Here is a 57671-nt window from a genome sequence, read left to right as displayed (position 1 = left end):
AGTCTTTTTGAAACGCTTAGCAGCGCCACTGTGACTTTTTAGCTTATAAGCCATTGCAATAACTCCAAATTGTATTGCTTTTAAATTAGTAAGCAGGCGTGAGATATATTTCTATAGCTCCACTTTTAGGCCTAACTTACTGCCATGTTCCGGTGAAGACCCAGCATAAATGCCGCAATCTTACTTTAATACCGGTTAACTCAGGTGAATATTCGCATATTACTTGCAGACCTGAGCTAATTTCGGTGCGTATTATCGCTTAAAAATTATTTTTTAGCAACAGGCGCCATCATCATAACCATTTGGCGACCTTCAACACGATTTGGGAAAGACTCAACTACTGCAAGTTCTTCTAAATCGGCTTTGATACGGTTTAATAATTCTATACCAATTTCTTGGTGAGCCATTTCACGACCACGGAAGCGGATAGTAATCTTAGCTTTATCGCCAGCTTCTAAGAACTTACGTAAGTTGCGAAGCTTAACCTGATAATCACCTTCATCCGTACCAGGACGGAATTTGATTTCTTTTATCTGGATTTGCTTTTGCTTCTTCTTCTGCTCTTTTAGTTCTTTGCTTTTTTCAAAGATGAACTTACCGTAATCCATGATTCTACAAACAGGCGGCTCAGCGTTTGGACTGATCTCAACAAGATCAACACCCGCTGCATCGGCCATAGTTTGCGCGTCTTGTAATGACTGAATTCCAGCTTGTTCGCCTTCAATGTCAATTAAACGAACTTCTTGCGCTGTAATTTCTTCGTTAATACGATTTTTTTGAGCTGTTTGTTGCCCTTTCTTGCCGCCTCTAATAGTACGTTCCTCCAAGAATATCAATAATATAAGCGTGTAATTGGCTGTTTGTTAATGCCTTACACGCTCGATTTTTACTGTCGATTTTTAATTTCTTCGCTAATTTTAGCTACAAAATCATCGACATTAAATTTGCCTAGGTCTTCACCTGTGCGAGTACGCACTGCTACTTCTTGTTGTTCAACTTCTTTATCGCCAACAACAAGCAAGTATGGAATACGCTTCAATGTATGCTCACGGATTTTAAAGCCAATCTTCTCATTTCTCAAGTCAGCAGCGGCTCTAATTCCAAGTTTATTTAATTTTTGTACAACTTCTTTAACATAAGGAGCCTGTTTATCGGTAATATTCATAATTACCACTTGCTTTGGCGCAAGCCACGTCGGGAATAAACCAGCGTACTCTTCAGTTAAAATGCCAATAAAGCGTTCAATAGAACCTAAAATAGCACGATGTATCATTACAGGTGTACGACGTTCGTTATTTTCTGCTACATAAGTAGCGCCTAAACGACCCGGTAATGCAAAGTCTAATTGCACTGTACCACACTGCCACGCTCTGTCTAAACAATCGTATAAAGTAAATTCAATCTTTGGACCATAAAACGCGCCTTCACCCGGAAGATAATCAAATTCAATATCGTTTAGCTTAAGTGCTTCGGCTAAAGCAAGCTCTGCTTTATCCCACATATGGTCTTCACCAATGCGTTGTTCTGGGCGAGTAGATAGCTTAACTACAATCTTCTCAAATCCGAATGTTTCATATGTATCATAAACCATCTTAATACACGCTGAAACTTCGTCCATTATCTGCTCTTCGGTACAGAAAATGTGAGCATCATCTTGTGTAAAGCCACGTACACGCATTAAACCGTGTAGTGCACCTGATGGTTCATTACGATGACAACAACCAAATTCAGCCATACGAAGTGGTAAATCACGGTACGATTTTAAACCCTGGTTAAAGATCTGCACATGTCCTGGGCAGTTCATTGGTTTAATCGCGTATTCACGCTTTTCAGACTCAGTGGTAAACATTGCTTCTGAATATTTTTCCCAGTGACCTGATTTTTCCCAAAGTGAACGGTCCATCATCATTGGACCTTTTACTTCTTCGTACTCATATTCGCGTAACTTTTCACGTACAAATTCTTCAAGCTCGCGGTAAATGCTCCAACCATCGTTGTGCCAAAATACCATGCCTGGCGCTTCTTCTTGCCAATGCCATAAATCAAGCGCTTTACCAATACGGCGGTGATCGCGTTTTTCAGCTTCTTCAAGGCGTTTTAAATACGCTTTAAGTTGCTTTTTATCGCCCCACGCTGTGCCGTAAATGCGTTGTAGCATTTTGTTTTCTGAATCACCACGCCAATATGCACCCGCAACTTTCATTATTTTGAAGTTTTGGCAAAATTTCATGTTAGGAACGTGAGGTCCACGACACATGTCTACATATTCTTCGTGATGATATAACCCTGGGCGGTCATCTTTAGCGATGTTTTCGTCCAGAATTTCTATTTTGTATGTTTCGCCACGCGCTTCAAATGTATCGCGTGCTTCTTGCCAGCTTACTGTTTTTTTCACTACGTCGTAGTTGGTTTTTGCAAGTTGCAACATACGCTTTTCAATTGCTTCAAGATCATCTTGTGATAATGAATGTTCCATATCGATATCGTAGTAAAAACCGTTATCAATGGTAGGACCAATTGCCATTTTCGCGTCTGGGAAAAGTTGCTTAACTGCATGACCAATTAAGTGAGCACAAGAGTGACGAATGATTTCAAGGCCGTCATCGTCTTTAGCGGTAATGATCTCAAGACGAGAGTCTTCACTAATTAAATCACATGCATCAACACGGTCGCCATTAACACGACCCGCAATGGTCGCTTTAGCTAAACCAGGGCCAATATCGTTTGCAACATCAAGCGTGCTTACAGGGTTTTCAAAACTACGTTGACTTCCGTCTGGAAGAGTAATAACTGGCATTATAAATCCTTGCTACAGTGGTGACACCTACAATGTATCACGTGTATTTTTAATAAATTAAATGAGAATGACTCGACAACGCTTTTACGAATAAGCATTGACTAATAAATGTAGATGCAGAGTCTATTCAACTACAAAGATATATTGTCGCGTGCTGCGCATTTAATTACAAGTTTTAAGGGGTGAAATCCACCCGTTTTGAGCACAAAATGTAACTTTTAGAGCAAAAAAAATCATTTCATTAAAATATAAAAGCATCAACGCACTAATTACGCACCTACAACTATACCTACACTCGCATTTTAATGTGTGTTGCGTATAATACTGCGTAATTAAGTTATTTTAGAGAATAGACATGAGAACATGTGGTGTAGAAATTACCGGTAGTGATGTACTACTTTGTATTTTAAGTAAAGATAATGACGTATTTGATATTCGCGATGTGCGCCAAACACGCTTTACCTTAGGTAACGGTAACGACACTGAAGTAATGCGTAAATTTCAATTCGATTTTGCAAAACTAATGCAAGATTACCAAATTGATTCTGTTGCAATCCGTGAGCGTCAGCCTAAAGGTAAATTTGCTGGCAGCGCAAAGGGATTCAAAATGGAAACTGCGATTCAATTAATCGACAATTTAGACGTACGTTTATTTACCACAACTGAAATTAAAGAACAGGTAAAGCGTAATCCTATTCCTATTGATTTTGAAGAAACAGGTCTTAAAAAGTACCAAGAAAATGCATTTGTAAACGCTTACGTTTACATAATGAAAAAAACATACCGCAGCGACGAAATGTAAACTCATTACTCGTTTAAAAACGCGTACTTACATTGTAAGACGCGTTTTTTTGTGTCTAAAAAGTAGTATTAGCTTTTATTAATCTAATAATACATTAGTCTAACTGCACTTCTCTTTGTCGACAATATGTGTTTATTTTAACTTTGTAGTTTACATAACTCACACACATTTTCATGGAGAGAGCAATGCACACACACACTATTGCGGTAAAAGAAGTAGAACAAATAAATCACTTACCGTTATCGCAAAGCTATTTTAAAGGTATACAAAGCACACCTTTAACAAATTCGACTATCGGGGAGTACTTTGACTTTATTGTCGACAAAAATCCAGAGGCGTTAGCTGTTGTAGTTCATCACCAGGGTATTCGCTTAACGTATAAAGAATTTCAAAAAGAAGTTAATCAACTTGCTATGGGGTTGCTGGCACTTGGCGTGAAACCAGGCGAGCGTGTTGGTATTTGGTCTCCTAATAATATTGAGTGGTGCTTAACCCAATTTGCAACAGCCAAAATTGGCGCAATAATGGTTTGCATCAACCCTGCGTATCGCCCTAACGAATTACAATATGCCTTAAATAGTGTTGAATGCTCTACTCTAATCACAGCATCAAACTTTAAAGGCAGTGATTATTTAGAAATGCTCAATGGTTTGGCTCCAGAACTTGCAACTTGCGATAAAGACACACTTAATTTAAAAGCACTACCCACTCTTAAAAATATAATCCGCATTGGCGATGAAGCATCTCCTGGTATGTACTCTTTTAATGATGTTATTAACTTGCCAACACCAGCACATGAGCTTGAATTAAAAGCAATAGGTGCAAACTTAAATGCTGAGCAAGACATCAATATACAATTTACATCAGGCACAACAGGCAACCCAAAAGGCGCAACGCTCACTCATAAAAACATTTTAAATAATGCGCTATTCGTCGCCGAATCTATGCACTTTACGAGCGATGACAAGTTATGTATCCCTATCCCGTTATATCATTGCTTTGCAATGGTATTGGGTAGCTTATTGTGTGTTAGTAAAGGTGCAGCAGCCATTTACCCAGGTGATTCGTTCGATGCAAAAACCACACTAGATGTAGTTCAACAAGAAGGATGTACAGCGCTGCACGGTGTACCTACCATGTTTATTAGTGAGCTTGAGCTAAGTAATTTTAACGATTATGACTTAAGTACTTTACGCACGGGTGTAATGGCAGGCTCTACATGCCCAGAGCAAGTAATGCGCAAAGTACAAACACAAATGAACATGCATCAAGTACTGATTGCTTACGGGCAAACTGAGTGCAGCCCCATAAACAACATTACCGAAACAGACTCTTCAATAGAGCGGCAAGTAACGACGGTTGGCCGCGCACTTGCCCATACCGAGGTTAAAATTATTGACGAGTTGGGTAACATTCAACAAATTGGTCAACCTGGCGAAGTGTGTAGTAAAGGTGCAGGTATAATGCGCTGCTATTGGAATGACGATGCTAAAACAAAAGCCACAATAGATGACAACGGTTGGCTACACTCTGGCGATTTAGGTGTCATGGATACAGAAGGGTTTGTCACTATTGTTGGCCGTATTAAAGATATGATTATTCGTGGCGGCGAAAACATTTACCCTCGAGAAATAGAAGAAGTACTTTACACCTACCCGGGCATTCAAGATGCTGCCATATTTGGTATAACAGATGAAAGATATGGCGAGGAAGTGTGCGCTTGGATCCAACCAAAAGAAGATGCTGTACTTGATGAGCAAGCAATTCGTGAGTTTTTAAAAGACGAACTAGCCTACTTTAAAATGCCACGACATATCCGCTTTGTAGAAAACTATCCAATGACAGTAACAGGTAAACTGCAAAAATTTAAAATGCGCGAGCAAATGCAAGAAGAGCTAAGCGACAACGCTTTTTCCTAGTTTCGTCTCTAAGTAACTGAGGCTCTGGGTAGGGAATTTATCTCAGAGCTATATTTAGCGCTAGCAGCGTTAAATTTACGTATATTAGGACTAACACTAAAAAGCACAGCCAATTGGCTGTGCTTTTTATGTACTGAATTGTACTGAATTTATTATAAATTCAACATTCTCTTTTTTAAACGTTCTAAATCAATCGCACTCGAGCGCACTGTTAATTTAATATGGCTGTATTCATATTCTTCTTTAACAACACTCATACTCGATCGAATTTCGCCCACAATACCTTTAGCTGTGTACGGTATAACAATCTCTTCTTCAATCATGTCCTCTTGAGCAATGCCAATAATGTATTTGTGCAGTTTACTAATATCATCTGGATTACGTGTAGAGGTCATCATCGCATCAGGAAATTCATCCATTAGCGACTTCTGCTGCTCAGTACTTAATTGGTCTGACTTATTCAGTACTAATAATTTTTTGCTGCCTTCCACCCCAACTTCTGCCAATACTTTATGTACTACTTCAAGTTGTGAGCGAAAAGAAGGATCTGAAGCATCTACAACATACAACAATAACGACGCATCATGTGCCTCAGCGAGCGTTGAATGAAATGAAGCAACCAAATCATGAGGTAATTTTTTAATAAAACCAACCGTATCTGAAACCAATATACGTGGCTGCGTAATCGGATACAGCGCGCGAACAGTGGTATCTAGCGTTGCAAAGAGTTTATTTTCGCCTTCTACATCACTACCTGTAATTGCGCGCATCATTGATGACTTGCCCGCATTGGTATAACCAATTAAAGCCACTGAGAATAGCTCAGAGCGCTGCGTACGTCTGTCCATCATTACATCTTGAACACTAACAAGTTCGCGCTTTAATTCTGCTAACTGATCGCGCACCTTACGGCGATTAAGCTCAAGTGTGGTTTCACCCGCACCTTTACCCATTTGGCGTTCTTTATCACCTGTTGATGTTTCACGCAGTCGTGGCGCGACATAATTAAGGCGAGCAATTTCAACTTGTAATTTTGCAGTTTTAGTACGCGCATGACGGCTAAATATTTCAATGATAATACCGGTGCGATCAAATACTTCTACACCCAGCTGGTTCTCAACATTACGTAGTTGAGAAGGCGTTAAATCACAGTCAAATACCACTACATCAGCACATGCAAAATCAAGTTCGTCTGATGGAATTTCTGAGGATATTTCGGTTAAAGGGTCTTCATCAAGTAAATCATCTTCTTGCTCGTTTTCAACCATCCCTTTATTGCCGGTAAGGTGTGCTATTTCAGCTAGTTTTCCTGAGCCCAGTACATTAACTTTTTGGGTAGAACTTTGCTTTTGCGATTGTGTACCTACTACTTTAAAGCCTAACGTAGTTACCAAACGAGCAAGCTCTGCAAGCGACTCTGTTGCTTCGTCACCTTTAAATTGTGGTGTACTAATAGAAATAAGTAACGCATTAGGAAGTGATGGTTTTGCAGTTAGTTGCATAATTTTTTGTCTTAATGCACCTAAAGTGCAAACCTAATTTTCATTCGAAAGTAACTTGATCCTACGCTGTTATAGCCCAGCTTTATAGGGTTATAGTTCACTAATGGCGTTAATATTTAAAACTAACCATAATATACTCAATTTTATGGCTAGTTTTAAAATCACATTATATTAAAGCCTTATTGTTCAGCTTTAATATTAAACGACACCCTGCTCAATCATTGCATCTGCAACGCGCCTAAAGCCTGCAATGTTAGCGCCTAATAAAAGGTTTCCAGGCTCACCAAATTCTGTAGCGGTGTCGTTAGCGGTAACAAATATATTTTTCATAATTTGTTTTAGCTTTTCGTCAACTTCTTCAAAGGTCCAACTTTGCATGCTCGCATTTTGCGCCATTTCTAATTGGCTTGTTGCAACGCCGCCGGCATTGGCCGCTTTACCTGGTCCATACGCAATTTTTGCAGCAATAAAGCAATCAATAGCCTCTTTTGTTGAAGGCATGTTTGCGCCTTCACTTACTAATAAACAACCGCCGGATAATAATGCGTTAGCGTCTGCCTGTGTTAATTCATTTTGTGTGGCGCATGGAAAAGCAGCGTCGGCATTAAAGCGCCAAACAGCGTGCCCATCTTTAGGGTAGTCATTTACAGAAATATAAATAGCATCGGGGTGAGTTTGTTTATATACGCTCAAGCAATCACGCGATTGCTCTTTCAAACATTTAATAAGATTTAAATCTATACCCGACTCATGATACACAGTGCCACGAGAGTCGCTGCAACTTACTGGTGTTGCCCCCATTTGATAAAGCTTTTCCATTGCATAAATAGCAACATTACCTGCGCCCGAGACCAAGCAGCGCTTACCTTGTAGGCTATCGCCGCGCGCTTGCAGCATGTAGTCAGCAAAATAAACAGCGCCGTATCCCGTGGCTTCTTTTCGTACAAGCGATCCACCCCACAATAAGCTTTTACCTGTTAAAACACCTTCATAGCGCCCAGTCAAACGCTTATATTGACCAAACAAGTAACCTATTTCTCTCGCCCCTACTCCAATGTCTCCAGCGGGTACGTCGGTTGTAGGGCCAATATGGCGATAGAGCTCGCTCATAAATGATTGGCAAAAACGCATTATTTCAGCATCTGAGCGCCCTTTTGGATCAAAGTTTGCCCCGCCTTTACCACCACCGATCGGTAAACCTGTTAAAGCATTTTTAAATATTTGCTCAAACCCTAAAAATTTAATTATGCTGGCATTCACACTTGGGTGAAAACGTAAGCCACCTTTATAGGGGCCAAGTGCAGAGTTAAACTCAATTCTGTAGCCTTTATTTACCTGAATATTGCCTTCGTCATCAACCCAGGGAACTCTAAACATAATTTGGCGTTCGGGCTCAACTAAGCGTTGTATAATGGCATTTTTTTTGTATTTTTCTGAGTTTTCTAAGATAGGTTCGAGTGATTCAAGTACTTCTTCAACAGCTTGATAAAACTCGCATTGTGCAGGACTACTATTTTTTAATTGTGCGATTGTGCTATGGATATAATTCATAATTATTCTTCCGTGTTAATAATAAAAGTATTTATCAGATGTTAAAGTAAACGTGATCAAGTTTATGATTCATGCTTTAAGGTCTTAATTTAATATAATTAACTATTACCTTAGCATGAAAAATTGAGATATTTAACGCGAGCTACGTGAATTATTTTTGATTGGAAGCTTAATTTTTATTTATTAAAGATGAATTTAAATTCACAGATTTAAAATTAAAACAGTGCCAAGTGAGTTTTTATATTTTCAAAAGGGAATTTTAGAAGTATTAGGTTAGGTGTGGGTTTGTTTAAAAATATAACAATTAATGGGCTTTATACTGCATTGCGCTCGCAAAAAACCCATTAACTAAAAGCTAATTAGCTAAAACCAGTTACTCAGCAGACTCTTCTGGACGGTGCTGCTTTTGTACGCCGGTTAAAAACAAGCGTAATATTTGATCGTTACAAACACGGTAATGTTTGTTATCTACTTTACGAGAAAATGCGCTTAACTCATGTTTACTTAAGTCAAAATCAACAAGTGCAAGTGTTGCTATAACATCTTCTGCTTTCATATTTAAAGCAATACGTAGCTTCATAAAGATAATATTGTTGTTTAACTTTTTCTCAGGCTCTGGTTGCTCACCTTCGCGTTTGCCACGTTGGGTATTAATAAACCCATTTAAAAAGCTAGCAAACTCAGTATCACTTATTGGGGTAAAAGCCTCTTCACCTTCTTTAGTTAACCATGCAATTACTTGCTCTTTGGTGACCGTATGCTCTGCTGATGCAAAAACATTGACCATAGCAGTATCAGTTAAGTTAAAAGTGTAGCGAATGCGGCGTAAAATATCGTTATTAGTCAAAGTAAATCCCAAAGTGAGGTATAGCAACCAAGCAGTTATTGCTTAATTTTAAATAAGCACCTAGTTTAACAGGTTTACTAATACCACCCTATTAATTTTTATCTGAGCTTCTTATACCTAGTTACCAAGCACCTTGGCAGGATCTACGCGCGTTGCTTGCCATGCAGGATAAATAGTGGCAAGTATCGCAAGCACAAACGTAACAATCACTGTAATACCAATGTCTTCAAGTACTAATTTACTTGGTAAAAACTCTATAAAATAAACGCCCTCAAGTGGATTGGCTCCAAATAATTGGCTTATCCACGTAAAAAGCTCACTTATATTAAGCGCTAATACCACGCCAATTAGTGTTCCTAGTGCCACGCCTACAAATGCTTGCATTAAGCCCTGCATTACAAAGGTGGCTAAAATAGTACTGTCTTTCGCGCCCATGGTTTTTAAAATTGCGATATTGCCTTGTTTTTCGCGTACTTCCATCACTAAAGAGGACACAATATTAAAACTGGCTACCGCTATAATTAAAAACACCACAATATAAACAATGGTACGTACCATTTGAATATCTTGATAAAGGCTGCCTTGGGTTCTGAACCAACTAGAAATATACACGTAGTCGTCAATAGTTTGGCCCACTTTTAGCGCTATTTGGTGCGCCGAAAACACATCATCAACACTTAAACGCAGCCCTGTTACTTGGGTTTCATCGTAACCCAATGTTTGCTGTGCTTTGTTAAGATGTATAAATGCAGCGGTACTATCAATCGGTCCGCCCATTTCTATAACACCTGCAAGGTTAAGTGTTACGCGTTTAGGCGCTAATAATGATTGACCTTTTTGGCCAATTTGCGGAATAAGTAACGTAATGTTGTCGCCTACTTTTGCATCTAACTGTTTTACTATTTGCTTACCTAAAATTACATCGTCAAGGCCTAGCTGACTGACTAATTTACCACTGGTAAACTGGTTTACCGCTGATACATTACTCTCTAGCGATGGCTCAACACCCCGAATTTCTATCGCTTTTAGCTGGCTTTTATATTGTGCCATTCCGTTAACGGCAATAAATGGCGCAGCCCCTGTTACGTGAGGTTGTGTTTGTAAATCCTCAACCTTTTGCGACCAATTTGCAATGGGTCTACTTGGTGCTACATATTCAACCTGCGGTACAACACTTAGCAATCTATGTACTAGTTGCTGCTCAAAACCATTAATTACCGACAGCGCCACAATTAAAACCGCGACACCTAATAAAATACCAATAGTCGACGCTTTAGCGATAAAACTAACAAAGCCGTTTTTTTCATCTTTGTGGCCTGAATAGGCTCTAAAACGTTTACTTAAAAATGCACTAAGCAACATGCTGCGACTCTTTAATAGCTAGTTTTCCATCGTCTAAATAAGCTATTTTGCCTAGCTTATCGGCAAGTTCTAAATCGTGTGTAACTACCACAAAACTGGTGTTTAAGCTTTGGTTAAGCTCATTAATTAAATCGTAAATTTTAATCGCATTTTGTTTATCTAAATTACCGGTTGGTTCATCAGCAAGCACAAGCGCAGGTTTTGTAACCAGTGCTCGGGCAATAGCCACGCGTTGGCGCTCTCCACCAGAAAGCGCAGACGGTTTATGCGAGCTGCGATGTGCAAGGCCTACTTTTTCGAGCATATCGAGCGCTTGAGCTTTGGCTTCTTTTGCACTCAAGCCTTTAATTAATAATGGCATAGCTACGTTTTCAACTGCGCTAAACTCCATTAATAAGTGATGAAATTGATAGATAAAGCCCAAGTTTTGGTTTCTAAATGCGGCTTGCTCTGTTCGCGAAAGTTTTGCAACTTCTTGGTTTTTAATTTTAGCGCTACCTGAGCTTGCGGTATCTAATGTGCCAAGTATGTGTAAAAGCGTACTTTTACCAGAGCCAGAACTCCCCACAATAGCGAGCATTTCACCTTGCTGCAGCGCTAAATCAACACCTTTTAATACTTCAACTTGGTTGCTGCCATCTTGATAAACTTTACTTAAATTTTCACAACTAATTACTAAATCATTCATAACGTAATACCTCTGCTGGTTTTACTTTTGCGGCTTTACGCGCAGGATATAAGGTAGCTAAAAAGCTCATAGCAATACTGGCAAACGCTATTATTACTAAACTCAAAATATCAAATTTTATCGGAAGCTCTATACCCGCCAATAAGTTTAAGCCCACTAATGCAAGTAGCTCATTTATATATAAACTAAATATTACACCTAAAAATGCGCCTATTGCGGTACCAATTACGCCGTTATATAGGCCTTGCACCATAAACACTTTTTGCACTTGCGAAGGTGTTAAACCTAACGTTTGTAGTATGGCAACTTCACCTTGTTTTTCGCTTACCATCATGGTTAATGCCGATACAATATTAAATACAGCCACCAATACAATGAGGGCAAGCAACATAGACATAATGCGCTTTTCCATAGCCACGGCTGCAAATAGAGTACCTTGGGTACTGCGCCAATCACTGTAATTGTGATCTTTTAAAATACGTTGGCTTGCTTCAATAAATTCATCTAGTTCGAAAGGTTCGTGCAATGAAACACTCAAATTTGGGGCGGTGTTTTTATCCAGCTTTAACACCCGTTGTAGCGAAGCGCCACTCGTAAACGCAAGTGCCATATCTATCTCAGATCCGGTTTCGTATATTGCGGCAACTTTAAATAAACGCTGGCTGGGTACTCGCCCAAGAGGTGTATACGTTGAAGCATTAGGCATAATAACGCGAAGCTTATCACCCACGCTAACGCCTAATTTACGACTCAAATAACGGCTTATAGCAATGTTGTAATTTTTGTTTAATACAGTTTTCCAATCGCCTTGCACTATTTTATCGGTAATTTTATACAAAGAACCACTATCGTTATAAAGGCCTTGTAGTAAAACGCCGTGCAAGTCTTTATTTGTTTGCAAAATAGCTTCGCCGTGGCGATATAAGCTTACATGATCAACATAAGGAGATTGTTCGAGGTCGGTTTTTAGGGTGTTCATTTGGGTGGCAGTGTGTTTACCTGCGCTAACTTCAACATGCGGAATAAGTCCAAGCATATTGGTTTTCAGGCTATTTTCAAACCCGTTCATTACACTGCTTACGGTAAATAATGCCATTAAACCAATAGCGATACCGGCAATAGAAAAAAACGAAATAAACGATATAAACGCATTTCCTTTAGAGGAGCGACTATATCTAAGCCCTATAAATAAGCTAACCGGTTGAAACATATTATTTTTAACACTTATCGTAAAAGTATTGAGCAATAGTAGCACGAAAAAAGTGCCTTTGGGTATGGCGTAAAATGTAAGAAATAATTTAAAAATCTGATACTTGGCTATATTTACAGCAATATGTATTTAACCATTAACTCGCGGTTAAGCTTTAAGCCCGTTGACTAAATAATCGAGCAATACCCGTACATTAGTAGCCACAAACTGCCTTGGTGGATATACGCCCCATACTCCTTCTTGCTGTGGTTGATAGGGTGTTAAAATAGGCACCAATTGCCCTGAGTTAATTTCGTTTTCAATGTAGTAGTCTGGGAGTTGTACAATACCGAGCCCCTTTTTTACGCCATCCACCAGCGCCCAACCACTATTACACTGTAGCCGCCCCGCTATTTTAATGTGTTTATCGCGCCCATTTTCGTTTACGCGCCAGTAGCTACTATTCCCAATTAAACATTCATGGCTGTTTAGCTCGCCTAAAGTATGCGGCTCACCAAATCGCGTTAAATACTGTGGTGCCGCGCACATAATAAAACGCCGCGCACTTAACCTACGCGCTTTTAAGCTCGAATCTTTTAAATGCCCAAGCCTTATTGCTAAATCAAATCCTCCTTCTAATAAGTTTTCTTGCTCGTTACTTAGTGTGGCAACAACTTCTACCTCGGGATGATCCTTCATAAAATTATGCACTATAGGCATAATGAACGTTTCCCCATACATAACAGGGGCTGTGAGCTTAATTTTACCCTTTGGTGTAGTTTGGTGCGTGGCAAGACCTTGAGTTGCCTCATCCATAGCATGTTGTAAGTGCTTTATTTGATGTAAGTAAACTTCACCTTCTTTAGTTAAAACCACTTTACGGGTTGTACGAGTTAATAGTTGTGTATTTAAACGTTGCTCAAGCGCTGTTACATGGCGGCTAATATGCGCAACCGAAAGCCCAAGCATTTTTGCAGCCGCAGTAAAGCTGCCCTCCTCACCAACCGCTATAAACTCATCAATTCCATCCCAACGTGCCATTATTACCATACTGTAAAAGTGTTTTAATAAAATTGAGATTATCATTATTTGAGAAACAAATACAATAAGCCCATCACCCAAGCAAATTGGGTCTACAATTATTTTTTAATAGCCAGTTAAAGGAAATAAAACACATGTCTGAATTTATTAAATCAAAAGCGGCGATTGCTTGGGGTCCTAATCAACCACTTAGTGTTGAAGAAGTTGATGTGATGATGCCTAAAAAAGGCGAAGTAATGGTAAAAATTACCGCTACAGGTGTATGTCACACCGATGCATTTACATTATCAGGCCAAGATCCTGAGGGCATATTTCCTGCTATTTTAGGTCACGAAGGCGCTGGTGTTGTCTATGCTGTTGGCGAAGGCGTAACGAGTGTTGAAGTTGGGGATCATGTTATTCCTTTATACACTGCAGAATGTGGCGTATGTAAAATGTGTACCTCAGGTAAAACTAACTTGTGCTCAGCCGTACGCGAAACACAAGGTAAAGGCCTAATGCCAGACGGCACTACACGATTTTTTAAAGACGGCCAACCAATTTATCACTACATGGGCACGTCTACGTTTTCTGAGTACACAGTACTTCCAGAAATTTCACTCGCTAAAGTAAATAAAGAAGCATCACTAGAAGAGATTTGCTTGCTAGGCTGTGGTGTAACAACAGGCATGGGCGCAGTTACAAATACAGCTAAAGTAAAAGCTGGTGACACTGTTGCTATATTCGGCTTAGGCGGCATTGGTTTATCTGCGATTATTGGCGCAAAAATGGCAGGCGCTAGTCGTATTATTGGTGTTGATATTAATACCACTAAATTCGATTTAGCGACAAAACTAGGTGCAACTGATTTAATTAACCCAAAAGATTTCGACAAGCCAATTCAAGAAGTTATTGTTGAAATGACAGACGGCGGCGTTGACTACTCGTTTGAATGTATCGGTAATGTTGACGTAATGCGCTCAGCGCTTGAGTGTTGCCACAAAGGTTGGGGTGAGTCGGTAATTATTGGTGTGGCAGGTGCAGGTCAAGAAATATCAACCCGTCCGTTTCAGCTGGTAACTGGGCGTGTATGGCGTGGTAGTGCATTTGGTGGCGTTAAAGGCCGTTCACAACTTCCTGAAATTGTTGAGCGTTACATGGCGGGTGAATTTGCTCTTAGCGACTTTATTACTCACACAATGAGCCTTGAAGATATTAACGAAGCGTTTGATTTAATGCATGAAGGCAAAAGTATTCGTACAGTAATTCATTACTGATAACTGCTAAGCACGTTTAAGAATAAGCCGTAATACTTTTAAGTTTGCGGCTTTTAAGGATTAAGTATGTTAGAAAATATCTCAAGTGTAAAAGTGTCTGGCGGTTGGCATAAACAATATACTCACAATTCGCAAAGTACACATTGCACTATGCGCTTTGCCGTATTTTTACCACCTGGCGCAAGTGAAGCAAATAAAGTACCGGTACTTTATTGGTTATCAGGTTTAACCTGTACCGACGAAAACTTTATGCAAAAAGCAGGCGCATTTAAAAAAGCCGCCGAGCTAGGTATTGCTATTGTAGCGCCAGACACCAGCCCGCGCGGCGAAAACGTACCTAATGAAGACAGCTACGACTTTGCACAAGGCGCAGGCTTTTACGTAAATGCCACGCAAGCTCCTTACAACACTCATTTTAATATGTACGATTATGTTGTTAGTGAGTTACCAGCACTTATTGAACAACATTTTCCGATAACAAGCACAAAAGCAATTAGTGGTCACTCTATGGGCGGGCACGGTGCATTAATGGTTGCACTTAAAAACCCGACTGCGTTTGTAAGTGCCTCGGCTTTTAGCCCTATTGTAAATCCGATTGAATGCCCTTGGGGTGTAAAAGCATTTACTGGCTATTTAGGAAATGATAAGGCGCTTTGGGCACAATATGATAGCTGCGAGTTGATGAAAAACGCAGAGCAAGCTCATTACTTACCCATGTTAGTGAGTCAAGGTGATGCTGATGGCTTTTTACAAGAGCAACTTAAGCCAGAAAACTTAGTCGCTATTGCTGATAAAAAAGGCTACCCGCTTACACTTGAAATGCAAGCAGGCTACGATCATAGCTACTTTTTTATAAGCAGCTTTATTGACCAACACTTATTATTTCATCATCAGTTTTTAACTGCATAGGCTCATTAGTGTGTAGGGATGACTTTTCTAACTCTACACACTCTTTCAATACTTTACTCACTTGCCTGCATACTTGTACCGTATTGTTATTGCCCTTACCTTTAATAAATTCAACTATAGCCATATCGGCTTCAACACCGAGTTTAGTAAAGCTAAACCCCTCTTTATCTTTTACAACAGGCCCCTCATTTACTGGGCCTGGTTGAGAGCGCGCTGCCCCATCTAAAATTATACCCGCAGCAGCGCAACCAATTAATACATTTGAAAATAGAATAATCAATAAAGTACGCATTATTAACCCCACCAATATAATTACCTAAATTATATACAATTTAAAAATAGCATTGTAAAAAAATGTAAGCCTTAGTGCTTAAATTCACGTATGAACTCTTTAATAAAACCAATTAATTGCAATATAAATATAATTAAAAAAGGAAGCGCTCCAATAATAGCAACGCTTCTGTTTAATGGTTCATTGTTTTGTACTAACAAAACAAAAGCGCATAAACCTAGTGCAAACGACCAAGCATACAAGCTCCATGTTTGAGCTTCACTTGCACCACTTAATTGGCGAATAACCAAAACAGCAGAGTCTGCTGATGTGGCTACAAAAATGAGTAGAAGCAATAAACTTGACCAAATTAATAGACCGCCTTGCCAGCCTAATTGCTCGAAAAATACAAACAGCCCTTGCGTATAATCGGCTTTAATAGCCTCTAAAATGCCTGCATTGTGAGTTTGATCCCACGCAATTGCAGAGCCCGAAAACACACTAAACCATATAATAGTCACAAAGGTTGGTACAAATACGACACCTAATATGTATTGCCAAACCGGCCGTCCTTGGCTAATTTTTGCCAAAAACACACCAACAAACGGACCCCAAGCTAACCACCAAAAATAGTAATTGTATGTCCAACCTGTTGCCCATGCTGGGTCATTAAGTACGCTTTCAAACTGCCATGTACCTGTGGTTATGAGCTGAATGTAATCCCATGTACCGCCTATTGCTATATCTATAATTGGCTGTATAGGCACAAAAATTAATAGCCATGCTATAAGTGCAAATGCTAAAAACACATTAAATTTACTAAGAGTTTGAATTCCTTTTTTAAGCCCCAACTTTGCAGAAATAGTATAAAGCAGCGCAATTAAAAAAATAATAATAAACCCCGAAAATAAAGCAGACTCAACCCCTAGCTCAAGCTCGAGCCCTTTACGCAGTAATAAAGTTGAATTAGCAATTGTGCCCACGACACCAAAAAATATTGCAAGTATGGCAATTAATTTAATGCTAAAGCTCAACTGTAACTGCCAAGCCCGATTAATAACGCCTTTAGTTGCACTGATCACAGGAGCACTAATATCGCCCGCTGTACCACTATTGCGAGTAAGCCCACCTAATACCAAGCCAAATACTGCATAGAGCGCCCATGCATGCGCGCCCCAATTAACTAGTGTAAGTGCCAAACCACTTGTTTGGTGGTTGGGATACAAGCTTTGCTTTAAAGGCGAATTAACCGTGTGTAGTGCAGGCTCTGCTACTCCCCAAAATATAAGTCCTGAGCCCATTCCTGCTGCAAACAACATAGAAAGCCAACCAAAGGTACTAAACTCAACAAGTGCTTGCGCTCCTCCTATTTTTCGTTGCCCTAATGGGCTTATAGCAATAGCTATCACGGAAAAAAGTAACAAGTTTACCAATATAAAAAATGGCGACCCTAAATAACCTAAAATTTTATTAATAGCGGGTTGTAAGTGCTCTGTGAGTAATTCAGGAAATAAAAAAGCAATAACAGATAACCCAACGCAAAATAGTAAGGCTGTTTTTTCAAGCTTAGTGGGTGTGCTTAATGTTTTATTTAAAGGCAAGAGATTCACATAGGTGTCTTTTAGTCTGGATAAAAGAATACGGGGCTTTAAAACTCAGATCAAATTAACTATTGCGTAAAATAGTAATAAAAACATGTAAAAGTTTCCTCAATAATTCTTGTTAAATACAGGTATTAACAATAACTCATTGATTAATAGTCATTTATGCCATGGCTTGCTGTTTGCTTATTATTAACAAAGTTAACCAGCACAGGCTCAATAATGGAAATTGATTTACAGTGGAATGAAATCATCGATAACTTAATACACTTAGGTATTGCATACCTACTTGCACTACCCATGGCTTACGACAGAGAGCGAAGTAATGATGGCGCAGGCCTTCGTACCTTTCCTCTTGTTGCTGTTGCATCGTGTGGGTATGCATTAATTGCTATGTCGGTTTTAGATGGCGCAGAAGCTCAATCAAAAATGTTGCAAGGCATCATTACTGGTATTGGTTTTATTGGCGGTGGCGCAATTTTGAAAAATAACAAATCAACCTCCGGCACAGCAACCGCAGCCAGTATTTGGAATATGGGTTTAATTGGTATAGCTGTAGCCTACAGCCGTTACGAAATAGCCATTTTACTTGCCATTATTAATTTTATAACGCTTAGGTATGTAAAAAAGTTTAAGTAACAGTTTTTTTAATAAGTATTGCAGCAAAATTCCAATGCATTATTTGAATAGCCAAAACTTATTAATGCAATAACTCCCCATAATTTATATGTGGGGAGTTACAATTTTTATAAAAAGCTTTCACCGCTTTGCTTAAGTGTAATTGTTTGTGCTTGAGCGCTTTTTATTAATAATCCACAACGCAAATCATTTTTCGAAATAACAATTTTATCAATTGTATTAGTGTCATAGTCAACGACTTTGTTTTCGCATCTAAGTTGCACTTTGCTCAGTGGTAATTCTGATTCTAATTTAACTTCAGACTTCGACATCATAGGCATTACAGCTTGTTCTGAAGCTAAACTAAATTGTTGCTTAATATCTCCCGAGTTTTTATAAATATCGTTCACTTGAGTTAACAACTGTTCCTTGTTTTGCTCTGTAAAGGTTATGGATTCAATATTGCCTAGTGCATCTATTGCATCATAAGCACGTACATAATCTTGTTTTGATATAAACCACTGTAAAGCGTTTTTAATCACACGTTTTTGAATTTGATCCGGTAGATTAGCTCTAAATAAAAACGCTTCGTAGATATGCTGATCAAAGCTCTTCCAGTCTTGCACAAAATAACTGTGCTGGCTTTTAAGCCATGCAAGCAAAACAATCTCAACCGTATTTTTTGTATGTTCATTTTCTAATTCATCGATACGGCTTTTAGCTTCATCGTATTTCTTTTCGTCGATTAATTTACTAGCTTGCTCATAATCATTAAAAAAGCCGCGAGACGCTTTATCGTTTGAAAAATTAATATGTAAATTTTGCGAACTTACAGTAATGGTTTTTGCTACAGGGATAGTCTCACCATTTAATTTTGCACTTTTGTAGTTGAGCTTAGACACGTAATCCATTACTTCTCTTTGGTACTTTTTTTGCCCAACCGTAGCTACAATTTCTATATCACTAACCTGCCCGCTTTTATCAACCACGTAACTGCTCAAATTAATCCCCTCTAACCTCGAAGCGCGCGAAGAAGTATTAGTGAGCTGATCGTAGTTTTTATTAATCACTTCTGCAGGAATAAAGTCATCTGCAAAAACAGAGAGTTGAGTAAAAGTACAAGTTAAAGAAAGCGCTAATATGAGTTTTTTCATCAGTTTTATCCATCCTAGATAGTGTTTATATAATAGAAACAAACGTTCAAGATAAAAGCAAGTGTAAATACAAAAAACTAGTTCATTTAATGAGCTTCACTTAGAAAAAACTTAATAGATAAATATATTTGAGGCATTAAAAAAGGCGCTTAAAAAGCGCCTTGCTAACAAGTATGTGTGCTTAAAACATATCTTGATAGGAATTTGTTGTGCTAAACGTAATTGCTTTTTCAAAGCCAGGTAACTGAATACTTTGCTCGTCTATTACAATGTCGTTGTCGTCAATAAGTCCGTCGCCAAAGCGGTAAATAAGCTCATATTGGCCTAAATCAGCTTGAGCTTGATACGTTTGTTGCGCGGCTTTAATTGCCACGTTTTTCTGCGCGTAACTAGTCATAACTTGATCGCCATGGCGCTTAGCGAGCATTTGCATTGTTACTTTTGGTGAAAGTACGGTAGCTGTTGCATTGTTACCGCCAAAGCCTTTTGAATTTATAAAAGCAATATCCATATCGGCGCATTCGTAATGGCTATTACGAATATCAAGATGATCGGTGTAAACATCATCAGCCACTTTATCAATTGTGGTAATACCCGGCATAATATTATGGCTAAATACACCTAGAGCTATCGCTAATTGGTCGCCACTTGCAGGAGCTATAGTATGACCAACATAGGCTTTTGGCGCTGTCACTTTCCAATTATCAATAGCGAACGTTTGTGCCACTTTGTGATATATCAACGACTCTGTTACGCGGTTTAACGGTGTACTTGAGCCATGCGCTAAAATAAAGCTACGTTCTTGCAAGGCTTTTTTGCCTAAAAGGCTCGTTGCTAAAGCAGCCGATTTAGCCATGGTAATATAGTTACCAGGGCCAGGTGACGTGATTGATTTTTTTATGCCATCTGCATTTACAAATACATCCGGTACGCAGCCCATAATGTCGGCGCCTAGTTCAAGGGCTAAAGCATCGTCCATTAAAATAGCAACTTGTGCGCCTTCACCTAATGTAAAGCCGCAGTTGTCGCCAAATGGGCGGCTACTTTTGCGATAATCTGGTTCTTCATCACTTGATAAGTTATCTAAACGGCGCAAACCTTCGACATTTGCAAGTGCGCTCATGTTACCAAAACCTTCAATCACTTCTGGTGTAATAGCACACTCAACACTTGCGACAACCGCAACGCGTGTACGCCCTGCCTGTATGTCGTTAACCGCTGCACGTAAGTTGTATAAAAACGTAGCACAGGCCCCCGAGGTCGAAAACGTAGTCCCTACATTGCCCGTAACATACGCGTTAATAAAGTCGGTCGACATTGTATTTAAACCCAGTGCTAACTGCTTAGTACTAACACGGTCGCCTTGTTGGCGCGCCTTTACTAAACCGCCTAGGCCTTTGTCGTCCATTTGGCCAATTACCGATGCTGAATAGGTACCAATTTTATCTGGCTCTACGCTATTCATAATATGCTGCCAATCAAGCCCTGTTGATTTAATAGCATCGGTAGCTGCAAAAATAGTAGCTTGCAGACCACGAGGCTGATAGCGGCTGTTATACATAACAGACGGATCAAACCCAGTCGGAAATTGCCCTGCAGATTTAATCGGGTTATCACGTGTTGAGTCATGCTTAACATCTAAGTCGGCTGCAATAGTTACTTTTACTTTTTTGCCTTCAAGTTCTTCAACTTGCCAGCTAGCTGGAACAGGTGTAGGTAAGTCGCGAGCGCGCGTTTCAAACACAATTGCGTTATCGCTTGATGCGTTTAGCGTCATTTTTTGCTGCCACGGTGTGGCATCGGCATCAAAGTGTTCTTTTTCAATTTTACGAATAAGCGTACCAGCAATAATTTGCTCACCAAAGCGTGCTTCTATGTCGCTTTGCTCAACATTATTACCTTGTGCATCTTGTAATTGGCCGTTTACAACGCTTACTAGATTCATCAGTGTGGCGAGGCCTAAGAATGTTTCACTGCGATCTTGAGCATTTAAACTATCTAACACGATACGGCGATAACCTTGATGAAAAGAAGTACGGCCAGCGGCGTTAATGCCACCCATGCCTACTATAACGGGTAATGCAGTCATAATTTACCTTTAAAAAACGTGTTATTAGAAGAAGAAGCAGTTTAAATGGATTATGAACCATACATTGTGCTTTAATAGCCAAATATTCAGCACAAAAGGCCAAAATGTACTGGTCGGAGCATTTATATGACTGAAAAAAACACTAATCCACCATTAAACATTGCTATAGCGGTTTATCCGCATTTATTAGTGACTAGTTTAACGCTGCCTATTGAGATGTTAAGAGCCGGCGAGGCCTTTGCTAAAGGCCATCTTGATAAGCAAAGCTTTAGACCGCTTGCTATAAATTTAGTGGCTAAAAATGCTGAATCTATACCCACTCGCGCAGGCCTTGCTATAAATCCTGATTGCATAACAACTAACGCGTCCTACAGCGATTTAATTATAGTGCCGGGTATTTGGCGAAATCCGCGCCCAGTAGTACGTACAAATCAAGAAATAGTTGATTGGCTAAGCGAAAGCTTTAGTACAGGCAGCCATATAATTGGTGTCGGTACTGGCAACTGTTTATTAGCAGAGGCTGGCTTACTTGATGGGCACCCTGCTACCACCCATTGGCATTACGCCAAACAATTTAGCCACGACTACCCGTTAGTGCGTTTAAAACCCGACTTTTTTATAACTCAGTCAGAGCGCATGTATACGGTAGCCAGTCTTAATGCCCTTGCAGATGTGATCGTACATATTATTAGTCAGTACTATGGAAAAGCCGCCGCTCAACATGTAGAGCGTAATTTTTCGCACGAAATACGCAAACCCTACGAAGATCAACGCTACTTAGAAGGCGCAGTAGACCGCCACCCCGACGAGCTAATTGCGCAAATTCAGTTTTGGCTAAAAACAAATTTAGCCACCGAGTTAAACCTGCAAGAAGTCGCTGCCCAATTTAGCTTGAGCTATCGTACTTTTACCCGCCGTTTTAGAGCGGCAACGAACCAAAGCCCTATTGAGTATTGGCAACAATTACGCGTAGAAGGTGCGAAGGAGTTATTAGCATCATCAAATCTATCAATTCAAGAAGTGGCTTTAGAAGTGGGATATAACGACCAAGGGCATTTAACACGCGTGTTTAAAAAAGTATTAAGCCAAACGCCTAGTGGTTATAGAAAAGTAGTTAGACGAAAGTTATTTGGATAACCAGCGACGACACTCTAAATTGGCATTTTTTTATACATAAATTATACTCTTATCAATAATATAATTTACGCTATATCAAGGTAACTGCATGAGAGATAAACTTAGTAAGCACCTTTTTGATCCACAAAGCGATGCTTCTATTGAATCAAAGTTATTAAAGTTACTTTCACTTGTACGAAAACATTTGAGTATGGAAGTCGCGTTTATTTCAGAATTCACCAATACTGATCGCGTTTTTAAAGTGGTAGATAACCAAACTACAAATACCTGCGTATCAGTAGGTAATTCAGATCCAATTTGCGAAACTTACTGTAAAAAAATATCCGATAACGAGCTAGAACAAATAATCCCTAATACTCTTGAGCACCCAATAACCCGCAACATGCCAGTCACAGAAAAGCTAAATATTGGCTCTTATATTGGTGTACCCATTATCTTATCCACCGGAAAGATTTATGGAACTTTTTGCTGTTATAAAACCGTATTAGACAATACCTTGAACGACAGAGATTTGTCATTTCTTAGGCTGATTTCTGAAATAGCTACTGAGTTAATCGAAAAAAAAGTTCAATCTGACATTTTAAATAATGAGTCAAAGTCGCTTATTGAAAATATTATAAAAACAAACGATATTACGATTTATTTTCAGCCCATATTTAATTTATCAACCAATCAACTTTCGGGTTATGAGTCTCTGTCACGCTTTTTTATTGAACCCTATAAAACACCTGATATTTGGTTTAAAGATGCTGAAAAACTGGGTTTAGGAGAAGCATTAGAAATACTTGCTATACAAAATACATTACATTGCTTAGAGCAATTTGATGAAAAAGCTTATATCACTATAAATACTTCACCTCAGCATATTTTATCAGGCTCAATAGACAAAGTATTACAAAGCATTGATTGTAATAGAATAATTTTAGAAGTGACTGAACATTCACCTATTTTAGACTACCAAGCTATCAGAACCGCACTTCGACCATTAAGAAACCGGGGTGTAAAGCTAGCTATCGATGATGTAGGTGCTGGATTTTCATCTTTTCAGCATATTTTAGAATTAGAGGCAGATATCATTAAGTTAGACATAAGCCTCACTCAAAATATAAACACAGACCGTAGAAAGTTTTTATTAGCTAAAGCACTATGCGGATTTGTTAAAGCTATTAATTGCTCAATTGTAGCTGAGGGTATAGAAAATCAAGATGAATTAAACACACTCAGAAAACTAGGCGTTGATAACGCACAAGGCTATTTTATTGGGCGCCCAGCTCCTATTGAAGATGCCATCCAATATCAAACAATTACGCTCTAATTAAAAAACGCCACTTTTAGTGGCGTTCTGTGTCGTTAAATTCTTTTCGATAATAGCGTTTTTGATAGTTTTTTACTTTAGTGTGTACGCCTTTGCTTAAGCTTTTAAATTTAGCCTCAAGTACGTCAACACCGTATAAAATACCGACCACCAGCACCGAGAGTTTTATTGCAGCGCCAAGGTTTTCGGTCGCTATCATAACGCCTATTGATGCGAGCACCCAAATGGTTGCAGCTGATGTAACGCCAACTACCGCCCCATCTTTTGCGAGCATAACGCCAGCCCCTAAAAAGCCGATACCTGTAATTATTTGACCAACTACACGAGAGTGATCTATTACATCCCCTTGTAAATTAAACGCAGTGGATAAAAACAAATACGTACCCAAGGTTATTAACGCAGAGGTACGAATGCCTACAGGTTTCCCGCGCAACTGGCGCTCTATACCAATAATGGCACCGCAAAAAGCCGCAGTACCAATAGCTGCCCACGAATACGGGGCTACATCAATTAAATCTAAAAAAGTCACTGTTAACCTTATATTTTATTAGCTATAGCCACCGCCGTTCTTAAACGTTGGCTACCAAACGCTGACATTTTACTAAAATCACTTCGTGCAATAGGTACATACTGGCAATCTATTGCGAGCTGTTTATCGTTACCGGGCTCACAAAACGGATCGTGAACATACACGCAGTGCTCATCAAGGTGCGTAACACACACCCAATGTGGCGATTTTTTACCATCAAAACTGTATGTGCTAATTAATAACAGCACGCTAAAGCCTTTACTTAACCACTGCTCAATATGCTCAAGCTCTACATCTTTATGTGTAAGGGGTATATTTGCCTGTGCAATACTATCTACAAATTGCTGATGCACTGTGGCAAGTACCACTTTTTTATTTTCGTTGCGTACGCCATCTAAAAATAAAGGCTCGGTGGTATTAACCATTACCTCGCTTTTAAAACCACGCTTATTAGCCGCAAGTGCCAAACCAAATGGATGGCACCCTCCATGACCCGATGTCATAAAAATGGTGGTACCTTCACGCCAAAGTGCCAGCTCATGTGATTGGCTAAGCTCAGTAGTAGGCTCAAGTGCGCCCATTGCCATTAATAGTGCAGCAGGTCCGCACGTAAACTCAGTTGTTTGCTGATACCACGGCGTTAAACGCGCCACTTTTAACTCACTCGTTTGTCGAATGTTTTTTTGCATTCGTAGTGCGTCACTGTGGTCGTCGTAATAATCGCTATATTGACCAAATACTCTGTAGCCTAAGCTTTTATAAAGCCCAATCGCACCTTCGTTATTTACAGCCACTTCTAAACGAAGGTAAATACGAGCCCGCTCACACGTTTCTTTTTCTAGACTAGTAAGCAATGCTTTTGCAATGCCTTTACCTTGCATTGTGGGTTTTACAGCAAGCGAATATAAACGCGCTAAGCGAGTGCCTTTATGGCACCACACTAGCCCATAGCCGCATATTTGCTCGCCACTTTCTGCAACGAGTAAAATACCGTGTTTTGCACTAAGCCAGCGTTTTAGACTGCGCGGGCTCAATTTATCGTTATTAAAGCAGGCGTTTTCAACGTCAATCAGTGCGTTCAAATCACTGCTAAGCGCCTTTCGAATAACAAGGTTGCTCATGTTATTACCCACGGCCTCGTGCTTCTAAGCGTTGTTTAAACTCATCCATAATGATCATGTATAGCTCATCGCCTAAATAGCCGTCTTCTACTTTGTGATCAATACTTGGGTTATCGTTTACTTCAAGCACGTATGCTTTGCCTTGATGCTCTTTAACATCTACGCCATATAAACCCCTACCCACTGTTTTACATGCTTTTAATGCTGCATCTAATACCGCTTTTGGTAACTCAAAGGTTGGTAGAGTTTCAAAGCCGCCAGAGAAAAACCGTTTAGCGTCGTGGTTATAAATTTGCCAATGGTTACGCGCCATTAAATAGCGGCATGCATAAATTGCACGGCCATTTAACACACCCACTCGCCAATCGTATTCGGTATACATGTACTCTTGTGCAAGCACTAATGCGCTAAACTCAAACAGCTCTGTAAGCTTAGCGGCAAGCTCATCACGGTTTGAAACTTTAAACACACCTTTTGAGAACGACCCTTCAGGCATTTTTAAAACAAGCGGATACGTAAACGCTTCTTCTAATTGCTCAAGCGTTTCATTTGCTTGTTCAGCCACTACAACCGTTTTTAAACTTGGCACTTTTTGATAATTAAAAGCATCGTGTAAATACACTTTATTACAACAACGTAAAATAGACTCAGCATCGTCAATAACCACTAAACCCAGGCTTTGCGCTTTGCTTGCAAGGCGGTACGTTGGATGGTCAATCGCTGTAGTTTGGCGAATAAATAACGCATCAAACTGGGCAATGTTATCAATTTCGTCAAAGCTTAATGCTTGTGCATTAATACCATGTTTAGCCGCTGCTTTAATAAAACGTGCAATGGCGTCTTTATCACTCGGTGGTACTTTTTCGTTATGATCAACAAGTATTGCCATGTCCCATCTAAAACGACGTTGTACCGAACTAATACGCCACTGCGTTTTAGTAAAGTTATCTAGCTTGGCTACAAATTCGCTGTACTGTTGCTCGCTTAAAGACGACATCGAGCCTTGTTGTAATAAGCCTTGCTCATCAACAAATAAAATAGGCGCTGGGTATTGTTTAAATACCGACTTTGCTGCTTTTGATTGTAAATCATTTTGGGCATTGCCAAAGTAAAGTGTGCCATCTATTTGGCCCACATTTAACATAGGTGCTTGGCCACTACGAAGAGCATTAATGGTTTTTACACTGGGTAAAACTTGGTGCTTGCGCGCCTCTGCAAGTAACGAGCAATAGTAACCTTTGCTCAAGTATTGGCTTGAGTCGCACAGATTAATAATGCGTGTTTTTGGTTCGTTATGTTTTGGGTAATCACGTAAGTAGGTATTAAACGTAATTACATTTTCGAACGATTGAGCAAGCGTTTGCTCGTTGTTATCAACCACAATTAAGGTTTTAAACACGACTTTTCCTAGTTAAGTCAAAATATAAAAAGCATGCTTAGTAAAATACTAAGCATTATAAATAGAAACACCCATCGTACTAAGTGGGCATTGCGCGAATCACTTAATATGATGGGTGCTTTAACAGGTACCTACTGTACGAGTTAGCGCTTAAATTGCTTAAGCGACATGTGCTTTATATGCCCTTTTTTAAAAACGCACAAACGAGATATTTTTAGCGTGAAGATGAAAAATATTGATTAACTAATAACGCAGATTAAAATACGCAAAACAACACCTTATGAGAGTTAAAAATGTCGCTGCCTGCTTGCCCAAAATGTCAATGTGAATATGTTTACGAGGACCAACAACTGCTTGTTTGCCCCGAGTGCGCCCATGAGTGGAACCCTAATAATACTAGCGATGAAGACGCTATTTTAGTTAAAGATGCCAACGGCACATTACTTAATGATGGCGACAAAGTGACAGTAGCCAAAGATTTAAAAATTAAAGGCAGCTCGCAAGTAATTAAAATTGGCACCAAAGCGGTAGTTAGAAGAGTGCTTGATAAAAAAGATCACGAACTTGATTGTAAAGTAGATGGCATTGGCGAAATGATGGTAACTGCTAAGTTTGTAAAAAAAACTACCTAAAATTGGATATTTAAAATATAGGATGTTAGATGAAAAATCATAAAAATAAATTCATCCAAGCCTTATGGTCTGTTATTGAAGCTTATTATTAGTGCGTGTAATAGATTTTGTTTAACTGCTATTAGTTGGTGTATATCTAAAGGTCCACCTACATTTAATAAGGCGAATTATCGCTTAGGTGTGTTTAAGCATTTAACCTCCTCACCTTAATGAGGAGGTATCTCTTGAACTGATCAGTTTACATTTCAGTTAAAGTGCTTTTTAAGCTTTGATTACCCAGTAAAGAAATCAAATACGTTACCAAGTGTTGATGATGAACCTTTATAAAATTCAGTAAAACTACATCGACTGCATGTCACAGCGGTGTACTTTTTATTTTGAACATCAAAAATTCTTGACCAAAAGCCACCCGAAACTCTTATTTCACCGGTATCAAATTCGTTATTATTACACTTAGAGCAAGACCAATTGTTATGTCTCATATTTCAACCTCCATATTATTTATGTACGCTATATTAAACACTTAAGGAACGTGTGTAGCAATTTTTTTAATAAACAAACTATAATTTAGTTCTTATATTGGTTAAGTTGGAATTTCGATAGATGTTTGGATGGCTTTTTAATAATTGCTTTTTATAATAATTAGTATGGGGTCATACTAATTTCACTCAGGGATTACCTACTTGTTAGCTGTATATTGCGTTAGCAACAAAAATTTTCGTAAGTCTCGTTCTTGTCTCATTACGTGCAAAATATATACTTTATCGTTATCTTTTTTGTAAAATATACGACAAGGATTCACGACCAGTTCAAGATAATTTAGGTTAGCTAACTCAATTGGTTTTTTACCTGATTCAGGAAAGAGTTCGAGACGTTCAACTTTTTCAAATATTTTGGAAACCAATTTTTTCGCTGACTGCAAATTGCTTAATGCGATATATTCAGCGATATCGTTAAGATCATCCAAAGCTGGATTAGTCCAAATTATTTCAGCCATTTATTCATTTTATCTTTAGCTTCAACATTCGACATGGTTTCACCACGACTTATTGCCTGCTCTCCTTTTGCAAGAGACTCAAGAATTTGCATACGCTTTTGCATAAATTCATAATCATCAACATCTACTAAGTATGCAGATGGTTGTCCATGTTCAGTTATCAACACAGGTTCTTTAGAGGAATGAAGTTCAGATAATATCTTCGTTGCTTGACGCTTCAATGTTGTTACTAGTTCTACTCTCATAATAATCCCCAAACAAATGTATCACTATAGTAGCACCGAGTAGCCAACTTGGGAAATACAACTAACGAGGCTGTAAACCACTAAAATCAATTAAAAAGGGAGCACCTAACGTCAACCCTGCTCACTTTTATACTATTAGGTACTTCTCATTATATGCCTTTGTAGAAATTGAAATACACATCACGTTACGCTATAAAAACATAGCTGTAGGTTGGATAAATGGCGGAGCCATGCCATCCGACAATTAATTTATGAATATAAATAAGCGATTATTACGTTGGCATAGCTTTGTCAGATGGTGTTCTCTTAAAAAACCAAAGCTTTATAAAATCTCTACCACTACATATTCGTGGGCTTTACCTGCAATTGTTAACGTAATTTCATCATCAATCTGTTTATTTAGTAACTGCTTACCCATTGGTGCGCCGGGTGTTACAACAGCAATTGCGTGCTGTTTAACGTTTACTGTTAAACCACCAGCTGCAGGGCCTAAATAAAACCATTTTTGGGCTGCGTTATCATCTTCTAAACATACCAGCGAACCGATAGCTATTTTGTCGGTTGGTTTTTCATTAAAGGCAGGTTCGAACAATTCTATGCTTTTATAGCAATCGTTTACGCGCTGGGCTTGGCCTTGTGCTAAATAAGCGGCTTCGAGCCCTAGGGTATCGTATTTATTTTCGGCTATGTTTTCTTCATGTGTGGCGGTGTCGTGCGCAGTTTTTGCCGCTACTTTAGCTGTTGTAAGCTGCGCTTCTAGCGCAAAACGAAGGTGTTCGATTACGTGGGTTTTATTCATGGGGATTAGTACAATACAGGCTGTAAAAATAAGGCAGCTAGTTTAACATTTTTGCGGGGCTTAAAACCATTGTTTTAAACCCCGCAAGCTTGGTGGGAATACTAGCGGGGCTTAAATTTGCATTAAACTAACAAAGAGCCGTTGGTTGGTGCCGCTCTTTACTTGTGTTTTATTAAAAACCTTATGGCATATCTAATAATGTTTGCGTGTGGGCATCTACTTTAACTTCGTAGTTTTTAGCGCTTAAGCCCAATAGTTCCGGCAAGGTTGCCGCTATACAAATAGACGAGAACGTACCCACTACAATGCCGGTAAATAATGCAATAGCAAAGCCTTGCAGTGGTGCACCTGCAAGCAACCAAACGCTCGCAACCGTTGCAAGTGTGGTACCCGAAGTTATTAAGGTACGTGTTAGCGTACTTTTAATCGCATTATTAATAATAGTCGCTGGGCTAAGTACATTGGTTGATTGAACACGTAAAAGCTCGCGTACTCTATCCCCTACTATTATTGAGTCGTTAAGTGAGTAACCAATAATAGCCAGTAAACTTGCCAGTACGGTTAGGTTAAATTCAATTTGTAATAGTGAAAATAATCCAAGTACGAGTATTAAATCGTGCACTAGCGCTACCACAGAGCCAACGGCTAATCGCCATTCAAAACGCACTGCAAGGTAAATCATTACCGCAATCATTGCAGCAAACATTGCTAAACAGCCTTGATCAAATAACTCATCGCCCACTTGTGAGCCAATATAGGCCGACGATAAAACCTGTGCGTTTATATCATCGTTTTGTGTAACAGCGCTTTGCCAATCAGGGCTATTAGCTGTTGTTGATGCACTTGGCGCTTCTCTTAATTGAAAATGACTATTACCTTGCGCGGTTAGCTCAAACTCACCGTTGTGATTTTTAGCAATAAACGATTGAAGCTCTTTTAGTTCAACACTTTGGCTGGTTGTAAACTCAGTTAAATAACCGCCGGTAAAATCTAGGCCAAAATTTAGACCTTTTTGCGTAAGCGTAAATACGGATAGCAGCACTAAAATGGCACTTAAAAGCATACCCATAAAGCGTAAACGTGTGCCCGCCTCACCTTTCAAAAAATAATTAAGCATGTGCTTTTTCTCCTACTTTTTTACCCATTTTTAAATACAACGTTTGGCTTAATATTTTTGATACGTACACACCTGTAAATACAGACGTTAAAAGCCCCAGTGCGAGTGTAATGGCAAAACCTTTAACGGGCCCATAGCCTATGCCGTATAAGATAAGTGCGGTGATCATGGTGGTTATATTGGCATCAAATATTGTATTTGCGGCTTGTTTATAACCCTCTTGAATAGCTTGATATGGTGCACGGCCTTGGCGACGTTCTTCTTTAATGCGTTCAAATATTATTACGTTAGTGTCTACCGCCATACCTATGGTTAGCACCAGACCTGCAATACCCGGAAGCGTTAACACAACCCCTGGTAATAATGACATTAAGCCCACAAGCGACGTTAAATTTAATATAAGTGCTACGTTTGCAATAAGGCCTAAACGGCGATACCAAAGCGCCATAAATGCAAGCGTAATACCCATGCCTAACATAAGCGCGGCTAAGCCATTACTAATATTTTCGCTGCCGAGGCTTGGCCCTATTGTTTGTTCGTGCACAATTGTAACGGGTGCTGTAAGCGAGCCTGCACGTAGTAATAATGCCAGATCGGCTGCCGCTTGTTGGCTTTTCATATTGGTAATACTAAAACGCGAACTTAAATGCTGAGCAATATTGGCAACGTTAATAACTTCGCTTTTTTTAACTACTTCGCCTTTAGCATTTTGAGAGTACTCAGAGTAAACCGTCGCCATTGGCTTACCAATATTGGCTTTTGAAAACGCCGACATTTCATCCCCGCCTTGGCCGTCTAGGCTTAGTTGTACAAGTGGTTTACCCCAATCGTCGCGGCCTATGTTTGCATTATTAATATGGTCCCCTGTAAAAATTGGCACAGGATCAAGCTTTATGGTTCCGCCCGATTGCATATTAAATGTTTGCCCGCCAATTTCTTTTAATTGATAAAAACCAAGCGATGCTGTTGCACCAATAATACGTTTTGCTTCGGTTGGATCTTGCACGCCTGGTAGCTCTATACGAATGCGGTGCTTTCCTTGGCGCTGTGTTACCGCTTCGGTAATGCCTAACTCTTCAATACGTGAACGAAGGGTTGTGAGTGTTTGCCCCATTACTTCTTTATCAAAGCTGCTGCGGCCTTGCTCTGAATAACTAAATTTGGCAGTTTTAACGCTGCCGTTATTGCTTGTTACAACGGCTAAATTAGCAAATCGGCTTTGTAGCTCTTCAATAACTGGGGTTAACTTGTCGGTTGCATTAGGCAATGCGTTTATTTCAAACCCGTGCTGAGTTTGCTGCGCTTTTACGCCATGTGCTTTTTGCTTAATGATGATTGATTTAGCTTGTTGATACGCACTGACTAATTGCTCATCAACGGCTTTATCTAAATCTACGTCTAGTACAAATAGCACACCGCCATTTAAATCAAGGCCCAGCTTTATTGGTGATAAACCAAAATCTTGTAACCATGTTGGGCTGGTTGCATGCTCAACAATTTTAACTTGCGTGTTTGGATATTGCGCTTTTATAGCCGCTTGCGCCTGAGCGCTTTTAGTTGGCTCGTTTAAAAGTATATTAATAGTGGATTGCTTATCTAAACCCTGCTCAACCTCTAGCCCTTGTTTATTTAAAAAAGTAACTAGCGTTTTAGTGCTCGGTAAAGATTGCGTTTCGCTGTGCGGAGCAGCACTGATGTGCAACCACGATTTATTTGGGTATAAATTTGGTAATGCGCTGATAGCTAATAAAACCAATACTATTAGCATGGCTATATAGCTTAATTTGAACTTAGCCGTAGACGGCTTTTTATCTTTTTTAAAACTTAACATGTTGAATCCTTATTGCCAGCAAAGCTAGCAACGTACTTTTTAAAAGCACAATTAATCTGCAGGCTAAAACTTTAAAAGTTAAAACCTAATAAAATTAAATAAGGAAAATTAAGCGTGGTAGGTAGTTACAGCTTTGTAGAGTAAATTAACGTCTTTCCAGCCACTCAAACGCGACTTTTTACTATTAGTTACAAACGTATACCAAGGCTGTATAGGATTAATCGCTCTTGGTCGTAAGAATATATGCCTAACAAGGTTTTGAGCAAAAAATTCAAAAACCACATCATATTCTGGCTCACTTTGAACAGTGTGCAAAAACAATGATGAATTATTGGCAGTTAACCTTGGTTGGTGCGCGTCAAAATCGGTTTGATGCGTTTTTCTATGCTGCGAAGTATCTACAGACTTACTAATAGGCTGTATTTTAGTTAAATCGGCAATATCAGTAAGCGAAACCTGCGTACTAACATTGATATTTAAATTTTGTGAGGCGCCCATAGCATTGCTCTGCACACTAAAAAGTGCAGCAAGTAGCAAAAAGGCAGTTAAAAACACTCTAAATTTAAACATTCACGTTTTAAAACTAAAATAAGGGATGCGTAGTATATAAGGGCTAGTATTTGAAATACAATAGTCTTCTATGTATTTAGTTTGATTTTCCCCGTAGCTTTCCTTTCGCCTCTGAGCGCTTAAGTTACTTTAGGTCGAGCGAATTGTTTAAATTTTCTTTCGAAAATCTAATTTACAAAATATGTTACGTTTAAATCTACGACTTCGGCAACATACCTTCCCCTTACCCAATGAAAATTGAGTAATCATTTAGGCTTACCCACCATCTAATATTTGCAGTTTTATTATTCATTTAACATTCATTTAGTGGTTTTTTTTGGTAAAATAACAGGTAACCTATGATGCTTCGTACTATTAAATGCGTAAGTTGCAGCGGATATACGAAATTAGTATAATTAAATGTAAACAAATAGCTAAATTTTGATTTTCTTAATTATGTTATGGATAGTAAATAAGGCAGGGAAAGTCATTATGAAAAAAAACATATTTAGTAAAATTGTCTCAAAATTTTACAATAAAAGCTTAAAGCTAATAAATACCCTAAGTAATGACACTGACCTAAAAAAGCTAATAAACAACAGTGAAATAGTCTCTTTTGATATCTTCGATACAGTAATCCTCAGAAAAGTCTTCGAACCAGCTGATATTTTTACAATAGTTGAAAATTTATATAATGATGAACATAAAAAGCTAGACATAGATTTTAAAAGTATCCGAAGTAAAGCAGAACCAGAAGCGACAAAGATACTAACTGAGCTTGATGGTACCCAATCCATAGGCTTGGATGAAATATATGCACACATACAAAAAACACAAGATCTAGACAGCAAAACAATAAATATATTGAAAGCGCTAGAAATCGAAATAGAATTAAAATTTTGTGTTAAAAATGAATATATGCACTCTTTTTATCAATACTGTATTGATAGTGATAAAAAGGTAATTTTCACCTCAGACATGTACTTACCAGAATATGTGATAAAAAAAATTCTTTACGATAATGGTTATACAAAATTCCATCAATTATTTTTATCTTCTGTAATCCGTAAATCAAAGTCTAAAGGTGGATTATATCCACATATACTTAAAGAACTATCCTGTAAACCATCTAAGCTATTACATATTGGCGATTATTACTTCGCCGATGTAATTAATGCGATGAAAGAAGGCATCAAACCTTATTATTACAAAAAAACCAGTGAATATGCTTTGAGCCATAATTCGTTTAAAAGACTAAGACAGCTATATCCCCCGAAGCTATCCATAGAAGAATCTATTTATTTTGCGACTATCATCAACAAAACGTTTACTCAAAGAAATAATAACAATGAAAATATTTGGTACGACTTCGGTTATGTTTATTGTGGAATAATATATTTTGGCTTAACTCGCTGGCTTACTAGTCAGGTAATACATCAAGAAATAGAACATGTATTTTTCCTTGCGCGCGACGGCTATATAATGCATAAAGTGTATAGCCTTATGAATCAAGGAATTAAAACCCCAGTTAGTAAATATATGTATGCATCAAGGCGAGCTATAAACATCCCCACTATATACAATGGCATCGATGAATATTCGATAAAAGTACTTTGTCATTTTGTTCCTAATTTGAGCGTCGTAAACTACCTTGATAGAGTTGATATAGATGCAAAAAAAACATATTGAAAAAATAAAAAAAGTAGGCTTTTCTGATCAAAATCATACAATAGAAACAGATAGCGATAAGGATAAATTAGCAAAACTCTTTCATTTATTAGTTGATGATGTGTGCAGTAATGCAGCGGTCGAAAGAGAGAACCTATTAACTTACCTGGATCAAATTGGGTTTATGGATACCAAAAAAGTCGCGATTGTTGACATTGGATGGCAAGGGACAATCCAGAATTCACTGAATAAGCTAATGCTATTAGAAAATAATGAAATAGATATTCATGGTTATTACCTAGGCACATTTCAAACTGCAATAAAGTTTGCTGAAAAAGGGTTTCCGATGTCTGGCTATATGTGTAACTTTTCAGAACCTAAAAATAATTTTCAAGTGCTATCGGAAGGTGTGCATATGCTCGAATTTATTTTTTCGGCGCCTCACGGCTCTGTAATTAAATTCGATAATAAGAATGATGAAATAGTAGCTATATTCGAACCTAATGACTTTTCTAATGATAAGCTAAATACAATAAACGAATTTCAAAAAGGGGCTATGGACTTTATTTCTGATTTTATGGCTATTGAGAGGGACTATAAAAAAATAAATATCGCTCCTGAAACAGCTATAAAACCTATATCTCGACTATTAAAAACTCCTACTTATAGCGAATCCGTAAACTTTGGTAATCTAAAACACTCTGAGTATGTCGGAGCAAATAGCCATGAAAGTTACTTTGCTAAAACGTCCGATCCATTAAAAATGTTTCTTAACCCGATTAAGTTTAAGCAAGCCTATAGCAAATCATTATGGAAAGCTGGTTTCAGAAAACGTTATATGCGATATATTCTACCGGAAAATATATACTGCTATTTTAGAAAGCATTAATTTGGTAAACGCATTTTAATGCTTAAAATTAATATCCAAAAAATTAAACTAGTATCTTTCCTTATTTCAATTTACTGAGCTTGTTAGCTTATAAGTTAGTTTATTTACCCATATACCAACTCTGAGATACTGAATGCGGCCCAAACAAAGCAGTGAAAAACGACCAGACGCCATGAATTTACGCCAAAGTGTAAAAACACTATGGCCCTACCTTACAAAATTTAAAGGCCGTGTTTTTATTGCACTTATGGCGCTTATAGGCGCAAAAGGTGCCACGCTTTTAATGCCTTGGGCACTTAAAGAAATAATAGACTCTGTAGATAAGTCGATTAACCCACTGTTAGTTATTCCTGCTTTATTGTTATTGATGTACGGTGGACTGCGTTTTGCTAGCGTATTTTTAGGTGAAATAAGAGATGCTGTATTTTCGCGCGTTACCGAGCACGCTATGCGTGATATTGGTTTAAAAGTATTTAAGCATTTGCACTCACTTGAGCTGGCTTTTCATTTAGATAGGCAAACCGGTGGCATTAGCCGCGATATAGAGCGCGGTACGAGCGGGTTAAGCTTTTTAATGCGCTTTTTAATGTTTAATATTGTGCCTACCTTATTTGAAATACTGACCGTTGCGATTATTTTTGGCACGTTGTTTTCTGTTTGGTTTGCGCTTATTACATTACTGGCAGTTGCTATTTATATTACCTTTACTGTGGTGGTTACTCAGTGGAGAAACCGCTTTATTAGAGAAGCAAATGCTGCCGACAATCAAAGTAATACCCGCGCCATAGACAGCCTACTTAATTATGAAACTGTAAAGTATTTTAATAATGAGCAGTTTGAAGCAAAAACGTACGACACCTTTTTAGCAAACTGGGAAAAAGCCCGTTTAAAAAATAGAATGTCGCTGCTCGCCCTCAACTCAGGCCAAGCACTTATTATTGCTTGTGCTATTACCGCGTTAATGTGGTTGGGCTCAACCGAGGTAGTTGCAGGTACGCTTTCTATTGGTGAACTTGTGATGATTAACGCGTATATGATTCAATTGTTTTTACCACTTAACTTTTTAGGTTTTGTGTACCGCGAAATAAGGCGCGCCCTAACCGACCTTGAAAATATGCTTGGATTATTAAATAAAAAGCCACAAATAACCGATGCACTTAATGCTAAAGAGCTCAATATTAGCCAAGGTGAAATAACATTTAACAATGTAAGTTTTAGTTACGATGCCCATCGCCCTATTCTTAATAATCTTAGCTTTAGTGTTAAAGCAGGCAGCAAAGTAGCTATTGTTGGGGCCAGTGGGGCTGGTAAAAGCTCATTAGCCCGACTGCTATATCGTTTTTATGATGTAAGCGCTGGTGAAATCAGTATTGATAATCAAGCAATAAACTCAGTTACACTTAATAGTTTACGAAAAGCCATTGCAATAGTCCCGCAAGACACCGTGCTGTTTAACACCACGATTCGTGAAAATATCGCTTATGGTAGACCATCAGCAAGTGATGCTGAAATTGACGAAGCCATTGCTATGGCGCATTTGAAAGACTTTATAGCGACACTTGATAAAGGCGATAAAACACTGGTTGGCGAGCGCGGTTTAAAAGTATCCGGCGGCGAAAAACAGCGTATTGCTATTGCGCGCGCCATTTTGAAAAAGTCCCCTATTTTAATTTTTGATGAAGCAACATCTGCACTCGATTCTCATTCTGAGCAAGCAATACTCGCAGCAATGCGTGAAGTTGCCAGTAACCATACGAGTATTGTTATTGCTCATCGCCTTTCTACTATTACCGATGCAGACACCATTATTGTGCTCAAATCCGGACAAATTATTGAGCAAGGTAGGCACGATGAGTTACTTACACTCGCCGGAGAATATGCCCGTATGTGGGAGCTTCAGCATAAAAAATAAATAGTGTGTGACCCCTCTTAGCTCGGATACTTTCAAGTATTCGAGCTAAATAAAGCTTTTATAGCACCTATTAGCCTTTCTCTTTTCCTCTATATTAGTTTTATCGAGCACTGTGGTGATTCACCTCAAAAGGTTTGTTTGTATGATTAATATCAATAACAATCGATAAGTTAAATATTCGTAACAATAACAATGATTCACTGCTGCTTTAATTCAATCAGTGATACTCAGGAGTAAGTAATGAAAAAGAGTTTAATTGCCGCAGCATTAGCTGCCACATTTATTACCGGTTGTTCAGAGCCGCAAACAACAAAAACAGACGAGCAACAATCTAAAGTAGCCACTGCAGCAGTAACAGAAAAAGCAGAGTTAGGTAGTTTTGGTGTTGACTTAACAGCACGTAACGAAGCCGTTAAACCAGGCGATGATTTTTTTATGTATGCCAGTGGCACGTGGTATGACAACTACGTAATGCCTGCAGATAAAACCCGCTACGGTGCATTTTCAGGATTAGCTGAGCGCAGTGAAGACGATGTTAAAGCTATTATTGAAGAAATAGCAGCACGCAAAGACTTAAACGCAGAAGAAAAACTCGTTGCTGATTTTTACAATGCCTATATGGATACCGAAACACTTAATAAACTCGGTGTAGCGCCTATTAAGCCATTGTTAAGTGAAATTAGTGATGTATCGTCGACTGACGATTTAGCTGAAATGTTTGGTAAGTCTTGGTTAACCGGTAATAAAGCCCCTTTTGGCGGCGGTATGTGGTTTAATCGCCTAGACCCTAACAAATATGAAATGTCACTAGGTGCGGGTGGGTTAGGTCTACCCGATCGCTCTTACTACCTTGAAGACGCTGAGCGCTTTGTTAAAACCCGTACAGCTTATGTTGCCCACATTGCTGACATGCTTGAGTTTGCAGGCACTGAGAATGCAACTGAACGTGCTCAAGCTATTTTAGACCTTGAAACCAAAATTGCACAAGGTCACTGGCCTCGTGAAAAGCGCCGTAATCGCGATTTAACCTTAAACCAAGTTGAACGTGCTGATTTAAGCACTGCTTATCCTGGCTTTAACTGGGATTTATACTTTGCGCAAACAGGTTATAAAGTACCTCAGTTAAATGTGTCTCAGCCTGAGCCAATTAAAGCGATGATTGAGCTAATCAATCAAGAAGATATTGCAGTATGGAAAGACTACCTAACGTATCACGCTATTAGCGGTAACGCAGGTTTACTATCAGAAGACGTATTTAATACTAACTTTGCTTTTTTTGGTAAAGAACTAAACGGACAGCAAGAGCCTCGCCCTCGTTGGAAACGTGCAATAAGTGAAATGTCGGGCACAAGTTCGCTTGGTTTTGCTATTGGTAAAATATACGTAGCGCGTTACTTCCCTGAGTCATCAAAACAACAAATGTCAGAGCTGGTTGAAAACCTTCGTAAAGCCCTGGGTGAACGTATTGATAACCTTGAGTGGATGGGTGATGCAACTAAAGTAAATGCGCGCGCTAAGCTTGCTGCATTTGTACCAAAAATTGGTTACCCCGATGTTTGGCAGTCTTATGAAGGTTTAAGCATTACTAAAAACGATTTGATTGGTAATGTGAAAAACATGCGTGAGTTTTTCCACGCAGAAAGTGTTGAAAAAGAGCTACAAAAAACAGACCGTAACCGCTGGGGCATGACGCCACAACGCGTAAACGCTTACTACAATAGCTCGTTTAATGAAATTGTATTTCCGGCTGCGATATTACAACCACCGTTTTTCGATCCAAATGCCGATCCGGCTGTAAACTATGGCGGTATTGGCGCTGTAATTGGTCACGAAATGGGTCATGGGTTTGACGATCAAGGTTCAAAATCAGATGAAAACGGTGTGCAACGTAACTGGTGGACTGATGCTGATCGTGCTGCATTTGACAAAAAAGCCGATCAACTAGCTGCGCAGTACAGTAAATACGAGCCAATCGAAGGTAACTTTGTAAATGGACGAAATAGCCTTGGCGAAAACATTGGTGATGTAGGTGGCTTATCAATGGCCTATCACGCGTACAAGCTAAGTTTAAATGGTAAAGAAGCGCCTGTAATAGACGGCGTGACTGGCGATCAACGTTTCTTCCTTGCGTGGGCACAAGTATGGAAAGAAAAACGTACTGAGCAAAGCATGCTTAACCAACTACGTGGTGGCACTCATGCGCCAGGTCGCTTTAGAGCACAAGCACCACGTAACCATGATGCATGGTATAAAGCGTTTGATGTAAAACCAGGCGATGCGTTATACCTTCCTGAAGATGAACGTGTACGTATTTGGTAAGTAACACTTACTTTTTATTACTTAGTAAGGCAACCTGTTATACAGGTTGCTTTTTTATTGAATTAAATTTACACATAATAGATATAATTCCAACGTCTAGAACCCTCGATGATCCCATTAATAAAATACAGTTTACATGGCTTTTAAACGTTACCGTTTTAATCTGTTTTAATACTTACTAGCCCTTAGTTGCATTTACCTTTAGAATACGCGGTATAATTTTATTCTATTATTTACATATATTAAGGCGAAACGCAGATGGGAAGAGCTTACCAAAACAAAAAAGATTCAATGGCTAAGACTGCGGGTGCTAAAACTAAAGTTTATTCTAAGTACGGAAAAGAAATTTATATTTGTGCTAAAAACGGCGGTGTAGACCCAGATGGTAACTTATCATTACGCCGTTTAATTGAACGCGCTAAAAAAGACCAAGTACCAGCACACGTTATTGACCGCGCAATAGACAAAGCAAAAGGCGGCGGTGGTGAAGACTACGCAGCAACACGTTACGAAGGTTACGGCCCTGGTAACTGTATGATTATTGTTGACTGTTTAACAGATAACAACAAGCGTACCTTTGCTGATGTGCGTGTTTGCTTTACTAAAGCAAACGCTAAAATTGGCGCTCAAAACTCTGTTTCTCATTTATTTGATCACCTTGCTATTTTTGTATTTGACGGCGATGACGATGAAACGGTACTTGAAGCATTAATGATGGCTGATGTTGATGTAACTGACGTAGAAGTTGATGACGGTAAAGTCACTGTTTTTGCTCCTCATACAGAGTACAACAATACACGTACAGCGCTTGAAGAAATGGGCGTGACTGAATTTGACGAAGACCTAATTAGCTTTGTGCCACAAATTGAAACGCCGATTGAGGGCGAAGACGTTGAAGTTATGGAACGCTTTTTAGCAATGTTAGAAGATTGCGATGACGTACAAAACGTTTACCATAACGCGCAATTCTAAAGAGCGATTTAGTAAGTTAGAACGACTTTAAGCCAACAGCTATGTTGGCTTTTTCATTTTTAGAACGTGGTATAAATATGAACTCCCTTAAAGAGCTTAAAAGTGGCAAACTTGCTGGTGCTACTCACCTGCAATTAGTAGAAGAGTTAACAATATTCCCGGAAGAAATTTTTAGCTTAGCTGACACGCTCGAAATACTCGATTTATCAAATAATAACTTATCAACACTGCCTGATGAATTTGCCTGTTTAACACACCTTAAGCGTTTGTTTTTATCGTTTAATCAGTTTAAGCATATTCCTAAGGTTTTAGCTAAATGCCCTGCTCTAATTATGGTTGCGTTTAAAGGTAACCAAATTTCTGAATTTGCTTTAAACAGCCTGCCAAAAAATATTGAGTGGCTCATACTCACCGATAATACTTTAAGCGAATTGCCTGAAGACTTTGGTAATTACACCCAGCTTAAAAAGCTCGCGCTTGCGGGCAATCAACTTAAGCAACTGCCAAGTAGCATGGCGCAGTGTAAAAACCTCGAGCTTGTTAGGCTCTCTGCTAATAACTTAACACACGTAGACGACTGGCTGTTTGAACTGCCTAAACTTGCTTGGCTTGCGTTTGCCGGTAACGATTTTAATAAAGCCCAGTGCCTTACAAAGTGCAGCTTAGAAAATAAACCTCTTGACGATTACACGCTTAGTCATGTTATTGGCCAAGGTGCATCGGGCGTTATTCATTTAGCGCAAGCTGCTAATAGCGCTGTAGCAATTAAATTATTTAAAGGTGCAATTACCAGCGACGGCTACCCGCTTGATGAAGTAAATTGCTGCTTACAAGCAGGCGATCACGCTAATTTAATTAAAGTACTTGCCTACATTGAACAAAGTGATCAGTTAGGTTTAGTAATGGAGCTAATAGATAAAAACTTTGCTAATTTAGGTCTGCCTCCAAGCCTTGAAACCTGTACGCGTGATACCTTTAATGATGATTGCCATTACTCAACTCACGCTATTTTAAAAATTGCACAGCAAATGGTAAATACACTGCATCACTTACATGTTCGTAAAGTAAGTCACGGCGACATTTATGCGCATAACACTATGATTAACCAAAACCATGACGTTCTGTTTGGTGATTTTGGTGCTGCAACTAATTTAACGATGCTAAGTGAGTATCAACAAAAGCAACTAGAGTGGATAGAAGTAAGAGCTTTGGGCTGTTTAATTGAAGACTTATTAGGCACGGTAACCGGCGATGATAAGCAAAGTGAGCTATTTGGTAAAATGTCCGATATGGCAAAGTGTGCTATGCAACCTTCATTAAATCAAAGACCTACATTTACTGAGTTATTAGAAGAGCTGAACATATAATTGAGTAGAGTCATAAAAAAGAGCAACGCGTAGCACGTTGCTACTTTTTTAGTTTATGTTTATTAAATTAATCGAGCTCATTTAGTGCGCTTAAATGGGTAAACCTGTTGTTTAAGCATACCTACCGGTATGTAATCCCCGACTACACCATACGCTTCTGGCCACTCTTTTTGGCCTTTAACAGCAGTACCAAACGCGTAGTCTAAAAACGAAAAATGCGCAGCGTAATTGCGGTCAATCGCGGCTTTATCTGACGCATGATGCCAATGGTGAAACTGCGGTGTAACCATAAAGTATTTTAGCCAACCAAATTTCACACGTACATTTGCATGGTTAAACACAGCCTGTAAACCCACAATTATTACGTATAAACTAATTATTTGCTGTGAAAATCCAAGTACAAATATGGGCGTGAGCACTAAACTGCGCGTTACGAGTATTTCAAAAATATGCTGGCGAGAGCCCGCTAACCAATCCATTTCTTTAGCACTGTGATGTACGCCATGAAAGCGCCATAATAAAGGAACTTCGTGATAAGCACGATGCACCCAATACTGCATTAAATCGGCCACGAGTATTATTAAAAACAACTGCACTACAAATGGTGTTTGCTCTATATAACCTTGTACTGTAGATGATACAGCCCAGCCAAAGCCATAATGCACAAAGTGGTTAGTAACGAGTAATACAAAACCAATAATTAAATGGTTTACAAAAAAGTGATTTAAATCGCCTCGCCATTCGCTACGTAATATTTTTTGCTCTTTTCGATGGGGTAGCAGCTTTTCAATAGCAATAAATATGAGTGTTGAGCCGAGTAAATCTAAAATAAACCAATCGAGCCCTATGTAAGGTGTGTCGGTGGCAAACTCGTTTACCTCAACGTTTGGTCCGCCAAACATAATTGCCAGAATAATAAAAAACCACGCTGTAGCCCCTAAACGCTTATTGGTATTACGTACAAAGTTAAGTAGCCCTAAACTACCCGAGACCAATAATGATGCAAACATAAGCTGACGTAAAAAGTCGACACTGTAGCTTTTGCGTAGTTCTGGTGTGGTTAAGTATTCAGGAAAGTGAAACGCTAATACGCCTAAGCAACTCAGTATTGCTAAAAAGCAGGCTATGTAGCCACTTATGTTGCCCTCACCTATCTGAAGATGATTTGTGCGAAATACCTTTCGTGATAAAGCTCTGATCATTTTTATTATTCCTTGCTTCGTTGAGTTGATTAAATACAACGAAATTCCATTGATTTACACACGCACATATTAACAAAATTTAGGGTATAAAAAATACAAATAGTTCCCTCCATAGTCTGAGTTGCAAATATACAGATAAACCAAACGCAAAAAAGCCACGCAATGCGTGGCTTGGTTGGATAAAGCTAAAACTTTACATCATTAGGGCTGTATTATAAAAACGCACCTAATGCTTTAACTTGGTCTAACATGCGGTTTGAAAAACCCCATTCGTTGTCGTACCAAGCCATTACTTTAACTAGATTGCCATCGGCTTTAGTTTGCGTTGCATCAAAGATAGATGACGCTGGGTTATGGTTAAAGTCGATAGAAACAAGCGGAAGCTCATTATATTGTAAAATATCTTTCATTGAACCCGTTGATGCTTCTTTCATGATTGCATTGATTTCTTCTGCAGTCGTATCGCGCTTAGTAATAAACGTAAAATCAACTAAAGATACGTTGATTGTTGGTACACGTACCGACATACCGTCTAATTTACCTGCAAGTTCTGGTAATACTAAACCAACAGCTGCCGCAGCACCTGTTTTAGTTGGGATCATAGATTGAGTTGCACTACGAGCACGGTATAGATCTGGGTGGTATACGTCAGATAAGTTTTGATCATTCGTATAAGAATGAATCGTTGTCATACTCCCCTTTTCAATACCTACGGTGTCGTTAATTGCTTTTGCAAGTGGTGCTAAACAGTTAGTAGTACACGATGCATTTGAGATGATTTGGCTATCAGCGTTAATTACATCGCTGTTTACACCATGAACCACTGTTGCATCCATATCTTTACCTGGAGCAGAAACGATTACTTTTTTAGCACCCGCTGTAATGTGCTTAGCAGCGTCATCACGTTTAGTGAAAAAACCAGTACATTCTAAAACGATATCTACGTTTAATGCTTTCCACGGTAAATTTGCAGGGTCGCGTTCTTGCGTTAACGTAATTACGTCATCGTCAATTAGCATGGTGTTATTTTCAAGTGTTACTTTTTTAGAAAATTGACCATGAACTGAGTCATACTGCGTTAAATGTGCATTAACGTTAGCAGGTGCTAAATCGTTAATCGCTACAATTTTAATTTCGCTGTTTTGAGCTGACTCATAAAGTGCACGTAAAACATTTCTACCGATACGGCCGTAACCGTTAATTGCTACATTAATCATTTTAGACTCCTATTTAAGTTCACTTGCTTGGCGAGCAAGCGCTTCAATTGCTTGCCAGTCTTTATTTTCAATTAGTTGTTTATCTAGCATCCACGTACCACCAACACAAATAACGTTGTTAAGCGCTAAATAGTTCGGTGCAGTTGCTAGGCTAATGCCGCCAGTTGGGCAAAAAGTAATATGTGGTAATGGGCCACCGATTGATTTAAGCATTGCTGTTCCGCCTGCAGCTTCTGCAGGAAAGAATTTTAAATACTTAAAACCATGCGACGCAAGTTGCATAACTTCACTTGCAGTTGCAGCGCCCGGTAAAAATGGTATATCTGATGTTTTAGCCAAAGCAATAAGCTCATCGCTCACACCTGGACTCACCATAAAATCTGCACCTGCGGCAACCGAAAGATCAAAACTTGCTTTATCTACTACCGTACCAGTACCTACATAGGCTTCAGGTACTTCTGCTTTCATCAGCTTTACAGCTTCTGCAGCAATAGGTGTACGAAGTGTTATTTCTAAGGCTTTTAAGCCACCGTTATATAACGCTCTTGCAAGTGGTGCTGCATCTTCTAATTTTTCGATTACAACCACTGGCACCACTGGTGCCGATGCTAAGATTTTTTCAATACTCATTACTTGTTCCTCATTACCCAGTATGGCTAATATTTATTCAAGTCCAAAAGCACTCGCGCCTAAATCGGCACTGCTTACGATATTTCTAAATCCAGTAAATAATTCGCGACCTGTACCAAATGTTGCACTTGGCAGGCTAAGTTCTGCTTCACGTTTAGCAAGTTCTTCGTCGCTAACGTGTACTTTTAATATTCCGTTTGGCGCATCAAGTGTCACTAAATCACCTTCTCGGATTTTAGCAATAATGCCGCCTTCTACTGCCTCTGGTGCTAAGTGAATAGCAGCTGGTACTTTACCTGATGCACCCGACATACGACCGTCAGTAACAATGGCTACTTTAAAGCCTTCATCTTGAAGCGTTGCCATTACTGGCGTTAATTTATGTAGCTCTGGCATACCTTTCGCTTTAGGGCCTTGCTCTTTTAGCACGGCAATAAAGTCTTGGTTTAATTCGCCACGCGTGTATGCATCTTGCAGAGCACTTTGTGAGCTAAATACTTTTGCAGGAGCAGTAACAACCTGATGTTCGATAGCAACAGCTGACACTTTAATAACAGCTTTACCTAAGTTACCCGTTAGAAGTTGCAGACCACCTTGCTTACTAAAAGGGTTACTCACTGGGCGAAGTACTTCTTCATCATGTGAGTTTGCTGGGCAATCTACCCATTTAACTTTAGTTGGGCCGGTTGAGTTGCTCATGATCAGGCTATCGTCTTTATCCAAACGAGGCTCTGTCATGTAAGGTGCTAAACCATCGCCTAGCATTGTTTTAACGTCTGTGTGTAAGTAACCAGCGCTTGCTAGCTCGCGCATTAAGAAACCCATACCGCCAGCTGCTTGGAAGTGGTTTACATCTGCAGAGCCGTTAGGGTAAATACGTGTAAGCAGTGGTACAACTTCTGATAAATCAGACATATCTTTCCACGTAACCTGAATGCCCGCCGCTTTTGCTATCGCAACAATATGAATTGCATGGTTAGTAGAACCACCTGTAGAAAGAAGACCTACTAAACCGTTTATAATCGTTTTTTCGCTGATCACATCGGCCAAACACGGGCTTTCTTTATCATCTGTAAGCTGCTTAAGCATAGTTTCTACAGCATTACCTGTAAGACCATCGCGAAGCTCAGTGTAAGGATTAATAAACGAACTACCTGGAAGGTGTAAGCCCATTATTTCCATTAACATTTGGTTTGAGTTTGCAGTACCGTAAAACGTACAAGTACCTGCGCTGTGGTAAGACGCGCTTTCAGCCTCTAATAAGTCTTCGCGACTTACTAGACCTTGTGCAAATTTTTGACGAATACGTGCTTTTTCTTTATTAGGAATACCTGATTGCATTGGACCTGCTGGTAAAAAGAACACAGGTAAATGACCAAACGACAATGCACCAATTAATAAACCCGGGACGATTTTGTCACAAACGCCTAAACAAAAAACGCCATCAAACACATCGTGTGAAAGAGAAATTGCCGTAGACATAGCAATTACATCACGAGAAAAAAGCGAAAGTTCCATGCCGTCACGCCCTTGCGTAACACCATCACACATTGCAGGAACGCCACCAGCAACTTGTGCTGTAGCATCGTATTTAGTAGCAATGTCTTTAATTAAATCTGGGTAGTCTTTGTATGGCACATGAGCCGATAACATATCGTTATATGAGTTGATAATAGCAAGATTTGGCTGCTCATCAGCCTTTAAGCGCGCTTTGTCATCACTGCTACATGCAGCCATAACATGGGCTATATTTCCGCAACCTAAACCGGCACGAACTCTTGTTTGTTTTTTTGCGTGCGAAATACGTTCTAAATAATCTTGACGGGTATTTTTACTGCGTTCGATAACGCGCTGGGTAACTTCTTGAATACGAGGATGTAACATAATTTAACTCATCTCTATTAGTTAGAGGATAAAGGCTCAGTAGCAACTACAGACTCCACGTAAATAACTGTACTGAGCATCTTTGATTTACCCGTTCAAAGGTACGCTACCAGGGAGCCTCTCACAACAGCCCTGACACCGGTGTCACTGTATTAACGCATAGCAATGACACCGGTGTCAACCCCGGGTAACAAAAATAGTTTAATATTTTAACATGACCGAATAATGACCTAATTGATTTTTAGGCACAAAGTATATTTTAGCAAGTTCAGAGCAAAAAAAAGCCCGAATAAGCGTCACTCATATTCGGGCTACTGTGAAAGTGCTTTTAACTCACTATTTTATCGCAGAGGTAGACTCACGTGTAATTAAGCGCGACTCAAGCGTTACCTGATACGGCTGTTCTTGCGGTTGAGCTATGTGTGAAATAAGTTGAGTTACGGCTTGTTTAGTCATTTCTTCAACAGGCTGTGCAATAGTCGTTAAACCAGGCCAAATATGACGTGCAATGGGTGCATTATCAAAGCCGGCTATTGAAATATCATCAGGCACTTTTAATTGGCGCTGGGTAGCTAATTTTAATACCGCTGCCGCCATGTAATCGTTTGATGCAAATACAGCTGTTGGCCTAGGAGATAAATCTAAAATACTGCGTGCACTATCTACACCTGAGTGATAACTAAAGTTACCCTCCTCTACTAAGCGCTCATCAAACTCTATTCCATGGCTTGCAAGTGAACGCCTGTAGCCTTTAAAGCGTTGTTGCGTGGCACTGTGATCCGGGTGCCCTTTAATAAACGCTATAGATTTATGCCCAAGACTAATTAGATGTTCAGTAATTTCAAATGCGCCTTGCTCATCATTACTACGAACTGAAATAGAATCATCTTGAAGTAAAGCTGACGCAACCCTTGCGTAAGGAATTTTTTTAGATTTTAAAAAAGTAACAAGCTCTGCAAAATCACCAAAAGGAGGTGTTAGTACAATGCCATCTAATCGAGAAGTCTGTAGTAATTGCTCAATATTATTTATAAGGGCTTCACCACGAAACTCACAAGGGTGTATCAATAAATTATAGTTATTTTCTTTGCATGCTTCTAAAGCACCCGTTTGCACGCGAGTAATGTAGCTTTTACTTGGGTTATCGTAAAGACACCCAATAATAAAGCTACGATTTTGTGCAAGGCCTCGTGCAATTGGATTTGGGGTGTAATCGAGTTCTTTAAATACCGCAAGCACCTTTTCTCGGGTTGCAGCACTAACATTAGGCTCGTTATTCAAAACGCGTGATACGGTTTTTTTAGAAACACCAGCATGACTTGCCACACTGTTTATTGTTACTTTTTTCATCACTCTATTTTTCCAAATGCGAACAAGGAAAGCTCCTTATTTGCTGTTGTGCAAACACGCTGCGGCACCAATTAGTGGAATATTATCTTGTGTTACAAGTATTACAGGAATTTGCCCTGCGTATTGCGACATAATACCCTTTTGTGAAAATCGTTCAACAAAACGACTCTCTAGAAGTCTTGCTTGCATACGAGGCAGTATTCCACCGCCAATAAATAGTCCGCCTAAAGCACCGTAAACAACGGCTAGATCGCCAGCTACACTGCCGATCCAATCACAAAATTGATTAAGCGTTGCATCGCACACAGCACATTCACCGCTATTTGCTAGACTACTTATTTGCGCAGCATCTAAATTTTTAGCTGTTACCCCCTTAACCGCAGACATCGCTTTGTATAAATGCGTTATGCCAGGGCCTGAAAATACAGTTTCGATAGAAACATGGGGATGATCTTTACGTAACTCATTTAATAGTAAAGTATCGAGTTCATTAACTGGTGCAAGCGATATATGCCCCCCTTCTGAACTTAAAACAGCGGTAGATTGCGACGTTCTAACTAAGCACGCGGCACCAAAACCAGTACCTGGACCTATAACACCAATGTTAGCATTGTCATCAGCTTGGCCTGATTTAACAATGACATTTTGCTTAGGATCTAAGTAAGGAGCCGCATATGCAAAGGCAGCAAAATCATTAATGACTTCTAGTTGCTGTAAATCAAAATGAGTTTTAAATTCACTAACACTAAAATGCCAACCTAAATTGGTTAAATGTACCTGCCCAGCTTTTATTGGACCTGCAACGGCTAAACATGCGCGTTTAGGTATAATATGCGAGACTGTTTGTAAATATTGCTCAAGCGCACTTTCAAGTGAACCAAAATTAGCACTAGGAAAAATATTAATGTGCTCTATTACAAATTGGTTAGTATGTTCGTTAAAAGCCGTTATTAAAGCAAAGCGGGCATTAGTGCCGCCAACATCAGCAACTAAGATGGGATCAAATTGGGCAGAAGAGTTTAGGCTCATAGTATTATCTCTTTTGTTAAGCGACTCGTGCTTATTATTTTACAATGGTATACCATTGTTATTTATACTTTGAGCTATCACCTCAAAGTAGCTATCACAGTAAAAAATGCTGCCTATAAAATATATAAACAGCGAATACGTTTTGACAACAAAATGATAAAACATTTATATTATGACACCGGTGTCAGCCGTTTATCAATAAAAATATACGTTAATTCACAAAAAGCTTGAAATTATTCATTAATAAACGAAAATGACACAATTATTTATCAAATTAATTAAGTTGTAACAATGAAAGGTAAAGCCACCTCATTTGATATTGCCCACTATGCAGGGGTATCTCAATCAACTGTATCTCGCGCTTTACGTAACAGCCATCTTGTTAATGAAGAAACACGTAAGCGTGTTTTCGATATAGCTAAAAAGCTTAATTATAAAGTTGATAAAAATGCCAGCAACTTGCGTACACAACAAAGCAGCACACTTGCATTACTTCTTTTCGAAGACCCTACTTCTGATGAATCACAAATTAATCCTTTCTTTTTAGCCATGCTTGGCAGCATTACCCGTGCTTGCGCTAAAGAAGGTTACGATTTATTAGTATCATTTCAATCGGCAAGTGCTGATTGGCAAGCAGACTATGAAGATAGCCACAGAGCCGATGGTATTATTTTACTCGGTTATGGCGATTACATTGATTACCAACCAAAATTTAACACCTTACTTGAACAAAACACTAAGTTTGTTTGTTGGGGTGCAACGGTCGATAATCGCCCAGATTTAACTGTTTGTTGTGATAACTACGGTGGCGGTAAGCTTGCCGCTGAGCACTTTATTGCTCACAGCAGAACTGATTGCGCTTTTATTGGTGATGCATCTGATCATAGCCCTGAATTCTTCAGTCGTTTTCAAGGCTTTAAAGATGAGCTATTAGCTAACAACGTAAAAATAAACGAACGTAAAATGGCTAATGCTATATCAACTGAAGAATCTGGGTATCACGCCACTCGCTCACTCATTGCTAATAATATTAAATTTAACGCCTTATTTGCTGCAAGCGACTTAATTGCTATTGGCGCTATACGTGCACTTAAAGAAGCAAATATTAACGTGCCAAAAGATGTTGCGGTAGTCGGCTTTGATAACATAGCCATAGCAAGTTATGTAAATCCACCGCTGACGACGATAGAGCAAAACACCACTGTTGCTGGGCAAATGCTCGTAGAGAACTTATTAAAGCTGATACGTGGTGAAGAAGTGCAAAGTACCCTATTAGCTCCTATTCTAATTCCTAGAAGGTCAAGCTGAGCCTGCCTGATAAAATAAAGCAGAATTAACAAACCATTTTAATTGGCAGTTACAACTACTTAAATTTTATTCAGTATATTTTTATCTATTCATTTCACTTTTCTTTCTGATGTATTCATATCTCACAAAAATTCAAAATTTAGATATAAAAAAAGCCTCTAACGAGGCTTTTTTATTAAACAACTTTTAACTCATACTAGCAAGTTATTAGAAATCGTAAGACGCTGATAATTGAATTCTACGAGGAGACTGGTAAGACTGAGCTAAACCAAATGTAGCATTTCCATCGCCAGCAGCTATTTCTGCAGCTTCGTCGTAACGAGTTTCAGTAGAAGCATCAAATACGTTAAATACATCCATAGCTAAACGAACTTTCTGATCATTAAAGCGAAGGTTATAAGTAAAGTTAAGATCTAAACGTGCTGTCCATGGTGTAGTACCCATGCTGCCACGAGGGAAACGTTTGTCACCTACATAGTAAGTATCACCGTATACGTATTGATCAGGGTCTGGAGTATAACCTTGACCTAAAGCAGTCCAAGGACGTCCAGATGCGATATTAACATTAGCACCAATTAAGAAGTCTTCTGTAACAGCAAAAGCACCATAAATTTTAATGTTATGACGACGATCTGCAGGTAGATTACCATTAGCACCATCCATTAAATAAGGGTAATCCCAATCTTGCGTAAGACCAGCATCATCTTGACCATTATCAGATTTAACAAAACCTTCTGTATTACCATAGTTGTGAGACCATGTGTATAGCGCTTTTAAAGACCAAACCTGATCCCATGTTTTTTCTAATGTTAAATCAACTGATGCGTATTTACGCTTAGCTTCCGGGTAACCTAACTCTTGTGCAGTAAAGCTATATTCTTCAGTGGTGCCGTCACCATCAAGATCAAAATTGAAAGTAGCGCCATTGCCAGGATTAAATAAGAACCAGTTCTCACCTAAATATTCACCATTTTCATCATTAAAGATATAAGAACCATCATCAATTTGATTACCTAAAACACGGTAAGTTGCCTTGATACCCCATGACCAATCATCATTAATTGCTGCTTGATAACCAATCATATACTCATCGTTATACATTGGTTCAAGATCTTTATCAGATAAGGTATTTGATGGTTTTGCAGTACCGTCACCACCATTAGAAATAGCAGGATCACCTAGCTGAGTACCTAAACCAACAGGAGTACCGTCTGCGTTTAAGCCTTCATACGCATACCATGTTTGAATATAAGTCTCTGCACCAGCTAAACGGATATTAGTATTAGCTGCAACTGGTAGGTAATAACGACCAGCAGTGAAGAACAACTTACTATCGCCATCTCCATTAATATCCCAAGAACCACCTATACGAGGGGCAATTTGGTTATCAATAGAAACAAACTCTTCGCCATCTGCATTGTAGTTAGTAAAACTATCATTACGAAGGCCTAATGTTAATGTTAAATCTTCAGTAACTGACCATTGATCTTCAATATAAATAGCCCAGTTTTCTACTTCAAACGAACCGCCATTTTTATAATCGCGTACACGTGTTGTCTTCATTTCTTCAGGTAAGACATAACCATTAGCCAGTCTAGCGCCTTCTTCGTATGTACGATAATAGTAGTAAACGCCACCAGAGTTTTGTGTTGTTGAATCAGCTGTATTAGTTTCAGAATCATAACCAAATTTTAACGTATGCTCATCGTTTAGGTAATAATCAAAGTCAACGCGCAATTGCTCACGTTTATCTTCATTTTCACCAACGGTAAAGTTTACATAACACGTAGTATCTTCACCTAAATCGGCATCATAACCTGTAGGACAATCATCAAAGTCTGAGTAATCAGTTTCTGAAAACTTAACCTGACCAAACATTGCTGACATACTTAGATCATCTGTTAGGTTACCAGTATAACGAACTGCAAAACTTTCTCCGCCTCGCTTATGGTAAGCTGTACCGCCATCTTCAGTGTAATTACCATTTCCTTGAGGGTCTGAAATTGTTTTTTCAGAATAAGTTCGTTTATCACTAAAGCCCCAAAGCATTAGTTGATGATCTTCGTTAATATTCCAGTCAAAACGAGCTAGGTAATATGGGTCATCATCTTTTTCAACTGTTAAATCTGTTTGAGATGCATTACCGTATTCGTAGTCATTATCTCTTGCAGTGTAAATACCATAGAAGAATAATGTGTCTTCAACTATCGCACCTGAAGCATAAATACTTGTTTCAAATGAATTGTCGTAGTCGTCTTGGTTATTAACATATAAATCACCAATACAATGGCCATCCGCGTCTTCACAGCGATCATTTTGCTTGTAAAGTGAATCAGGAGCTTGCTCACTTAACGAGTCAGATGAATAAATCGTTTCAACACCAAAGTGAAAATCATTAGAACCAGATTTAGTAACTGATGAGATTAATCCACCGGTAGTACGCCCGAACTCTGCAGAATAACCACCCGTTTTAACTTGGAAGCTATCGTACGCGGTAAATGGGATTGTTGCACCGCCAAGACCATTTCGGAAATTAGTCATATTTAGACCATTCACGTAATAAGCATTTTCAGCTACAGAAGCACCACCAAATGAAGCTTGGTCGCCAAAACGACTATCCCCTTCAGTTGCGCCAGGCGCAAGCAATGCTACTGAAGTTACTGAGCGAGATATTGGTAGTAGCGCTAGTTCTTCAGAGCTAATATTTAATGAAGACTCTGATGCAGAAACATCTATTGCACGAATAGAGCCACCTACAACAGCAATTCTTTCGATATTACCTGTAGTTAGTGGAATTTGAATGAGAGCTGTTTTACCTACCCCTATAACAACATCTTTAACTTGAGCTTGGTCAAAACCAGATTGGGATACTGTAATATCATACTTACCTACTGGCACTTGCTTAAGATCAAACTCACCATTTGCATCAGCAGTTAGTGTTTTAGAATAACCTTTGCTTTTATCTGTTATTGTTATTGATGCACCCGCTAATGAAACACCTGACTGAGCCGTTAAGCTACCTTTGATAGCGCCATTAACGTTATCTGCCATTGCTGGCATTGCCGCACTTAACGTCATTGCAACTGCTGCAGCAGTGAATGAGCGTTTAAATGTCTTAGAAAAATTATGGTTCATTTTTGATTTATCCCTAGATAATTAGATTATTATTTTTTATGTCTTACGTTAAATACTTTATATAACGCCTACTAATTTAAAGTATTTAACCCCCTTAACGTGTAAGGAGAAACAAATTAATAACACAATAAAAACAAACTTACCAACAAAATGCGACAGCAATTAACAGGAAAATCACCATAAAAAACAATAAATTAACAAAAAACCAAGGATAAAACCAAAAAACAAAATAAAAACAAAAAAACAAACATATAATTTACATTGTTAGTTGTTTGCAAAACCAACAAAATGAATAAAAAGCAGGCTCCATTATTTATAAAAACAGCGCCATAAACACCATTAAAGAACAACTCTTATACAATTCACTTAAAACCCCCATTAAAATACTATCCCACTTAATTAGCATAAATATTCACACTACACTTCACAAACCCTATACCGTTGCAAAAAACGGAATTTAATTTAGAAAAAAAACGCCTAATTAAAATCTTTTTTTATGTCATATAATTTCTAAATCATTACTTAAATGACTCGAAAACCACCAAATAATGATCCCAAACTCGTTTACCACGGAGTAAACGTACCTGCTTAATATATTTTGCATGTATCCAAACTTTAGGTGTAGCTGAGTTTGTGTCCTCACCCAACTTATAACCTGCTTTATTTACACCTATACATCCCACGCTTATTTTGGTAAAAAATGCCGCTATTAGCAAATTACCCTAACTCTTTTACATAACTATTTTTAATATCAGCTTGTTTTACATCATTTAGCGCATTACTTGCTAATAACGTTAAAATAAGAGAGCGAAAAATGGCTAATACTATACCCACTGAATAATTGAGGTATCACGCCGTTCACTTATCGCTAATAATATTAAATTTAACGCCTTATTTGCTGCAAGCGACTTAATTGCTATTGGCGCTATACGTGCACTTAAAGAAGCTAATATTAACGTACCAAAATTTGTTGCATCGGCTTTGTTATTACAGTCATTGCAAATTACGTAAACTCACAACTAACTACAATAGATCGAAACACCACTGTTGCTGGGCAAATGTAGTAGAGAACTTATTAAAATTGATATGTGGTGAATAAGTACAAAGTGCCCTATTAAATCCTATTCTCACTCCTAGAAGGTCAAGCTGAGCCTTCTTAATTAAGCAAATACTGATTACATCTGTTCACATTCATTTACAAACAATAAAATCATATAATAAACAATAAATTAAAAAAACACCACCCAAAAAACTATACTTTTTCATCAAAAAAACATCAATTACACATTCCTTAGCAACAGCAAACTGTTAACTGCATTTACTATTTTGTTTCTATAATGTAAATTTATTGTGCCGCTATGATCTTGATCTGTAACTTTATAGCCTAAATAACAACAATATCTCAGGGATTTACATATGTTTAAAACTAAAGCTCTATCAAATGCAATAAGATACTCTTTATTGCTAGGCTCTGTAGCCTTAGCGCCTAACGCGCTAGCTCAAGAAAATGACTTGAATTCAGACGTAGAATTAGAAGAAGAAGCACCTGAACGAATAGTTGTAACAGGCTCGCGTATAAGAAAAGCTGAATTTTCAAATGCATCACCAATTCAAATTATCAATGGCGACTTATCTCGTGAAATGGGTTTATTTGATGCAGGCTCAATGCTTCAATCGACCAGCCAAGCGGCTGGTGCTCAAATAGATAATACATTTGGTGGTTTTGTACTAGATAACGGTCCGGGCGCTGCAACAATCGGATTTCGTGGTTTAGGTGCTGAACGAACTCTTGTACTTATTAATGGCCGAAGAATGGCTCCTGCTGGCGTTGGTGGTGCACCAACATCCCCTGATTTGAATTTAATACCTGGCGTAATGATTGAACGTGTAGAGAATTTATTTGATGGCGCATCAACCGTTTATGGTTCTGATGCGGTAGCTGGTGTAGCTAACGTAATATTGAAAAAAGATGTTGAAGGTTTTATTTTTGATGCATCTTATCGTCAACCTAAAGGTGAAGGCGGTGAAGAAACTGTACTTTCGGGTATGTGGGGCAAAACCATGGATAATGGTTTCATCACTGTAGGCGTTGAATATTCAGAACAAAAATCTCAATCTTTATCTGGTAACCCTTTTGTTAAAGGGTGTGAAGAGCGTATTTGGGAAGCTGAAGATGGCAGTATCGTAACGAGAAACAGTGGCTATGGTCCTGTGGCGAGTGGTGAAGATTCATGTGATATTTTCCCTCTAACAAATCGTATTAGCGTACCTTCTTTCTTTGGTAGTGTTTATTACACTCCTAACTTTACAAACACTGGTATTCCAAACTTCAGCGAATCAACTGTACCATCAAGTCTTGAAGGGTTTTTACCTTCATGGGTAGCTGGCGATTTCGATGGCGATGGTATTAATGATGGTGTATTTGTTGATGGTAACGGAGATGGTTTCCGTGACGTTGATTTCCAAGACCCTCTATACGCTTTCCAACAATCTGATTACTACAAAAGTGGTGATTACAGAAGTAAAAATGAACGTATTTCACTAATGCTTAATGGTGAATATAACTTCCAAGATGATAACGATACAACTTTCTACTACGAAGGTTTATATGCGAGTCGTAAATCACCAATTTTTAGCCCTGGTGCACAAATATTTCAACAAGTAGCGGCATCAAACCCATATAACCCTTGTGGAACAAACGGTATTGACTGTTTTGGCGTGTTAGGTGTGGGCCCTGGTGGACCTGAGGCCGTTCAGCCAATCATCAATATTCGTGGTGACCGTGATCAAACTGAAGTTGAAGTTTCACAATATCGTTTAGTTACCGGTGTTACTGGTAACCTCGGTATGTTTGAAAACATTGGTTTAGACAATTGGTACTACGACGCGTCTGTATCGTACAGCGCATCTAAAGGTACTGACCACCGTGTTGGTATTGATGAAGAGCGCTTAATTAACTCATTAGAAACCGCTGTTCTTAATGATGATGGTACTGTTACCTGTGGTACCGGTTCTGATGGATGTGTTCCTGTTAATTTATTTGCAGACAGTATTTACCAAGAAGGTGGCGGTACGCTTTCACCTGAAGAAGCGGCCTATTTATTTATTGATCGCGACATCGAAACTAAAGTAAACCAGTTTGTTTTTAATGCATTCATGGGTGGTGACTTCTTTGCACTACCATGGAATAACGAAACTGTTGCAGGTATCGTTGGTATTGAATATCGTCGTGATGAGATTGAATCAAATCCTAATGCAGCAGCATCACAAGGCTTACTATGGGGCTACTTTGCTGACCAAGGCGCTGATGGTTCTCGTAATCTAAAAGAAATATTCACAGAAGTTGACTTCCCTTTACTTAAAGGAGTTAAAGGTGCTGAAGAACTTACATTTACAGCTTCTGGCCGTGTTTCTGAAGAATCTTTCTACGATGCTGAATCAACTTATAGTCTTAAAACTATCTACCGTCCTGTTGATTGGTTTACTCTTCGTGCTACAAAAGGTACTTCTTATAGAGCGCCA

The 57671-nt window shown here is 38.9% G+C and carries 47 protein-coding genes and 1 pseudogene (2 of these 48 running past the window's edge); 17 read left to right on the top strand and 31 right to left on the bottom strand.

Annotation, left to right across the window (positions count from 1 at the left end; translation table 11 throughout):
• From rpmI to thrS, 3 genes are all read right to left on the bottom strand, one after another.
• Window positions 1-54 carry the 5' portion of a 50S ribosomal protein L35 gene (rpmI, locus tag P20429_RS19410; protein ID WP_002960713.1) on the bottom strand. Its footprint begins 147 nt before the window's first position, so the window shows 54 of its 201 coding nt (coding positions 1-54); its start codon is at window positions 52-54; its stop codon lies beyond the left edge, outside the window.
• Window positions 55-266: 212 nt separating this feature from the next.
• Window positions 267-827 (bottom strand): translation initiation factor IF-3, encoded by a 561-nt coding sequence (gene infC, locus P20429_RS11275; protein ID WP_002960714.1) that lies wholly within the window; start codon window positions 825-827, stop codon window positions 267-269.
• 59 nt (window positions 828-886) lie between these two features.
• On the bottom strand, window positions 887-2797 hold the full coding sequence (thrS, locus tag P20429_RS11280) for a threonine--tRNA ligase (RefSeq protein ID WP_007582683.1): 1911 nt from the start codon (window positions 2795-2797) through the stop codon (window positions 887-889).
• Window positions 2798-3152: 355 nt separating this feature from the next.
• Here thrS and P20429_RS11285 point away from each other — a divergent pair, with 355 nt between their 5' ends.
• Together P20429_RS11285 and P20429_RS11290 are read left to right on the top strand one after the other, a co-directional pair.
• The gene (locus P20429_RS11285) at window positions 3153-3599 is read left to right on the top strand and encodes a DUF3010 family protein (RefSeq protein WP_007582681.1); all 447 of its coding nucleotides are present in this window, start codon (window positions 3153-3155) and stop codon (window positions 3597-3599) included.
• 185 nt (window positions 3600-3784) lie between these two features.
• A complete protein-coding gene (locus P20429_RS11290; RefSeq protein ID WP_007582680.1) occupies window positions 3785-5518 on the top strand; it encodes an AMP-binding protein in 1734 nt (577 codons plus the stop codon).
• Between the two features lie 152 nt (window positions 5519-5670).
• Here the strand turns inward: P20429_RS11290 and hflX are convergent, their stop codons facing one another.
• The 7 genes from hflX to P20429_RS11325 all read right to left on the bottom strand — a co-directional run bounded on the left by hflX (window position 5671) and on the right by P20429_RS11325 (window position 13698).
• Complete coding sequence (gene hflX, locus P20429_RS11295; RefSeq protein WP_007582678.1) at window positions 5671-7020, bottom strand: GTPase HflX; 1350 nt, start codon at window positions 7018-7020, stop codon at window positions 5671-5673.
• A 198-nt stretch (window positions 7021-7218) separates the two neighbouring features.
• Entirely contained in the window at window positions 7219-8571 is a 1353-nt protein-coding gene (gdhA, locus tag P20429_RS11300) for an NADP-specific glutamate dehydrogenase (protein WP_007582676.1), read from the bottom strand.
• 373 nt (window positions 8572-8944) lie between these two features.
• Complete coding sequence (locus P20429_RS11305) at window positions 8945-9418, bottom strand: DUF1456 family protein (protein WP_002960721.1); 474 nt, start codon at window positions 9416-9418, stop codon at window positions 8945-8947.
• A gap of 117 nt (window positions 9419-9535) precedes the next feature.
• Window positions 9536-10780 carry a lipoprotein-releasing ABC transporter permease subunit gene (locus P20429_RS11310; RefSeq protein ID WP_007582673.1) on the bottom strand — a complete coding sequence of 415 codons (1245 nt, stop codon included), beginning with the start codon at window positions 10778-10780 and terminating at the stop codon, window positions 9536-9538.
• Entirely contained in the window at window positions 10770-11468 is a 699-nt protein-coding gene (gene lolD, locus P20429_RS11315; RefSeq protein ID WP_007375330.1) for a lipoprotein-releasing ABC transporter ATP-binding protein LolD, read from the bottom strand. The genes P20429_RS11310 and lolD overlap by 11 nt, the downstream gene beginning before the upstream one ends.
• The gene (locus P20429_RS11320; protein WP_007582670.1) at window positions 11461-12678 is read right to left on the bottom strand and encodes a lipoprotein-releasing ABC transporter permease subunit; all 1218 of its coding nucleotides are present in this window, start codon (window positions 12676-12678) and stop codon (window positions 11461-11463) included. Before P20429_RS11320 ends, lolD begins: the two co-directional genes overlap by 8 nt.
• A 147-nt stretch (window positions 12679-12825) precedes the next feature.
• On the bottom strand, window positions 12826-13698 hold the full coding sequence (locus P20429_RS11325; RefSeq protein WP_007582668.1) for a LysR family transcriptional regulator: 873 nt from the start codon (window positions 13696-13698) through the stop codon (window positions 12826-12828).
• A 134-nt stretch (window positions 13699-13832) separates the two neighbouring features.
• On the opposite strand from P20429_RS11325, the gene P20429_RS11330 reads away from it, so the two are divergent.
• Together P20429_RS11330 and fghA are read left to right on the top strand one after the other, a co-directional pair.
• Window positions 13833-14954, top strand: coding sequence for an S-(hydroxymethyl)glutathione dehydrogenase/class III alcohol dehydrogenase (locus tag P20429_RS11330; RefSeq protein WP_007582667.1), 1122 nt, complete (start codon window positions 13833-13835; stop codon window positions 14952-14954).
• Window positions 14955-15020: 66 nt separating this feature from the next.
• Window positions 15021-15863 carry an S-formylglutathione hydrolase gene (gene fghA / locus P20429_RS11335; protein ID WP_007582666.1) on the top strand — a complete coding sequence of 281 codons (843 nt, stop codon included), beginning with the start codon at window positions 15021-15023 and terminating at the stop codon, window positions 15861-15863.
• Here fghA and P20429_RS11340 read toward each other — a convergent pair.
• A complete protein-coding gene (locus P20429_RS11340) occupies window positions 15817-16155 on the bottom strand; it encodes a hypothetical protein (RefSeq protein ID WP_007582665.1) in 339 nt (112 codons plus the stop codon). The two genes, fghA and P20429_RS11340, sit on opposite strands and share 47 nt — an antisense overlap.
• Window positions 16156-16226: 71 nt before the next feature.
• Window positions 16227-17744: a BCCT family transporter gene (locus P20429_RS11345; protein ID WP_158307911.1), complete on the bottom strand. Its 1518-nt coding sequence runs from the start codon at window positions 17742-17744 to the stop codon at window positions 16227-16229.
• A gap of 213 nt (window positions 17745-17957) precedes the next feature.
• Between P20429_RS11345 and P20429_RS11350 the strand changes: the two genes are divergently transcribed.
• Window positions 17958-18374: an MgtC/SapB family protein gene (locus tag P20429_RS11350; RefSeq protein WP_024590122.1), complete on the top strand. Its 417-nt coding sequence runs from the start codon at window positions 17958-17960 to the stop codon at window positions 18372-18374.
• Window positions 18375-18481: 107 nt separating this feature from the next.
• Here the strand turns inward: P20429_RS11350 and P20429_RS11355 are convergent, their stop codons facing one another.
• A complete protein-coding gene (locus P20429_RS11355) occupies window positions 18482-19507 on the bottom strand; it encodes an energy transducer TonB (RefSeq protein ID WP_007582662.1) in 1026 nt (341 codons plus the stop codon).
• A 181-nt stretch (window positions 19508-19688) separates the two neighbouring features.
• Window positions 19689-21596 (bottom strand): beta-ketoacyl synthase, encoded by a 1908-nt coding sequence (locus tag P20429_RS11360; protein WP_007582661.1) that lies wholly within the window; start codon window positions 21594-21596, stop codon window positions 19689-19691.
• Window positions 21597-21722: 126 nt separating this feature from the next.
• Between P20429_RS11360 and P20429_RS11365 the strand changes: the two genes are divergently transcribed.
• Window positions 21723-22733 carry a GlxA family transcriptional regulator gene (locus tag P20429_RS11365; RefSeq protein WP_007582660.1) on the top strand — a complete coding sequence of 337 codons (1011 nt, stop codon included), beginning with the start codon at window positions 21723-21725 and terminating at the stop codon, window positions 22731-22733.
• Window positions 22734-22821: 88 nt separating this feature from the next.
• Window positions 22822-24048: an EAL domain-containing protein gene (locus tag P20429_RS11370; protein ID WP_007582658.1), complete on the top strand. Its 1227-nt coding sequence runs from the start codon at window positions 22822-22824 to the stop codon at window positions 24046-24048.
• A gap of 16 nt (window positions 24049-24064) precedes the next feature.
• Here P20429_RS11370 and P20429_RS11375 read toward each other — a convergent pair whose 3' ends face one another.
• The 3 genes from P20429_RS11375 to P20429_RS11385 are packed head-to-tail and all read right to left on the bottom strand — an operon-like array spanning window position 24065 to window position 27097.
• Entirely contained in the window at window positions 24065-24577 is a 513-nt protein-coding gene (locus tag P20429_RS11375) for an MgtC/SapB family protein (protein WP_007582656.1), read from the bottom strand.
• Window positions 24578-24585: 8 nt separating this feature from the next.
• On the bottom strand, window positions 24586-25698 hold the full coding sequence (locus P20429_RS11380; RefSeq protein ID WP_007582653.1) for a GNAT family N-acetyltransferase/peptidase C39 family protein: 1113 nt from the start codon (window positions 25696-25698) through the stop codon (window positions 24586-24588).
• Window positions 25699-25702: 4 nt separating this feature from the next.
• A complete protein-coding gene (locus P20429_RS11385; RefSeq protein ID WP_007582651.1) occupies window positions 25703-27097 on the bottom strand; it encodes a RimK family protein in 1395 nt (464 codons plus the stop codon).
• A 293-nt stretch (window positions 27098-27390) separates the two neighbouring features.
• On the opposite strand from P20429_RS11385, the gene P20429_RS11390 reads away from it, so the two are divergent.
• Complete coding sequence (locus P20429_RS11390; protein ID WP_007582649.1) at window positions 27391-27729, top strand: zinc ribbon domain-containing protein YjdM; 339 nt, start codon at window positions 27391-27393, stop codon at window positions 27727-27729.
• A gap of 272 nt (window positions 27730-28001) precedes the next feature.
• Here the strand turns inward: P20429_RS11390 and P20429_RS20305 are convergent, their stop codons facing one another.
• From P20429_RS20305 to P20429_RS11410, 7 genes are all read right to left on the bottom strand, one after another.
• A complete protein-coding gene (locus P20429_RS20305; protein WP_007582647.1) occupies window positions 28002-28211 on the bottom strand; it encodes a zinc ribbon domain-containing protein in 210 nt (69 codons plus the stop codon).
• 197 nt (window positions 28212-28408) lie between these two features.
• A complete protein-coding gene (locus tag P20429_RS19405) occupies window positions 28409-28726 on the bottom strand; it encodes a type II toxin-antitoxin system RelE/ParE family toxin (RefSeq protein ID WP_024592928.1) in 318 nt (105 codons plus the stop codon).
• Window positions 28714-28971: a type II toxin-antitoxin system Phd/YefM family antitoxin gene (locus tag P20429_RS19400; RefSeq protein ID WP_010555056.1), complete on the bottom strand. Its 258-nt coding sequence runs from the start codon at window positions 28969-28971 to the stop codon at window positions 28714-28716. Before P20429_RS19400 ends, P20429_RS19405 begins: the two co-directional genes overlap by 13 nt.
• Before the next feature lie 322 nt (window positions 28972-29293).
• Window positions 29294-29770 carry a GreA/GreB family elongation factor gene (locus P20429_RS11395; protein WP_007582643.1) on the bottom strand — a complete coding sequence of 159 codons (477 nt, stop codon included), beginning with the start codon at window positions 29768-29770 and terminating at the stop codon, window positions 29294-29296.
• Between the two features lie 181 nt (window positions 29771-29951).
• On the bottom strand, window positions 29952-30887 hold the full coding sequence (gene secF, locus P20429_RS11400; protein ID WP_007582641.1) for a protein translocase subunit SecF: 936 nt from the start codon (window positions 30885-30887) through the stop codon (window positions 29952-29954).
• On the bottom strand, window positions 30880-32718 hold the full coding sequence (gene secD / locus P20429_RS11405; RefSeq protein WP_007582639.1) for a protein translocase subunit SecD: 1839 nt from the start codon (window positions 32716-32718) through the stop codon (window positions 30880-30882). Before secD ends, secF begins: the two co-directional genes overlap by 8 nt.
• A 108-nt stretch (window positions 32719-32826) precedes the next feature.
• Entirely contained in the window at window positions 32827-33288 is a 462-nt protein-coding gene (locus P20429_RS11410; RefSeq protein ID WP_007582638.1) for a hypothetical protein, read from the bottom strand.
• 471 nt (window positions 33289-33759) lie between these two features.
• On the opposite strand from P20429_RS11410, the gene P20429_RS11415 reads away from it, so the two are divergent.
• The 6 genes from P20429_RS11415 (at window position 33760) to P20429_RS11440 (ending at window position 42394) form a co-directional block, all read left to right on the top strand.
• Window positions 33760-34956 carry a hypothetical protein gene (locus tag P20429_RS11415; RefSeq protein ID WP_007582636.1) on the top strand — a complete coding sequence of 399 codons (1197 nt, stop codon included), beginning with the start codon at window positions 33760-33762 and terminating at the stop codon, window positions 34954-34956.
• Entirely contained in the window at window positions 34937-35824 is an 888-nt protein-coding gene (locus P20429_RS11420) for a hypothetical protein (RefSeq protein WP_007582634.1), read from the top strand. The genes P20429_RS11415 and P20429_RS11420 overlap by 20 nt, the downstream gene beginning before the upstream one ends.
• Before the next feature lie 133 nt (window positions 35825-35957).
• Entirely contained in the window at window positions 35958-37736 is a 1779-nt protein-coding gene (locus P20429_RS11425; protein ID WP_050548731.1) for an ABC transporter ATP-binding protein/permease, read from the top strand.
• A gap of 240 nt (window positions 37737-37976) precedes the next feature.
• On the top strand, window positions 37977-40055 hold the full coding sequence (locus tag P20429_RS11430; protein WP_007582630.1) for a M13 family metallopeptidase: 2079 nt from the start codon (window positions 37977-37979) through the stop codon (window positions 40053-40055).
• 258 nt (window positions 40056-40313) lie between these two features.
• The gene (locus P20429_RS11435; protein ID WP_007582629.1) at window positions 40314-41027 is read left to right on the top strand and encodes a YebC/PmpR family DNA-binding transcriptional regulator; all 714 of its coding nucleotides are present in this window, start codon (window positions 40314-40316) and stop codon (window positions 41025-41027) included.
• A 41-nt stretch (window positions 41028-41068) separates the two neighbouring features.
• Window positions 41069-42394 carry a leucine-rich repeat-containing protein kinase family protein gene (locus P20429_RS11440; protein WP_007582626.1) on the top strand — a complete coding sequence of 442 codons (1326 nt, stop codon included), beginning with the start codon at window positions 41069-41071 and terminating at the stop codon, window positions 42392-42394.
• 77 nt (window positions 42395-42471) lie between these two features.
• Here P20429_RS11440 and P20429_RS11445 read toward each other — a convergent pair whose 3' ends face one another.
• From P20429_RS11445 to glk, 6 genes are all read right to left on the bottom strand, one after another.
• Window positions 42472-43596 carry a sterol desaturase family protein gene (locus P20429_RS11445; RefSeq protein WP_007582624.1) on the bottom strand — a complete coding sequence of 375 codons (1125 nt, stop codon included), beginning with the start codon at window positions 43594-43596 and terminating at the stop codon, window positions 42472-42474.
• 212 nt (window positions 43597-43808) lie between these two features.
• Window positions 43809-44813: a type I glyceraldehyde-3-phosphate dehydrogenase gene (gene gap / locus P20429_RS11450; protein ID WP_007582622.1), complete on the bottom strand. Its 1005-nt coding sequence runs from the start codon at window positions 44811-44813 to the stop codon at window positions 43809-43811.
• A 9-nt stretch (window positions 44814-44822) separates the two neighbouring features.
• On the bottom strand, window positions 44823-45443 hold the full coding sequence (gene eda / locus P20429_RS11455; protein ID WP_002959756.1) for a bifunctional 4-hydroxy-2-oxoglutarate aldolase/2-dehydro-3-deoxy-phosphogluconate aldolase: 621 nt from the start codon (window positions 45441-45443) through the stop codon (window positions 44823-44825).
• Between the two features lie 33 nt (window positions 45444-45476).
• Complete coding sequence (gene edd / locus P20429_RS11460; RefSeq protein ID WP_007582619.1) at window positions 45477-47327, bottom strand: phosphogluconate dehydratase; 1851 nt, start codon at window positions 47325-47327, stop codon at window positions 45477-45479.
• 336 nt (window positions 47328-47663) lie between these two features.
• Window positions 47664-48677 (bottom strand): LacI family DNA-binding transcriptional regulator, encoded by a 1014-nt coding sequence (locus P20429_RS11465; protein WP_007582617.1) that lies wholly within the window; start codon window positions 48675-48677, stop codon window positions 47664-47666.
• A 36-nt stretch (window positions 48678-48713) separates the two neighbouring features.
• Window positions 48714-49706 (bottom strand): glucokinase, encoded by a 993-nt coding sequence (glk, locus tag P20429_RS11470; RefSeq protein ID WP_007582615.1) that lies wholly within the window; start codon window positions 49704-49706, stop codon window positions 48714-48716.
• A 291-nt stretch (window positions 49707-49997) separates the two neighbouring features.
• Between glk and P20429_RS11475 the strand changes: the two genes are divergently transcribed.
• On the top strand, window positions 49998-51014 hold the full coding sequence (locus tag P20429_RS11475; RefSeq protein ID WP_007582612.1) for a LacI family DNA-binding transcriptional regulator: 1017 nt from the start codon (window positions 49998-50000) through the stop codon (window positions 51012-51014).
• Window positions 51015-51221: 207 nt separating this feature from the next.
• Here P20429_RS11475 and P20429_RS11480 read toward each other — a convergent pair whose 3' ends face one another.
• Window positions 51222-54149, bottom strand: a complete 2928-nt coding sequence (locus tag P20429_RS11480) for a TonB-dependent receptor (RefSeq protein WP_007582611.1) — start codon at window positions 54147-54149, stop codon at window positions 51222-51224.
• 754 nt (window positions 54150-54903) lie between these two features.
• On the opposite strand from P20429_RS11480, the pseudogene P20429_RS20865 reads away from it, so the two are divergent.
• Together P20429_RS20865 and P20429_RS11485 are read left to right on the top strand one after the other, a co-directional pair.
• Window positions 54904-55248: pseudogene (locus P20429_RS20865) on the top strand (substrate-binding domain-containing protein); the annotation flags it as partial.
• Window positions 55249-55565: 317 nt separating this feature from the next.
• Window positions 55566-57671, top strand: partial view of a TonB-dependent receptor gene (locus tag P20429_RS11485; protein ID WP_007582608.1) — the 5' portion only. Its footprint extends 1080 nt past the window's final position; the window shows 2106 of its 3186 coding nt (coding positions 1-2106); its start codon is at window positions 55566-55568; its stop codon lies off the right edge, out of view.

Origin of the sequence: Pseudoalteromonas sp. BSi20429, assembly GCF_000238895.1 — a bacterium.
In the GTDB taxonomy this organism is placed as follows: Bacteria; Pseudomonadota; Gammaproteobacteria; order Enterobacterales; family Alteromonadaceae; genus Pseudoalteromonas; species Pseudoalteromonas arctica.
The sequence above is the reverse complement of the archived record's forward strand: the minus strand, read 5'-3'. Positions and strand labels throughout refer to the sequence as shown.

Bases quoted from the DNA above. Each gene is read 5' to 3' on its own strand.
- P20429_RS11360 (WP_007582661.1), bottom strand. From the start codon at position 21,596: ATGACTGCATTACCCGTTATAGTAGGCATGGGTGGCATTAACGCCGCT.
- P20429_RS11440 (WP_007582626.1), top strand. From the start codon at position 41,069: ATGTTGGCTTTTTCATTTTTAGAACGTGGTATAAATATGAACTCCCTT.
- P20429_RS20305 (WP_007582647.1), bottom strand. From the start codon at position 28,211: ATGAGACATAACAATTGGTCTTGCTCTAAGTGTAATAATAACGAATTT.
- P20429_RS11480 (WP_007582611.1), bottom strand. From the start codon at position 54,149: ATGAACCATAATTTTTCTAAGACATTTAAACGCTCATTCACTGCTGCA.
- P20429_RS11425 (WP_050548731.1), top strand. From the start codon at position 35,958: ATGCGGCCCAAACAAAGCAGTGAAAAACGACCAGACGCCATGAATTTA.
- edd (WP_007582619.1), bottom strand. From the start codon at position 47,327: ATGTTACATCCTCGTATTCAAGAAGTTACCCAGCGCGTTATCGAACGC.
- P20429_RS11395 (WP_007582643.1), bottom strand. From the start codon at position 29,770: ATGAATAAAACCCACGTAATCGAACACCTTCGTTTTGCGCTAGAAGCG.
- P20429_RS11320 (WP_007582670.1), bottom strand. From the start codon at position 12,678: ATGTTTCAACCGGTTAGCTTATTTATAGGGCTTAGATATAGTCGCTCC.
- P20429_RS11380 (WP_007582653.1), bottom strand. From the start codon at position 25,698: ATGAGCAACCTTGTTATTCGAAAGGCGCTTAGCAGTGATTTGAACGCA.
- P20429_RS11355 (WP_007582662.1), bottom strand. From the start codon at position 19,507: ATGAAAAAACTCATATTAGCGCTTTCTTTAACTTGTACTTTTACTCAA.
- P20429_RS11445 (WP_007582624.1), bottom strand. From the start codon at position 43,596: ATGATCAGAGCTTTATCACGAAAGGTATTTCGCACAAATCATCTTCAG.
- P20429_RS11410 (WP_007582638.1), bottom strand. From the start codon at position 33,288: ATGTTTAAATTTAGAGTGTTTTTAACTGCCTTTTTGCTACTTGCTGCA.
- gdhA (WP_007582676.1), bottom strand. From the start codon at position 8,571: ATGAATTATATCCATAGCACAATCGCACAATTAAAAAATAGTAGTCCT.
- glk (WP_007582615.1), bottom strand. From the start codon at position 49,706: ATGAGCCTAAACTCTTCTGCCCAATTTGATCCCATCTTAGTTGCTGAT.
- thrS (WP_007582683.1), bottom strand. From the start codon at position 2,797: ATGCCAGTTATTACTCTTCCAGACGGAAGTCAACGTAGTTTTGAAAAC.
- P20429_RS11350 (WP_024590122.1), top strand. From the start codon at position 17,958: ATGGAAATTGATTTACAGTGGAATGAAATCATCGATAACTTAATACAC.
- secF (WP_007582641.1), bottom strand. From the start codon at position 30,887: ATGCTTAATTATTTTTTGAAAGGTGAGGCGGGCACACGTTTACGCTTT.
- P20429_RS11365 (WP_007582660.1), top strand. From the start codon at position 21,723: ATGACTGAAAAAAACACTAATCCACCATTAAACATTGCTATAGCGGTT.
- secD (WP_007582639.1), bottom strand. From the start codon at position 32,718: ATGTTAAGTTTTAAAAAAGATAAAAAGCCGTCTACGGCTAAGTTCAAA.
- P20429_RS11415 (WP_007582636.1), top strand. From the start codon at position 33,760: ATGAAAAAAAACATATTTAGTAAAATTGTCTCAAAATTTTACAATAAA.
- P20429_RS11430 (WP_007582630.1), top strand. From the start codon at position 37,977: ATGAAAAAGAGTTTAATTGCCGCAGCATTAGCTGCCACATTTATTACC.
- P20429_RS11330 (WP_007582667.1), top strand. From the start codon at position 13,833: ATGTCTGAATTTATTAAATCAAAAGCGGCGATTGCTTGGGGTCCTAAT.
- P20429_RS11290 (WP_007582680.1), top strand. From the start codon at position 3,785: ATGCACACACACACTATTGCGGTAAAAGAAGTAGAACAAATAAATCAC.
- P20429_RS11435 (WP_007582629.1), top strand. From the start codon at position 40,314: ATGGGAAGAGCTTACCAAAACAAAAAAGATTCAATGGCTAAGACTGCG.
- hflX (WP_007582678.1), bottom strand. From the start codon at position 7,020: ATGCAACTAACTGCAAAACCATCACTTCCTAATGCGTTACTTATTTCT.
- P20429_RS11285 (WP_007582681.1), top strand. From the start codon at position 3,153: ATGAGAACATGTGGTGTAGAAATTACCGGTAGTGATGTACTACTTTGT.
- P20429_RS19400 (WP_010555056.1), bottom strand. From the start codon at position 28,971: ATGAGAGTAGAACTAGTAACAACATTGAAGCGTCAAGCAACGAAGATA.
- P20429_RS11475 (WP_007582612.1), top strand. From the start codon at position 49,998: ATGAAAGGTAAAGCCACCTCATTTGATATTGCCCACTATGCAGGGGTA.
- P20429_RS19405 (WP_024592928.1), bottom strand. From the start codon at position 28,726: ATGGCTGAAATAATTTGGACTAATCCAGCTTTGGATGATCTTAACGAT.
- P20429_RS11465 (WP_007582617.1), bottom strand. From the start codon at position 48,677: ATGAAAAAAGTAACAATAAACAGTGTGGCAAGTCATGCTGGTGTTTCT.
- lolD (WP_007375330.1), bottom strand. From the start codon at position 11,468: ATGAATGATTTAGTAATTAGTTGTGAAAATTTAAGTAAAGTTTATCAA.
- P20429_RS11310 (WP_007582673.1), bottom strand. From the start codon at position 10,780: ATGTTGCTTAGTGCATTTTTAAGTAAACGTTTTAGAGCCTATTCAGGC.
- P20429_RS11390 (WP_007582649.1), top strand. From the start codon at position 27,391: ATGTCGCTGCCTGCTTGCCCAAAATGTCAATGTGAATATGTTTACGAG.
- P20429_RS11420 (WP_007582634.1), top strand. From the start codon at position 34,937: ATGCAAAAAAAACATATTGAAAAAATAAAAAAAGTAGGCTTTTCTGAT.
- gap (WP_007582622.1), bottom strand. From the start codon at position 44,813: ATGATTAATGTAGCAATTAACGGTTACGGCCGTATCGGTAGAAATGTT.
- P20429_RS11370 (WP_007582658.1), top strand. From the start codon at position 22,822: ATGAGAGATAAACTTAGTAAGCACCTTTTTGATCCACAAAGCGATGCT.
- fghA (WP_007582666.1), top strand. From the start codon at position 15,021: ATGTTAGAAAATATCTCAAGTGTAAAAGTGTCTGGCGGTTGGCATAAA.
- eda (WP_002959756.1), bottom strand. From the start codon at position 45,443: ATGAGTATTGAAAAAATCTTAGCATCGGCACCAGTGGTGCCAGTGGTT.
- P20429_RS11340 (WP_007582665.1), bottom strand. From the start codon at position 16,155: ATGCGTACTTTATTGATTATTCTATTTTCAAATGTATTAATTGGTTGC.
- P20429_RS11325 (WP_007582668.1), bottom strand. From the start codon at position 13,698: ATGGCACGTTGGGATGGAATTGATGAGTTTATAGCGGTTGGTGAGGAG.